Consider the following 42,271-nt stretch of genomic DNA (forward strand, 5'->3'; position numbering starts at 1 on the left):
GTCGCCGATGAGCCGGCCGACGCGGATGGGCTCCGCGCCGGGGGTGATCCGCAGGGCCAGGTCCCACGTCGTGGCCTCGCCGTCGGCCCGCGCGGCGCGCAGCGCCTCGTAGGGGACGGTGACGCGGAAGGTCGCGGGGTCCACGACCTCGACGTCCGCGGACACCTCGGACGCGGTCTCGCCGCGCGGGGTGCCGATGACCAGGGGGTTGCTCTCGGCGGTGAACTCCGTGCCGTGCAGGGTGCCTTCGACCGTGAGCGCCTCGTCGTCCGCCCGCACCGAGCGGGCCTCGGCGTGGGCGTCGCGGTGCCAGGCGCGCAGGGCGAGGTAGCCGTCCACGGTGGGGTAGGGCACCCACCAGGTGAACGGGGCGCCCGGCAGCGGCTCGAGCTCCACCAGGCCGCGGCCCTCGGCGAGGTGCGAGACCACGCGGCGGCGGGCCTTGTCCTCGGCGCGCACCACGTGCAGGTCCCAGCGGCCCTCGCCCAGGCGCAGTTCGCTGCGCCGGAGCACGGCCGTCCAGGGGCCGCCGTCGGTGGTGGGCGGGAGCAGCGGGACGGCGACCGGCTTGCCCTCCTTGCGGCGGGTGACGGTCAGGGAGAGCTGTTCGCCGCTGAGGCCCTTGCTCTGGACGAGGACGTGGATGTCGCCGGCGGCGTCGATCCGGCAGGAGGCCACCGGGCGCAGCGGCTTGCGGACGACGATGTCCTTCAGGACGGTCTTGACCGGCGGCTTGGCGGCCTTGGCCACCGGGCGGCGGCGCAGCGGTCGGATGATCTTTCCGGCGGTGCGGCGCAGCAGCTTGCCGAGCGGGACCTGCTCGGGCTCGGCGGCTGCGGCGCCGGCCGGCGCGGGTGCGGCGGCGCGGGCGCGGGGGCCGCCGAGGCTGTCGATCAGTTCGAGGTACGCGTCGGCGATGCGTTCGGGGGCGTAACGCCGGGCGGATTCGCGGGCCGCCGTGCCCATGGCGCGGCGCAGGTCGTCGTCCTCGATGAGCTTGAGGAGGCCCTTGGCGATGGCGTCGCTGTCGCCGACGGGGACGAGCAGGCCGTCCGTGCCGTCGGTGATGATCTCGCCGGGGCCGTGCGGGCAGTCGGTGGCGACGACGGGGACGCCGCAGCCCATGGCCTCGACGATCGTCATGCCGAAGGACTCCTCGCGGGAGGTCACGGCGGCGATGGAGCCCTTGGCCCACTCGGTCTCGATGGGGGAGTGGGCGCCCATCAGCGTCACGGCCTCGTGCAGGCCGAGCCGGTCGATCTGGGCGCGCAGCTTGGGCAGCTCGGGGCCGCGGCCGTAGATGCGCAGCTTCCAGTCGGGGCGGGTGGCGGCGACGGTCTCCCAGGCCTTGACCAGCAGGTCGTAGCGCTTGACCGGGATGAGGCGGCCGGCGGCGACGACCAGCTTGGCGCTGCCGTCGGAGGGCTCGACCTCGGACGGGGGGCAGCCGTTGGGCAGGCAGACGATCTTGGTCTTGACGTCCGGGAACTGCTCGCGGTGGGTGCGCGCGTCCGCCTCGGAGACGGTGGTGTGCGCGTCCAGGTGCGGGATGGAGGCGTCCTGGTAGGCGCGGATCGTCGGCTCGTGGGTGCCGTAGATCCGGTGCTCCTGGCCGATCCGCAGGTAGCGGTCCTGGCCGAACTCCGCGAGGTACATCACCAGGCCGGGGCGGGTGGCCACCACGACGTCGGCGTCGGTCTCCGCGAGGTGTGCGGCGACGCGCTGGTCGGTGAGGGCGTTGAAGTGCGCGCCCTTGGCCTCCACCGGCGGGATGTACTGGCTGTCCTGCCCCAGCAGGTCGTTCTCGCGGTCCGCGCCCTTCTCGGCCCGCTGGTCGATGAGGTTGACCAGCTTGACCTTGGGGTGCAGGGGGAGGCTGGGCTTCTCGCCGGTCCTCATGGTGGACACGATCTCGACGTCGTGCCGGGCGGCGAGTGCGCTCGCGACATTGAACGTGGACCGGATCGTGCCGCCGATGCCGTAGGCGTTCTGCAAAAGGAAAGAGATCTTCATGGCGGTGTGTGCGCGGCCCGTCGTCGGCGGCGCGTCCGTCCTTCCCCCGTGGCCTGGGTGATGTCCGGGTCGTCCCGTGCTGATCGGCCCGTTGGATTTTGTTGTGCGGTCCGATCCGCCGGTTAAGACCGTTGGGAGGGATTTCGGTTGCCTGCGCAGCCTACATTGTGGCTTGGGTCACGTCGCAAGAAGGTGTGAGGAGGACCGGCGCGGTGAGTGCTGGGAGGCGCGGAAGGGTGCGGAGGCGGTCGGTGGCGGCGGGTGCCGCCGTGGCCGCGGTGCTGGGGCTTACGGCCGGCTGTCAAGGCGGCGGGCCCGGCGCGGCGGTCGGCGGCGGGAGCGCCGAGACCGTCGAGGGCAAGGACGAGCCGCAGGTGGTGCGGGTGCGGGAGGCCGGCCGGCTCGGGCAGGTGGAGCTGGGGCCCGGGGAGGTGCCGGGCCTGGTGATCGAGCGGGGCTCCGCCGGGACCGCCGGGCACGGCCGCCCGGACACGGACCGGGAGGCCTGCCGTCCGCTGGTGGTCGCGCTGGGCTCGCAGCCGCAGCCCGCGCCGGTGGCGTCCGTCGTGGACACCTTCGCGGCGCCCGCCGGGGGCCGGGGCTCCCAGGGCCTGCTGGGCACGATCCGGGTCTCCGCCTATGAGGGCGACGGCGCGCGCAGAACGCTGGGCGAGCTGCGCGAGGCCGCGGCGGAGTGCGCGGACGGCTTCGGGATGACGACGGGCGAGGGCGAGCCGCAGCGGTTCGAGGCGGTACGGGTCCTGCCCGCGCCGGCGCTGGGCGACGAGGCCATGGCGTACCGCCTGGTCAACGCGGCCGAGCGGGCGCCGAGCCTGGTCACGGTCGTCCGCAGCGGGAACACCCTGTCGATGTTCTTCGCCACCAACCTGGCCGACCCCGGGGGCGTGGAGGTCCCGGAGCGGCTGGTGGCCGCGCAGGTCGCGAAGGTGGAGCGGCCGGCCGTGGCGCCGACCGCGCACCCCCGCCTCGCCGAGGCGGGCGAGGCGGGCGCCGGCGACGGCGGCGAGGCGGCGGAGTAGCGGGGCGGTCAGCTCTCCTCCTTCTTGGGGGAGGCCGACCCGGACGGCGAGCCGGAGGGGCTCGCCGGCGCCGAGGGCTTCGCCGACGCGGCGGCGGACGGCTTGCCCGCGGCGGTCGCCTGGGCGTTGGCGCGGGCCATGATGCGGCGGAAGGTGTAGCCCGAGACGTCGCGGCCGGCCTGGAGGGCCTTGGTGTCGTCGGAGGGCACGGCCTCGCCGTTGGTGTAGCCGGCGACGGTGAAGTAGGCGTAGCGGCCCTCGGCGTTCGCCGTCAGCCGGCAGGCGGTGTTGCGGCAGAAGGTGGGCGCGTCGCCGCCGGTGAGGGACTCGATGTTGCCGGTGGACTGGGCCTTGGCCTTGTCGGCGGCGGCCTTGTCGTCGAACACGGCGACGCCGACGGTGACCGCGACGCCGTCCCGTACGTACGTGGCGCGCAGCACCTTGCGGCAGCCGGTGTCCTTGAGGACCTGGCCGAGGCCGTTCTGGGCGGCCGAGTCGCAGTCGGTGGTGGTGGCCGTGTCGACGCGCTTGTAGACGCGCTTGTCGAGGCTGGGCCGGGAGTGCGGGAAGAGCGTCTTGGTGGTGAGCGGCGCCTTGTCCTTGTCCTGGCTGGCGATGAACTCACGGGGGTTGGGCGGGGCCACCGGGGAGAAGGTGGGCTCGGCGCTCGCCGAGGGGCCGGGGTGCTTGTCGGCGACCGGCTTGCTCTTGTCGCCCTTGTCCGACAGGACCACGGCGGTGGCCACGACGGCGGCGAGCACCGCGGCGGCCAGCACGCCGCCGCCGATCATCAGCACCTTGCGGCGCCGGCCGCGGGCGGCGGTGGCCTCGGCGAGGTGGTTCCAGTCCGGGGCCTGGCCGCCGGCGCCGGGTATCTGGTGGGGCGCGCCGCCGCCGCCGAAGGCCGGCGGCTGGGGCTGGGGCTGCGGCTGGTGCGGGGGCTGGGCTGCGGCTTGGGGCTGGGGCTGCAGCTGGGGCTGCTGGGCCTGCTGGGCCTGTCCCCAGGCCGACCGGGGGTCGGGGGTCTGCCCGGGCGCGGGCTGCTGCGGCTGCCAGGCGGGCAGGGGGGCGCCGCCGCCCTGCGGTGCGGCGGGAGGCTGCGGTGCGGGGGCGGGTGCGGGCGCGGGCGCGGGTGCCGGGGCCGCCGGGGCCTGCGGCTGGGGGGCCTGCGGAGCCTGAGGCTGTGGCGCCTGGGGCTGCTGAGGCTGCTGAGGCTGCTGCGGCCCCTGGGACTCCGGGCCCTGCCCGGCCGGGGCCGGTGCGGCCCCCGGTGCGGCCGGCTGCGGCGGCGGGGGCGGCGGCCCCCACGGCGGCGTGGACGGCTGCGACTCCCCCGGGGGCCCGTACGGCCCTGCCTGCCCGAAACTCATGGCGTGCATCGTAAACCGGTTGGTCAAGGGCCCCCGGCACCGGAGAGAATCCCCCTCATGGGACATGTGGAAGCGGCACACCTCGAGTACCAGCTCCCGGACGGCAGGACGCTGCTCGGCGATGTGTCGTTCCGGGTCGGGGAGGGCGCCTCGGTGGCCCTCGTCGGGGCCAACGGCGCGGGCAAGACCACGCTGCTGCGGCTGATCTCCGGCGAGCTCCAGCCGCACGGCGGCACCGTGACGGTCACCGGCGGCCTCGGCGTGATGCCGCAGTTCGTGGGGTCCGTACGGGACGACCGTACGGTCCGTGACCTGCTGGTCTCCGTGGCCCACCCGCGCATCCGCGAGGCGGCCCGGGCGGTCGACGCGGCCGAGCTCGCGATCATGGAGCGGGACGACGAGGCCGCGCAGATGGCCTACGCCCAGGCGCTCTCCGACTGGGCCGAGGCCCGCGGCTACGAGGCCGAGACCACGTGGGACATGTGCACCGCGGCCGCGCTCGGCGTCCCGTACGACAAGGCCCAGTGGCGCCAGGTGCGCACCCTCTCCGGCGGCGAGCAGAAGCGCCTGGTGCTCGAGTCGCTGCTGCGCGGCACCGACGAGGTGCTGCTGCTGGACGAGCCGGACAACTACCTCGACGTCCCCGGCAAGCGCTGGCTGGAGGAGAAGCTGCGCGAGACGAAGAAGACCGTGCTCTTCGTCTCCCACGACCGCGAGCTGCTGGCCCGGTCCGCCGAGAAGATCATCAGTGTCGAGCCGGGCCCGGCGGGCAGCGACGTGTGGGTGCACGGCGGCGGCTTCGGCACGTACCACCAGGCCCGCAAGGACCGGTTCGCGCGCTTCGAGGAGCTGCGCAAGCGCTGGGACGAGAAGCACGCCCAGCTGAAGAAGCTGGTGATCAACCTCCGGCAGGCCGCCGCGGTCAGCCACGACATGGCCTCCCGCTACGCCGCCGCCCAGACCCGGCTGCGCAAGTTCGAGGAGGCGGGCCCGCCCCCGGAGCCGCCGCGCGAGCAGGACATCCGGATGCGGCTGCGCGGCGGCCGTACCGGCGTCCGCGCCCTGACCTGCGCGAACCTCGAGCTCACCGGCCTGATGAAGCCGTTCGACCTGGAGGTCTTCTACGGCGAGCGGGTCGCGGTGCTGGGCTCGAACGGCTCCGGGAAGTCGCACTTCCTGCGCCTGCTCGCCGGGGACGCCGGGAACCCGGTGGCGCACACGGGGACGTGGAAGCTGGGCGCGCGCGTCGTGCCCGGGCACTTCGCGCAGACCCACGCCCACCCGGAGCTCATCGGGCGCACCCTGGCCGACATCCTGTGGACCGAGCACGCCCGGGACCGCGGCCAGGCCATGTCCGCGCTGCGCCGCTACGAGCTGGAGAAGCAGGGCGACCAGCCCTTCGAGAAGCTGTCGGGCGGCCAGCAGGCGCGCTTCCAGATCCTGCTGCTCGAGCTGGCCGGGACGACGGCCCTGCTGCTGGACGAGCCGACGGACAACCTGGACCTGGAGAGCGCGGAGGCGCTGCAGGAGGGGCTGGAGGCGTACGAGGGGACGGTGCTGGCGGTGACGCACGACCGTTGGTTCGCTCGTTCGTTCGACCGCTTCCTGGTATTCGGTTCCGACGGGCATGTGAGGGAGGTCTCGGAGGCCGTCTGGGACGAGGCGAGGGTCGTGCGGAAGCGCTGAGGGGCGCCTGGCGCGGGCCCGGGCCGGGGGGCGCCGCCCCGTCACCGGTGGGACCATGTGTTTTGACCCCGCCGGTACCGGCCCGGTACTCTACGAGTTCGTTATGCGTATTGGCTTGGTCGTTCTCACGCGAGGGGCCCTTACGCTTGTTCACCAGGCTGATCGCCGGTGGCCGGCACTCGGGTTGCGTCCCCGATGTGCGGCCAATGCCGTGTGATCGTCCCGTGTGGACCGTGTCAGGACCCACTCACTGAAGAAGCGAAGGCTACGACCGTGCGTACGTTCAGCCCCAAGCCCGGCGATGTCCAGCGCCAGTGGCACATCATCGACGCGCAGGACGTCGTCCTGGGCCGTCTGGCCTCTCAGGCCGCCTCCCTGCTGCGCGGCAAGCACAAGCCTGTGTACGCCCCGCACATGGACATGGGTGACTTCGTCGTCATCATCAACGCCGACAAGGTGCACCTGTCCGGCAACAAGAAGACCCAGAAGATGGCCTACCGCCACTCTGGCTTCCCGGGTGGTCTGCGCTCCGTCCGTTACGACGAGCTGCTCGACAAGAACCCTGAGAAGGCCGTCGAGAAGGCGATCAAGGGCATGCTGCCCAAGAACTCCCTCGGCCGTCAGATGCTCACGAAGCTGAAGGTCTACTCGGGCGACCAGCACCCGCACGCCGCCCAGCAGCCGCAGCCGTTCGAGATCACCCAGGTCAAGCAGGGCTAAGTCCCGGCCACCGCCGAACCAGAAAGTCTGAGGAGAATCGTGGCTGAGACCACCGCCGAGATGCCGGTCGAGGGCGTCGAGGAGTACACCACCGAGACCGAGGTCGTGGAGTCGGAGTACACCTCCGAGTCCCTCGCGTCCCGCTTCGGCGACCCGCAGCCGGCCGCCGGCCTGGGCCGTCGCAAGAACGCCATCGCCCGCGTCCGGATCGTTCCGGGCTCCGGCAAGTGGAAGATCAACGGTCGCACCCTTGAGGACTACTTCCCCAACAAGGTGCACCAGCAGGAAGTCAACGAGCCCTTCAAGGTGCTCGAGCTCGACGACCGCTACGACGTCATCGCCCGCATCTCGGGTGGCGGCGTGTCCGGCCAGGCCGGCGCCCTGCGCCTCGGTGTGGCCCGCGCCCTGAACGAGGCGGACGTGGACAACAACCGCGGCCCGCTGAAGAAGGCCGGCTTCCTGAGCCGCGACGACCGTGCGGTCGAGCGCAAGAAGGCCGGTCTGAAGAAGGCCCGCAAGGCTCCGCAGTACAGCAAGCGCTAAATCCGCGCTTTGCAGCACTGCCCGAACGCCCCGGCGGCACGTTCCGTGCCCGCCGGGGCGTTCGGCCATTACCGGTCAGGACTTGGTACGTATGTTCGGGGCCTCGCGGCGTGGCCCCGCCCCGCTTTTTCGGAGGACACCAGTGGGACGACTCTTCGGTACGGACGGCGTGCGCGGTGTCGCCAACGCCGATCTGACGGCTGAGCTCGCGCTCGGCCTGTCGGTCGCGGCGGCGCACGTGCTCGCCGAGGCGGGTACGTTCGAGGGCCATCGGCCGGTGGCGGTGGTCGGGCGTGACCCGCGTGCGTCCGGGGAGTTCCTCGAGGCCGCCGTGGTCGCCGGGCTCGCCAGCGCGGGCGTGGACGTCCTGCGGGTGGGCGTGCTGCCGACCCCGGCCGTCGCCTACCTCACCGGCGTGCTCGGCGCCGACCTCGGCGTCATGCTCTCCGCCAGCCACAACGCCATGCCCGACAACGGCATCAAGTTCTTCGCCCGCGGCGGCCACAAGCTCGCCGACGAGCTCGAGGACCGCATCGAGGAGACCTACCGGGCCCACGCCTCCGGCGAGCCCTGGGACCGTCCCACCGGTGCCGGCGTCGGCCGCGTCCGCGACTACGACCAGGGCTTCGACAACTACGTCGCCCACCTGATCGGCGTCCTGCCCAACCGCCTCGACGGCGTCAAGGTCGTCATCGACGGCGCCCACGGCGCCGCGTCCCGCGTCTCGCCCGAGGCCTTCTCGCGCGCCGGCGCCGAGGTCGTCACCATCGGCACCGAGCCCGACGGCCTCAACATCAACCACGAGTGCGGCTCCACCCACCTGGACAAGCTGCGCGCCGCCGTCGTCGAGCACGGCGCCGACCTGGGCGTGGCCCACGACGGCGACGCCGACCGCTGCCTGGCCGTGGACGCCAAGGGCAACGAGGTCGACGGCGACCAGATCCTCGCCGTCCTGGCGCTCGCCATGCGCGAGGCGGACTCGCTGCGCAAGAACACCGTCGTCGCGACCGTGATGTCCAACCTGGGCTTCAAGCTGGCCATGGAGCGCGAGGGCGTCCAGCTCGTCCAGACGGCGGTCGGCGACCGCTACGTCCTGGAGGAGATGAAGGCGAACGGCTTCGCCCTGGGCGGCGAGCAGTCCGGCCACGTCATCGTCCTGGACCACGCCACGACCGGCGACGGCACCCTCACCGGCCTGATGCTGGCCGCCCGCGTCGCCGCCACCGGCCGCTCGCTGGCCGACCTGGCCGGCGTCATGGAGCGCCTGCCGCAGGTCCTGATCAACGTCCGTGACGTCGACAAGTCCCGGGTGGGCTCCTCCCAGGAGCTCGCCACGGCCGTCAACGCCGCCGAGCAGGAGCTGGGCTCCACCGGCCGCGTCCTGCTGCGCTCCTCCGGCACCGAGCCGCTCGTGCGGGTCATGGTCGAGGCCGCCGACATCGAGCAGGCGCGCGCCGTGGCGCAGCGCCTGGCCGACGTCGTGAAGTCCGCCCTGGGCTAGTCGCCCTCCGGCATCGCGCTCCCCGGGCTGCTGCCGGGGGAGCGCGGCGCCCGGGTCAGAGCTTCCGCAGCGACAGGCGCTGGACCTTGTGGTCGGGGCCCTTGCGCAGGATCAGGTTGGAGCGGCCGCGGGTGGGCGCCACGTTCTCCAGCAGGTTGGGCTTGTTGATGGTGCGCCAATTGCGCCGGGCGTAGTCCAGCGCCTCCTCCTCCGAGACCCGCGTGTAGCGCTGGAAGTAGGAGTCGGGGTTCTGGAACGCGGTGTCCCGCAGCTTCCGGAAGCGTTCGTAGTACCACCGCTCGATGTCCTCGGCGCGGGCGTCCACGTACACGCTGAAGTCGAAGAAGTCGGCGAGCGAGACGCGGGTGCGCCCGTCCTGGCCCGGCTGGGCCGGCTGCAGGACGTTGAGCCCCTCGATGATCAGGATGTCGGGGCGGTGCACGGTCAGCCGCTCGCCGGGCACGATGTCGTAGATCAGGTGGGAGTAGACCGGCGCGGAGACCTCGTCCTTGCCGGCCTTCACGTCCGCGACGAAGCGCGTCAGGGCCCGGCGGTCGTAGGACTCGGGGAATCCCTTCCGTGACATCAGGCCCTTGGCCTGCAGCTCGGCGTTGGGCAGCAGGAAGCCGTCCGTGGTGACCAGCTCGACGCGCGGGTGCTCGGGCCAGCGGGCCAGCAGGGCCCGCAGCAGGCGGGCCGTGGTCGACTTGCCCACCGCGACGCTGCCCGCGACGCCTATGACGAAGGGCGTGCCGCGCTGGGCCCCCTTCTCGCCCAGGAAGGTGTTGAGCGCCCCGCGCAGGCTGCCGGTGGCCCCCACGTAGAGGTTGAGCAGGCGCGACAGCGGCAGGTAGATGTCGCGGACCTCGTCCAGGTCGATGACGTCGCCGAGCCCGCGCAGGCGCTCGACCTCCTCGGCGGTCAGCGGCAGCGGGGTGTTCTCGCGCAGCGCGCTCCACTCCGCCCGGGTCAGGTCCACGAACGGTGAGGAGTCTGCGCGGCGCCTTTGCTGCGGCTGCTCAATGGTGGTCGGCACGGGCCCATTGTGCGCGGCGTACGCGGGAGGATCACTTCGGGGTGGTCCCGGGGCCCCGCGCGCGGGCAGTGACGGAAGGGATCGGAGGGGTACCAGTGGGTGAAGTTTCCCGCTGGGGTCTGTACTTACTTGCCGGTCAGGAATAGCGTCCAGCCTCCTGTCCGCACGCATCACGCGAGGAGCCCGGCTCCGTGTTCGTCTTCCTGCTCGTCCTCCGCCGCGTTCGCCTCGTCCGGCAGGGCGTACGGCGCCTCGTGCGCCGCGACGCGCCGTCCGCGCACACCGCCCCCGGCACGCGGGCCTCCCTCGCCGAACGGGTGCACGGCGACCTGGCCGCCGAGCTGCCCGACGAGGACCTCGGGCAGGACCTGGACGACTGCCTGGACCGCTACGTCCTCGGCAGCAAACCGCGCTGCGAGGAGGTCGAGTACCTGGAGCTCGTGCAGGAAGCCATCGACCGGATCGAGCGCGGGCGTTGACCCACGGGCGCCGACTCCCGGGCCGTACGCTGCACACCATGTGCGGAATCGTTGGCTATGTGGGAGGGCAGTGCGCCCTCGATGTCGTATTGGCAGGGCTGCGGCGCCTTGAGTACCGCGGCTACGACTCGGCCGGGGTGGCGGTCCTGGCCGACGGCGGGCTGGCGGCGGCGAAGAAGGCCGGCAAGCTCGCCAACCTGGAGAAGGAGCTGGCCGACCGGCCGCTCCCGTCCGGGCCGACGGCCATCGGGCACACCCGCTGGGCCACGCACGGCGGCCCGACGGACGCCAACGCCCACCCCCACCTCGACAACCCCGGCCGGGTGGCCGTCGTCCACAACGGCATCATCGAGAACTTCGCCGAGCTGCGCGCCGAGCTGGCCGGGCGGGGGCACGCGCTGACCTCCGAGACCGACACCGAGGTCGTCGCCCACCTGCTGTCCGAGGCCTTCTCGCCGTGCGGCGACCTCGCCGAGGCCATGCGGCAGGTCTGCCGCCGGCTCCAGGGCGCGTTCACGCTGGTGGCGGTGCACGCGGACGAGCCGGACGTGGTCGTCGGGGCGCGGCGCAACTCCCCGCTGGTGGTCGGCGTCGGCGACGGCGAGAACTTCCTCGCCTCCGACGTCGCCGCCTTCATCGCCCACACCCGCGAGGCGATCGAGCTCGGCCAGGACCAGGTCGTCGAGCTGCGGCGCGACGGCGTGACCGTCACCGACTTCGACGGCGCGCCCGCCGACGTGCGGACGTACCACGTGGACTGGGACGCCTCGGCCGCCGAGAAGGGCGGCTACGACTACTTCATGCTCAAGGAGATCGCCGAGCAGCCCAAGGCCGTGGCCGACACGCTGCTGGGACGCATCGACGCGGCGGGCTCGCTGACGCTGGACGAGGTGCGCATCCCCGACTCCGTGCTGCGGGAGGTCGACAAGGTCGTCATCGTCGCCTGCGGCACGGCCTACCACGCCGGCCTGATCGCCAAGTACGCCATCGAGCACTGGACGCGCATCCCCTGCGAGACGGAGCTGGCGAGCGAGTTCCGCTACCGCGACCCGATCCTCGACCAGCGCACGCTCGTCATCGCCGTCAGCCAGTCCGGCGAGACCATGGACACCCTCATGGCGCTGCGGCACGCCCGCGAGCAGGGCGCGAAGGTGCTGGCCATCTGCAACACGAACGGCTCGACGATCCCCCGCGAGTCGGACGCCGTGCTCTACACCCACGCCGGTCCCGAGGTCGCGGTCGCCTCGACGAAGGCGTTCCTGACCCAGCTGGTGGCCTGCTACCTGGTGGCGCTGTACCTGGGCCAGGTGCGGGGCACCAAGTGGGGCGACGAGGTGCGCGGCGTGGTCCGCGAGCTGTCGGTGATCGGCGCCCAGGTGGAGGAGGTGCTCGAGACCATGGAGCCGGTGCGCGAGCTGGCCCGCTCCCTGGCCGACAAGAACACCGTGCTGTTCCTGGGCCGCCACGTGGGCTACCCGGTGGCCCTGGAGGGCGCCCTCAAGCTCAAGGAGCTCGCCTACATGCACGCGGAGGGGTTCGCGGCCGGCGAGCTCAAGCACGGGCCGATCGCGCTGATCGAGAAGGACGTGCCGGTGGTGGTGGTCGTCCCCTCGCCGCGCGGGCGCTCGGTCCTGCACGACAAGATCGTCTCCAACATCCAGGAGATCCGGGCGCGCGGTGCCCGCACCATCGTGATCGCGGAACGGGGCGACGAGGCGGTGCGCCCCTACGCCGACCACCTGGTGGAGATCCCGGCGACCCCCGTGCTGCTGCAGCCGCTGGTCGCCACCGTGCCGCTGCAGGTCTTCGCGTGCGAGCTGGCGACGGCCCGGGGCAACGAGGTCGACCAGCCGCGCAACCTCGCCAAGTCGGTGACGGTCGAATGATCGTCGGAGTGGGGATCGACGTCGCCGAGATCGAGCGGTTCGACGCGGCGCTGCGGCGCACGCCCGCCATGGCGGGCCGGCTGTTCGTGGAGCGCGAGCTGTACCTGCCCACCGGCGAGCGGCGGGGCATCGCCTCGCTGGCCGCCCGCTTCGCCGCGAAGGAGGCGCTGGCCAAGGCCCTGGGCGCGCCCGGCGGGCTGCTGTGGACGGACGCGGAGATCGTCACGGAGGGCAGCGGCCAGCCGAGGCTGGTGGTCACCGGGACGGTGGCGGCACGCGCCGAGGCGCTGGGGGTGACCTCCTGGCACGTCTCGCTGAGCCACGACGCGGGGGTGGCCTCGGCGGTGGTGATCGCGGAGAAGTAGCCGGGCGGTTCCCCGGAATGGTGGGTTCCGCCGGTCCCTCACACCTCCCCGGCGTCGTGGACCAGCAGCGCGATCTGCACCCGGTTGTTCAGGCCGAGCTTGGTGAGGATGCGCGAGACGTGCGTCTTGACCGTGGGCACGGACATGTACAGCTCCGCCGCGATCTCGGCGTTCGCCTTGCCGCGCCCCACGGCGGTGGCGACCTCGCGCTCCCGCTCGCCCAGGACGGCCAGCCGCTCGCGGGCCGTCTCGGCCCGCGAGCGCAGGTGCGCGTCGCCGCCGGACACCTGGGCGATGAGCTGCTGCGTCACGGCCGGGGACAGCACGGGCTCGCCGGCCGCCACCTTCCGCACCGCCTCCACGATCTCCCGCGGCGGGGTGTCCTTGAGGACGAACCCGGCGGCGCCCGCGCGCAGGGCGCGCAGCACGTGCTCGTCGGTGTTGAACGTGGTCAGCACGATCACCTCGGGCGGCTCGGGCCGCCGGCGCAGCGCCTCGGTGGCGGCCAGCCCGTCCGTGCCCGGCATCCGGATGTCCATCAGCACGACGCCGGGGGAGTGCGCCGCGACCAGGGGCCCCACCTCGCCGCCGTCGGCGGCCTCGGCGACCACCTCGATGTCCGGCGCGCCGCCGAGCATCAGGCGCAGCCCGGCCCGTACCAGCGGGTCGTCGTCGACGAGGAGCACGCGGATGCTCACGGTGGGAGCCTCACAATCCGGGGTCGTGGGGTCAGTGGCTCATCCGGCCGGCGGTGGTCCGCCGGTCGCGTCCGCGGGCCAGGGTAGCCAGGCGGCCAGCCGGAAGTCCGCCCCGTCCCGGTCGTGCTCGAGCCGCCCGCCGGCCAGCGCGGCCCGCTCCCCGAGCCCGATGAGTCCCTGCCCGGCCCCGGGAATGGCCGGCTCGCCCGCCGCGGCGTCCGGCAGGGCGTTGCGCACCTCGATGCCGAGCCCGGCTCCCGGCCCGCCGGAGACCTTCACGCGCACGGGGGCGTCGGGGGCGTGCTTGCGGGCGTTGGTGAGGGCCTCCTGGACGATGCGGTAGGCGGTGCGCCCCAGGGCGGCCGGGGCCGCCGCGGTCTCCGCCTCGCCGGGCGGCTCGTAGGCGATCCGCGCGCCCGTCTCTTCCGCCTCCTCCACCAGCCGGGCCACGTCGCGCAGCGTCGGCTGCGGCCGCCCGTCGCCCACGGGCGCGCGCAGCACCCCGATGACCTCGCGCAGGTCCTGCAGCGCCTGGTGGGCGCTGTCGCGGATCACTCCGGCCGCCCGCTGGACCTCCGCCGGCGGGGCCCCGGGGTTGAACTCCAGCGCCCCCGCGTGCACGCTCAGCAGCGACAGCCGGTGCGCGAGCACGTCGTGCATCTCCCGCGCGATCTCCTCGCGGGCCCGCTGGGTCGCCCGTGCCGCCCGCAGGGCCGACCCGGCCTCCGCCAGCTCGGCCCGCTCCCGCAGCGAGTCGATCAGCTGGTGCCGCGAGCGCCGGAACAGCCCCCATCCGATGGCGCCGGCGAGCAGCGCGAAGTAGGTGAGCGCCGCGCCGGCCCGGTCCTGGTCCGTCTCCGGCAGCTCGTGGAGGAACACCGGCAGGGGGGCGAAGGCGAGCGCGGCGACCCACGCGGTGACGCGCCACGGCCGGCCGGCGGCGACGGTGAACACCGCGACCAGGGCAGGTCCTGTCATGTAGTGCGCCACGGTCCCGGCCACCAGCAGCGTCACGGCCAGCTGCACCGGCCACCGCCGCCGCAGGAACACGGCCGCGCACCCGAGCCCGCCCGCCACCTGGTCGGCGACCTGCCAGCCCGGCCCCATGTCCTGCGGCACCGGGATCGACCGCGAGGTGATCGCGGCGAAGCAGGCGGCGAAGAGGATCAGCCCGATGTCGGCGGCCCAGTCCCTGCGGGTTCGGTGAATGCGGTGCATGACGGACGAATCTACGGTCCGCACGCGTCCGCCGGACCGCCGCCGGGGCGGGCCGATACCTCCGGACGACCGGCGGCCGGGCAGCCCGATACTTTGGTCGGCCCAACGGCCGGCGGACCGGCTACCGACGGCCGATGCCGGGCACGGCCCGGAGTTCCTACCGTCGAGTCATGAAGAATCCCCTCAAGAACCTGCTGGGCATCGTCAGCTTCGTCCTGATCGTCGGCGGCATCAGCGGCCTGCTCCACGAATGGCTCGGCTGGTTCCGCCTCTTCGGCTTCCTGCGCTTCCTCGCGCCCGGCGGCTACGAGGTCTACAGCTACGTCGTGATGATCGCCCTGGGCGTCGCGGTGGGCGCGGCGAGCGACGCCGTGGGCCGGGAGCGGGAGCGGTCGTAAGGCCGGGCGGCCGGCCCGCACGGGGGTGGGGCCGGCCGCCGGTCCGGGCGCGGGCCCGCGCCTACGCTTTGACTCTCCAGCGACGGGAGACACCAAGGTGACGGGCATGGACGGCGACACCCCTCTGCACTCCATCGGCGAGCTGGCCCGTCTGACCGGGCTCACGGTCAAGACGATCCGGTTCTGGTCCGATGAGGGCGTGGTGCCGCCGGCCGACCGTACGCCCGCGGGCTACCGGCTCTACGGGCAGGACGCCCTGGCCCGGCTCGGCCTCGTCCGTACGCTGCGCGACCTCGGGGTCGGCCTCGCGACGATCCAGCGCGTGCTGGAGCGCGAGGTGACCGTCGCCGAGGTCGCCGCGGTGCACGCCGAGGCGCTGGAGACGCAGATCCGCACGTTGCGGCTGCGCCAGGCCGTCCTCCGAGCCGTGGCCGGACGCGGGTCCACACCGGAGGAGATGGAACTCATGCACACCCTCGCCCACCTGACCGATCAGGAACGCCGCCGCCTGATCCACGACTTCATCGACAGTGCCTTCGAGGGCCTGGACGTCGACCCCGGCTTCCTGGCCACCTTGCGCGACGCCATGCCGGTCCTGCCCGACGACCCGGCGCCGGAGCAGGTCGACGCCTGGGTGGAACTCGCCGGACTCGTCCAGGACGAGGAGTTCCGCGCCGGCATGCGCCGCGCCGCCGTGGACCAGATCCGGGCGCGGGCCGAGGCCGGGCCGCCGGAGCCGGACGAGGCGCGGCGGCTGGCGGACCTGATCCGCGAGCGGACCGCCGAGGCGCGGGCGGCCGGGATCGCGCCGGACGCCCAGGAGGCGCGGCCGCTCGTCGCCGAGCTGGTGCGGCAGTGCGCGGAGCTGGCCGGGCGCGAGGACGGCCCGGAGTTCCGGGAGTGGCTGCTGGAGCGGCTCGAGATCGGCAACGATTCCCGGTACGAGCGCTACTGGCGGCTCCTCGCCGTCATCAACGGCTGGCCCGCGCCGGACATGGGCCCGGCCCTCGAGTGGCTGATCGCCGGCCTGCGCGCCGGCTGAGGCGATCCCCCCGCCCCCGCCGTCCTGCTGTCGTATCGTCAGGTGGGACGGCGGAGACGGAGGGGGCGACGGCGTGCACCCGGCAAGGGAACGCATTGCGGCGGTATTCGGGCGGACCCAGGGCAGCGGATATCTGCTGGCGCCGAACCTCGTCCTCACCGCCGCGCACGTCGTCGGCGACTGCGAGGCGCCGGCGGTGATCGTCCCCGGCGGGACCGGCAAGGTGCGCTGCCGGGTGGCGTGGGCGCGCGACGACAACCGCCGCTGCGACGTGGCCCTGCTCGTCGCCGAGCGGGACGTGGTCACCGAGGAGGCGGCCGCGGCGTTCGAGCCGCTGGTCTGGGGGCGCGCCTACGACCTGCGGGCCTGGCCCGGCGCGCAGGCCATCGGATACCCGCACGTCCAGCGGGACACCGCCGGTGACCTCGACACCGAGCAGGTCGTCGGCGCGCTCAAGCCCGGCAGCAATCTCCTGAGCGGCCGGCACGTCCTCGACAGCGACCACGGCGCGCCGCTGCCGCCCGCCGGCGGCGGCTCGCCGTGGGCCGGGATGTCGGGGGCCGCCGTCTTCGTGGACGGACTGCTCGCCGGGGTCGTCTGCGCCGACCCGGGCGGGTGGCGGCACGGGCGGCTGACGGTCACGCCGTCGGAGACGCTGTGGCAGGAGTTCCGCTTCCTGCAGGAGTGCCTGCTCGCGGGGCACAAGCCGGAATCGCGCTCGCTCGCCTCGCCCCGGCAGCTCGAGGTGGAGGCGTTCGAGCGGCGGTTACGCGACTACATCGTGGGCAAGTCCGGCGAGCTGACCATCATCGGGCTGACGCTCGACGACGGTGAGGGGGAGACCTGGCCGCTGGATGCCGCGTACCTCAGCCTCGAGCTGTCGGGCGGCGGCCGGGCCATGGCCGCGGAGGGCTTCGAACTGCCCGGCGGCGGCCCGACGGCCCGTTCCGTGCCCTCGCCCAAGCGGGCGGAGGAGGCGCTGTCCGGGCACAAGCGGGTGCTGCTGCGGGGCGCGGCGGGCTCGGGCAAGACCACGCTCCTGCAGTGGCTCGCCACGATAACCGCCCGGGGCGAACTGCCCCCGGGCCTGGGCCACCTGAGCGGGTGCATGCCGCTGACCCTGCCCCTGCGGACCCTCATCCGGCGCGGCGAACTCCCGCAGCCCGAGGAGTTCCTCGCGGCCGCGGCCGGCCCGCTGGCCGGGCTGCCCGCCGCCCGCGGCTGGGCCACCCAGCGGCTGACCGAGGGCACGGCCCTGCTGCTGATCGACGGCGTGGACGAGGTCCCCGAGGCCGACCGCCGCCGCACGCTGACCTGGGTCAAGGACCTGCTGGCGGCGTATCCCGAGGCCCGCTACGTCATCACCACCCGGCCCTCCGCCGTGCGCGAGGGCTGGCTGGCCGACGCCGGCTTCACGGAGCTGGAGCTGCTGCCGATGAGCCGCGGCGACGTCCTGGACTTCATCGACCGCTGGCACGACGCGGCGGGCCTGCGGCACGACGAGCGGCTGCGGGCCTTCCGCGACGCGCTGTCGGCGGCCGTCGTCGCCAAGCGCGACCTGGGGCGGCTGGCCACCAACCCCCTGATGTGCGCGCTGATCTGCGCGCTCAACCGCTCCCGCCGCGGCTACCTGCCGCACGGCCGCATGGAGCTGTACCGCGCCGCGCTGGACCTGCTCCTGATCCGGCGGGACCGGGAGCGCGAGATCGCCGTCGGCCTGGAGGGGCCCGAGCTGGAGCAGGCGCAGACCGCGCTGCTCCAGAAGATCGCCTACTGGCTGATCAGGAACGGCCGCTCGGAGATCGAGTGGCACAAGGCCGTGGAGATCCTGGAGCGGGCGCTGCCGGCGATGCCGGCGGTGGCGGCCCGGGGGAGCGCCGAGGAGATACTGCGGCACCTCGTGGTGCGCAGCGGGCTGCTGCGGCAGCCGACGAGCGAGACCCTGGACTTCGTCCACCGCACCTTCCAGGACTACCTGGGCGCCCAGGCGGCCGTGGACGACTGGGACTTCGACCTGCTGGTCAACCACGCCCACGACGACCAGTGGGAGGACGTCCTGCGCATGGCGGTCGGGCACGCGCCGCCGCGGGCACGGGCGGAGCTGCTGCGGATGCTGCTGGAACGCGGGCAGAAGGAGGAGGCCCACCGGGCCCGCCTGCACCTGCTGGCCGCGGCCTGCCTCGAACACGCCACCGAGGTCGACTGGGAGGTGCGCACCCGCGTCGAGAAGGCGGCGGCCGCGCTGGTGCCGCCGCGCGACCTGGAGTGCGCGAAGGAGCTCGCGGCGGTGGGCCCGGTGGTGCTGGACCTCCTGCCGGGCCCGGAGGGCCTGCCGGACGAGGTCGCCCACGCGGTGGTCGTCGCGGCGACCACGGTGGCGGACGACCAGGCCATCCCCCTGCTGGCGCGGTACGTGGACCACCCGTCGCTGGAGGTCCGGGCCCAGCTGGCGTGGGCCTGGGACCGTTTCGACACGCAGGGGTACGCGGAGGCGGTGATCGGGAGGCTGGCGCACGAGAACGCCGGCGAGGGCGCGCTGCACTTCGTGGTGAAGTCCGGCGAGCACGTCACCGCGCTCAAGCGGCTCGGGGGCCGGCCCTTGGTGCAGATCCATGGTCCGCTGACCGCCGAGGACCTCGCCGACCTCGACACTCCGGTGCTGACGGACCTCATCGTGCGCTCGTTCGGTTTACTGGAGGAGCTGCCGCTGCCGCCCGGTCTGACGTCTCTGTACGTGGGTCAGGACGCCGGTGGTGTCCGGCTGGCGGGCCTGAGTCACCACCCGTGTCTGGAGTCGGTCATCCTCGATTGTCCGGCCCCAGACCTGCGGCAGTACGGCCTGCAGACGCTTCCCCGGCTGCAGGATCTGGGCTGGCACGGGGCGGATCTGACCTCGCTGGCGCAGGTGCGGCCAATGGCCCGCGTGCGGGGGCTCCATCTGCTTGAGCCCACCGGCCTCGCGGGGCTGGCCCTTCTTCGGCAGACTTTCCCAGGGCTCGAACAATTGATCGTCCTTGGTGGTAGGGCCGACAGCGAGCCGCTCGACCTGGCGCACCTGCAGGGCTTCCCACCGCTCGAACTGGTCATCCGCTACGCGGGGCCCGTCCTCAACCGCGATCTGCTCGGCGACGGCTGGAACCTGGACATCGCAACTACCTGACCGCCGCCCCCCGTCACCCCTCCGAGACGTCCTGCCAGACCTCGCGCAGGGCCGCCGCCACGTCGAGGGCCGTGAGCGGGGCGGCGCCCAGCCGGCGGGCCGCCAGGCCGTGCAGGTACGCGCCCGCCGACGCCGCGTCGCGCGCCGGGAGGCCCGCGGCCAGCAGGGAGCCGGTCAGCCCGGACAGCACGTCCCCGCTTCCGGCCGTGGCCAGCCAGGGCGTGCCCGTCGGGTTGGCCCGGACCGGGCCGGTGGCGTCGGCCACCAGGGTGGTGGAGCCCTTGAGCAGGGCCGTCACGCCGTAGCGCTCCGCCAGCGCCCGCACCGAGGACAGGCGCCGCGTCTCGACCTCCTCGCGCGAGACGCCCAGCAGCACGGCCGCCTCGCCGGCGTGCGGGGTCACCAGCGTCCGGGCCGTACGGGCCCGTACCGCCTGCGGGTCGAGCAGCCGCAGGCCGTCCGCGTCGATCAGCACGGGCACGTCGGAGGCGAGGACGTCCTCCAGCGCCTGCCGGGCGTCCGCGCCGTCGCCGAGGCCCGGGCCGACCACCCACGCCTGCACCCGGCCGGCCTTCGACGGCGGGCCGGTCGTCACCAGGGTCTCCGGGAAGCGCGAGATCACCGCGTCCACCGCCGGCCCGGCGTACCGCACCGCGCCCGCGCCGCCGCTCAGGGCGCCGGCCACGGCGAGGACCGCCGCGCCGGGGTAGCGGGCGGAACCGGCGACGATGCCGACGACGCCCCGCCGGTACTTGTCGCTCTCCGCGGCCGGGTGCGGCAGCAGGCGGGCGATGTCGGCGTGCTGTGGGGCCTCCACGTCCGGCACGGCCGGCAGCCACGGCTCCAGGCCGATGTCGACGAGCCGCAGCGCGCCCGCGTGCTCGCGCGCCGGGTCGACGAGCAGGCCGGGCTTGTACGCGCCGAACGTCACCGTCGCGTCCGCCCGTACGGCCGCGCCGGGCACCTCGCCCGTGTCGGCGTCGACGCCGCTGGGCAGGTCGACGGCGACGATCAGCGCGCCCGCGTCCTCGGCGGCGCGGACCAGGGCCTCGGCCTCCGGGCGCAGCCCGCCCTTGCCGCCGATCCCGGTGATGCCGTCGACGACGAGGTCGGCCCGTCGCACGGCGCCCGCGCCGTCGGCGGCGGGCACGACGCGCCCGCCGGCCGCGCGCAGGGCGCGCAGCCCGCCCTCGTGCGCCCGGCCGGGGGAGGTCAGCACCGCCGTGACGCCCGCGCCGCGGCGGGCGAGGCGGGCACCGGCGTAGAGGGCGTCGCCGCCGTTGTCGCCGCTGCCGGCGAGGAGGGCGACGCGGGCGCCGTAGACGCGGCGGCCGAGCAGGTCCGCGCAGGCGGCCGCGAGGCCTGCCGCCGCGCGCTGCATCAGGGTGCCGGGCGGCAGCTCTGCCATGAGTGCTCGCTCGGCGGTCCGTACGGTTTCCACGCTGTGGGCAGTCCTCATGGGGCCAGCCTCGCGCAGGCCGGGGGCCCGTGACCACAGGGCCGGCCGGCGCGGCGGCGGGCCGGTCGTCCCGGCGACAACCGGACCCAAGCGTTCCCCCAGGCGATCCGCCCGGCGCCACGGCCTGAGACACTGGCGGGGATGAGTGAGACACCGATGCGCGCCCGTGCCGTGGTCGACCTGGCCGCCCTGCGGGCCAACGTACGTGCTCTGCGGGCTCGCGCCCCCCGGGCGCAGCTGATGGCCGTCGTCAAGGCGGACGCGTACGGGCACGGGGCGGTGCCCTGCGCGCGGGCGGCCCGGCAGGCCGGAGCGGAGTGGCTCGGTACGGCCACCCCGCAGGAGGCGCTTGCCCTGCGCGCGGCGGGCGACACGGGCCCGCTGCTGTGCTGGCTGTGGACGCCCGGCGGGCCGTGGCGGGAGGCCGTGGAGGCCGGCATCGACGTCTCGCTCAGCGGCCTGTGGGCCCTCGAGGAGGTCACCGCGGCCGTGCGCGCGGCGGGCCGCCCCGCCCGCGTGCAGCTGAAGATCGACACCGGCCTCGGCCGCAACGGCTGCCAGCCCGGCGACTGGGAGAAGCTCGTCGCCGCCGCCCGTGACGCCGAGCGCGCCGGCCTGGTGAAGGTCACCGGCGTGTGGTCGCACTTCGCGTGCGCCGACGAGCCGGGCCACCCCTCGATCCGGGCCCAGGTCAAGGTCTTCGAGGACGCGGTGGCCTACGCCGAGCGCGAGGGGCTGACCCCCGAGGTCCGCCACATCGCCAATTCGCCGGCCACCCTCACCCTCCCCGAGACGCACTACGACCTGGTGCGGACGGGCGTGGCGATGTACGGCATATCGCCCAGCCCCGAGCTCGGCACCCCCGAGGACTTCGGGCTCAGGCCGGTCATGACGCTCAGCGCGTCCCTGGCCTCCGTCAAGCGCGTCCCCGGCGGCCATGGGGTGTCTTACGGCCATCTCTACACCACCCCCGGCGAGACCACCCTCGCGCTCGTCCCCGTCGGCTACGCGGACGGCATCCCGCGCGCCGCCTCCGGCACCGGCCCGGTGCTGGTGGGAGGCAAGTGGCGCACGGTCGCGGGCCGCGTCGCCATGGACCAGTTCGTGGTGGACCTGGGCGGCGACACCGCCCGCGTCGGCGACGAGGCGGTGCTGTTCGGCCCGGGCGACCACGGCGAACCGACCGCCGAGGACTGGGCCAGGGCGACCGGAACCATCGCCTATGAAGTCGTGACGCGCATCTCGGCACGCGTGCCCCGCGTCTATACCGGGGAGGTCCCGGAGGACACCACGAGCCACGACACGGGGGAGTGACGACATGGGCGAGGGCGGCGACGGCGCGGGCAGGGCGGCGGCAGCAGCGGCAGCGGAGGCTGCCGTGCGGACCGGAGGGGTCGCGGGCGTGGGCGCCGCGGCCTGGCGGCGCGGGGCGGGTCTCGCCGGAGCCGCGGTCGGCCTGGTCGCCGCAGGGGCCGCGGTCGGCGTCGCCGTCGAGCGGCTGACCGTAGGCCGCGGAATGCGCCGCAAGGCCCGGCTCGCGCTGGACGCGGTGGGCCCGTACGGCACCCTGCGCGGCACGCCCGGCGTCGCCGTCGCCGACGACGGCACCGAGCTCCACTACGAGGTCGACGAGGTGGAGGGGCAGCCGGCGGACGGCGCGCGCCCCCGGTTCCTCGGGCGGAGGCCGGCCCCTGCCGTCACCGTCGTCTTCAGCCACGGCTACTGCCTCAACCAGGACTCCTGGCACTTCCAGCGCGCCGCCCTGCGCGGCGTCGTCCGCACGGTCTTCTGGGACCAGCGCAGCCACGGCCGCTCCGGGCGGGGCCCGGCGCGGCGCGACGGCGGCGAGCCCGTCACCATCGACCTGCTCGGCCGCGATCTGAAGGCCGTCATCGACGCCGCCGCCCCCGAGGGGCCGCTGGTGCTGGTGGGGCATTCGATGGGCGGCATGACGATGATGGCGCTGGCCGACCAGTTCCCGTCCCTGATCGCGGACCGGGTGGCCGCCGCGGCCTTCGTCGGCACGTCCCCCGGCCTGCTGTCCGAGGTGACGTACGGGCTCCCGGTCGCCGGGATGAACCTGGTGCGCCGGGCGGTGCTGCCCGGGGCCTTCAAGCTGATGACGGACCGGACCGACCTGGTCGAGAAGGGGCGCCGGGCCACCTCCGACATCGTCGGCGCGATCATCAAGCGCTATTCGTTCGGGACGCGGGACGTCGACCCCGTGGTGGCCCGGTTCGCCGAGCGGCTGATCGAGGCGACGCCGGTGGACGTGGTCGCCGAGTTCTACCCGGCGTTCGACGCGCACGACAAGGTGGCGGCGCTGAGCGCCTTCGCCCGCCTGCCCGTGCTCGTCCTCGCGGGCGAGAAGGACCTGATCACCCCGAGCTCCCACAGCGAGGTCATCGCCGACGCCCTGCCGGACGCGGGCCTGACGGTCGTGCCGGGGGCGGGGCACCTGGTGATGCTGGAGCAGCCGCAGCTGGTGTGCGAGAAGCTGGCGGAGCTGCTGGCGCAGGCGCCGGCCGCCCTGGCCGGCAGCCGCTCCGGCAGCCGCTCCGGGGGACGCGGCGGATGGGTGCGGGGCGAGGAGCGGGCCGCGCCCGAGTAGGGCTCCGCGCCACGCCACGGCACCCCGTACCATCGGCGGATATGAACGTCCCGCACGACATTTCCGCCGCCACGGCCACGCGCCTCACCGTCAAGTCCGCCGAGGACATGCGCGAGTTGGGCCGCAGGCTGGCCGCGCTGCTGCGGCCCGGCGACCTGGTCCTGCTCTCCGGCGAGCTGGGCGCCGGAAAGACGACGATGACCCGTGGGCTGGGCGAGGGCCTCGGCGTGCGCGGCGCCGTGACGTCCCCGACCTTCGTCATCGCCCGGGTGCACCCGCCGCTGGGCGACGGCCCGGCGCTGGTCCACGTCGACGCCTACCGGCTGTCCGGCGGCCTGGACGAGATGGAGGACCTGGACCTGGACGTCTCGCTGCCCGAGTCGGTCGTCGTCGTGGAGTGGGGCGACGGCAAGGTCGAGGAGCTGTCCGAGGACCGCCTGCGCGTCGTCATCGAGCGGGCGGTCGGCGCGGACGCCCCGGCCGCCGACGCGGACGAGGCGGACGACGTGCGCAGCGTGACCGTGACCGGCGTCGGCGAGCGCTGGGCGGGCGTCGACCTCACGCCGCTGGGCTAGCGCGGCGGCCCCGGCCGGGGCACGGGCGACGGGTCGGCTGTAGTTTCCGACAAGCCGTCGGGAAGATGTTGCGCGCGCGGTGTCGCGCGTGGTCACATGGAGAACGGAGAGATGGTTAGGCCTGCCTAACCGCTCCCCCGGCCCGAGCTGCTCCAGGAGGCATTCATGACGGCCCACGAGCCCGCTGCCCCCCTGACGGACCGCTCGGAGGAGCGGCCCCGGCCCCTGTCGATGCGCGACCTCCTCGCGGCCTGCGCCGCCGCCGACGCGGTCTCCACGCCGCCGAAGGCCCCCGGCCGGACCCACGAGCACGAGCCCGACGAGCACCCGGGCCACGCCGAGCACACCGGGCACACCAGTCACACGCAGGAGCGCGACGCGGCCTGACGCGCCGCGCCGACAAGCGCGACACGGCCCCGAATAGCCCGAACGGGGGACGAGGCCGCGCCCCGTCCCCCGTATCCGGGTCTCCTCGCCGTCCGCCTTACGGGACGACGACCACCTTCGTGTTGTTCACCGCGAACTCCCACATCGCCCGCCCGTCCGCGGGCTGCGCACGGATGCCGCCGGTCTTCTTCGCCGGGTCCGGCTTCGGCGACGAGCCGTCGACGGCCGCGCTGAAGCCGAAGACGATCCCGGCCGCGTTCTTGTGGAAGCGCACCACGTGCTCGATCGGAACGCCGTCCGAGCCGGTGACCTGCGGGTCGCGCGAGGTGACCGTGTACGCCCCGGGCGGCGGGCTGACGGTGCTGGGCGCCACCTCGTACGTCCGGGTGGCCTTGCCGTCCGAGCCGACCAGCCACACGCGCTTCTGGGCGAGCGCGTAGACGACCCGAAGGCCGGCGCCGGAGTTCTCCGGAACGGCGTTCTGGGCCTTGCCCTGGTCCGCTCCGGCGCTTCCGGCCTTGTCCTTGCCGCCCGCGTCCTCGCCCTTGTCCTTGCCGGTCGCGGCCGGGGCGTGCGCGCTCGCGGGGCGGTCCGGCGCTGCCTCCGCCTGGAACGCGAGGAAACCGACCCCGCCCAGCGCCGCCGCCGTGAGCACGGCCACGATCGCCCCCGAGCTGCTGCGTGCCACGGTGCGCACCTTTCGTCCCGCGTACGGATCCCGTCCCCACCGGCCCGTGCCGGTCGAACCCGCCCGTACTCGTCGTACGTCCTGCTCATACAGCCGCTCGCACGGCTATGCGGCTGACCGTAGCACCCGCCCGCGACCCCGCCGCGCCCCCGGCGAAGGCCAATGCGCGCACCGGGCGCCCCATGGCGCGCCGTAGGCTTGTCACGTGCTGCTGCTCGCTCTGGATACCGCCACCCCCGCTGTCACCGTCGCCCTCCACGACGGCGAGTCCGTCATCGCCGAGTCGAGCCAGGTCGACGCCCGCCGGCACGGGGAGCTGCTGCTGCCCGCCGTGGACCGGGTGCTGGGCGAGGCGGGACGCACGCTGGACGCCGTGACCGGCATCGTCGTCGGCGTCGGGCCGGGCCCCTACACGGGCCTGCGCGTCGGCATCGTCACCGCCGCGACCTTCGCCTCCGTGCTGTCCGTGCCCGTCCACAGCCTGTGCACGCTCGACGGCATCGCCTACGCCGCCGGGCAGGCGGGCCTCGAGGGCGAATTCGTCGTCGCGACGGACGCCCGCCGCAAGGAGGTCTACTGGGCGCGCTACGCCGACGCCCGCACCCGCGTCACCGAGCCCGCCGTGGACCGCCCGGCCGAGCTCGCCGAGCGCGTCGCGGGCCTGACCGCCGTCGGCGCGGGCGCCGTGCTCTACCCCGACGCCTTCACCGACGTCCGCACCGACCTGCCGCAGCACCAGTCGGCGGGCGCGCTGGCCGCCCTGGCGGCCGAGAAGCTGCGCACCGGCGGGGAGTTCCTGCCCGGCCGGCCGCTGTACCTGCGCCGCCCGGACGCCCAGGTGCCGGCCAACTACAAGGTGGTCACGCCGCAGTGACCGGGGCAGCCGCGGCGGTCGGCATCCGCGAGATGCGCTGGTGGGACATCGGGCCGGTGCTGGAGCTGGAGAAGGCGCTCTTCCCGCACGACGCCTGGTCCAAGGGCCTGTTCTGGTCGGAGCTGGCGCACGCGCGCGGGGCGAACGCCAACCGCCGCTACGTCGTCGCCGTCGACCCGGACGGGCGGATCGTCGGCTACGCCGGCCTCGCCGCCATCGACGGCACGGGCGACGTGCAGACCATCGCCGTCGCCCAGGAACACTGGAGCACGGGCCTGGGCGCCCGCCTGCTCACCGAACTGCTCACGACCGCGACCGCCTTCGAATGCCGCGAGGTGCTGCTCGAGGTGCGCGTCGACAACACCCGCGCCCAGCGCCTGTACGAGCGCTTCGGCTTCGAGCCCGTAGGCGTCCGCCGCGGCTACTACCAGCCCGGCAACATCGACGCGCTCGTGATGCGTCTGACCGATCCGAACTTCGCAGTGCAAGGAATGACCCATGGCTCGCAAGGCTGACGAACCCCTCGTCCTCGGCATCGAGACCTCCTGCGACGAGACCGGCGTCGGCATCGTCCGCGGCCACACGCTCCTCGCCGACGCCGTCGCCTCCAGCGTCGACGAACACGCCCGCTTCGGCGGCGTGGTCCCCGAGGTCGCCAGCCGGGCGCACCTGGAGGCCATGGTCCCGACGATCCAGCGCGCCCTGAAGGAAGCCGGGGTGAGCGCGAAGGACCTCGACGGCATCGCGGTGACCGCCGGCCCCGGCCTCGCCGGCGCCCTCCTCGTCGGCGTCTCGGCCGCCAAGGCGTACGCCTACGCGCTGGGCAAGCCGCTCTACGGCGTCAACCACCTCGCCTCGCACATCTGCGTGGACCAGCTCGAGCACGGCGCCCTGCCCGAGCCGACGATGGCCCTGCTGGTCAGCGGCGGCCACTCCTCCCTGCTGCTGGCCCCCGACATCACCGCCGACGTCCGGCCGCTCGGCTCGACCATCGACGACGCGGCGGGCGAGGCCTTCGACAAGATCGCCCGGGTGCTGAACCTGGGCTTCCCCGGCGGCCCGGTCATCGACCGCTACGCCCGCGAGGGCGACCCGGACGCCATCCGCTTCCCGCGCGGCCTGACCGGCCCGCGCGACCCGATATACGACTTCTCCTTCTCCGGCCTGAAGACCGCCGTGGCCCGCTGGATCGAGGCCAGGCGCGCGGCCGGCGAGAACGTTCCCGTGGCGGACGTCGCGGCCTCCTTCCAGGAGGCGGTCGTCGACGTCCTCACCCGCAAGGCCGTCCGCGCCTGCAAGGACCACGGCGTGGACCACCTGATGATCGGCGGCGGCGTCGCGGCCAACACCCGCCTGCGCGCGATGGCCCAGCGCCGCTGCGAGGACGCCGGCATCACGCTGCGCGTGCCGCGCCCCAAGCTGTGCACGGACAACGGCGCGATGGTCGCCGCGCTCGGCGCCGAGATGGTCGCGCGCGGCCGCGCGGCGTCCTCGTGGGACCTGTCGGCGGACTCGTCGCTGCCGGTCACCGAGACGCACGTACCGGGACACGACCACGAGGACGACCACGACCACGGGCACTCCCACGGGCACGGGCACGGGCACTCGCACGACCACGACCACGTGCACGAGCTGAGCAAGCAGAACCTCTACGAGTGATCCGGGCTACGCGCCGGCGGGCCGCCCCAGCAGCATCGCCGGCGCGCCGGCCACCCGGGTCAGCACGATCACGCAGGAGTTCGGGCCCGCGAGCTTGAGCTTCCTGCGCAGCTCCTCCGGCTCCACCGCCGACCCCCGCTTCTTGATGACGGCGACCCCGATCCCGCGCTCGCGCACGATCGCCTTCAGCCGCTTCAGGTTGAACGGCAGCACGTCCGTGATCTCGTACGCCGCCGCGTAATCCGTCGGCCGCAGTTCGTCGCTCGTCACGTAGGCGATGGTCTCGTCGACCAGCCCGCCCTCACCCAGCTCCGCCGCGACCTCCGCCACCAGGTGGGCGCGGATCACGGCGCCGTCCGGCTCGTAGAGGTAGCGGCCCACGGGGCGTACGGCCGGGTCCGGCAGGCCGCGGCCCACCAGGGACGCGCCGGACGGCAGGAGGGTCGCCCGGCGGGCGCCGGGCGTCGTGCCGAACCACAGCACGGCCTCCTTCACGTCGCCGCCGTCCGAGATCCATTCCGCTTCGGCGTCGTCGGGCACCGCCTCGTGCGGCACGCCCGGTGCGATCTTCAGGGCCGCGCGGGGGGCCGTGCGGGCGGCCTCGATCGCCCACGAGAGCGGCGGGGAGTAGGCCTCCGGGTCGAAGATGCGGCCCCGGCCGCCGCGCCGGGCCGGGTCGACGAACACGGCGTCGTAACCCGAGGTGTCGACCTCCGTGACGTCGGCGCAGCGCACCTCGATGAGGTCGGACAGGCCCAGCGCCTCCGCGTTGGCGCGGGCGACCTCGCAGGTCAGCGGGTCGCGGTCGACGGCCAGCACGAAGATGCCGGCGCGCGCCAGGGCGATCGCGTCGCCGCCGATGCCGCAGCACAGATCGGCGACGCGGCGCACGCCGAGCGCCTCGAAGCGCCGGGCGCGGTAGGTGGCCACCGAGGCGCGCGTGGACTGCTCCACGCCGTTGGGCGTGAAGAACATGCGGTACGCGTCCTGCGCGCCGAACTTCGCGACCGCGCGCTGCCTCAGTCGCGCCTGGCCGAGGGCGGCGGACACCAGGGCGGCCGGGTGCTCGCGGCGCAGGCGGGTCGCCGTGGCGAGTTCCTGCGCGGGGTCGTGGTCGCGCAGCCCGTCGAGGAGGGCGCGCCCCTCGTCCGTGAGGAGGGCGGTGAAGGCGGCGGTGGCCTCGGCGGCGTCGGCGGCGGGGTTCGGTGCGGGCACGTGTCTCATTCTCTCCCGCCTCTCCCACGGGCCACGACCGCGCGTCACGGCCGCACCCCACGACCGCACGTCCCGCCGACCCGGCCCCCCGCGCGAGGTTCGAACGCATGCACAAGAATCGTCCGGGTGAGCCTGTCTGTTTCCGGCCGTCGTGGCCGCCGCCCCGCCGCCGTCCTCGCGTCCGCCGCCCTGCTGCTGACCGGCGTCCTCGCCGGGTGCTCCGGATCGTCCTCCGGCTCCTCCTCGGGGCCGTCCGGCCGCGCGCAGACGCCGCGGGCGGCGGGGACGCCCGCGCCGTCCGCCGCGCCCGACGACGCGTACCGCCGCTGGGGACTGGACAGGCCCCTCGCCGCCCCGCCGGCCCCGCCCGCGAAGAAGCCCGTGGCGACCTCCGGCCCCGGCGGCACCCCGCCGGTCGTACGGCGCATACCGACCCAGGACAAGGTCGTCTTCATCACCATCGACGACGGGGCCGAGAAGGACCCGGAGTTCGTGAAGATGGCGCAGGACCTGAAGCTGCCGTTCACGATGTTCCTCACCGACGACATCGCCCGCGCGGGCAGCGGCTACGGCTACTTCGACCGGCTGCGCGCCCTCGGCAACGGCGTCCACAACCACACCCTCGGCCACCCCAACCTGCGCACCCTGCCGGCCGATGCCCAGCGGCGCGAGATATGCGGGCAGCAGGACGCCCTGGAGAAGCGTTTCGGTACCCGCCCCACCCTCTTCCGGCCGCCCTACGGCAACTACAACGACGCCACCCTCACCGCGGCCGGCGGCTGCGGGGTGCGGGCGGTCGTGCTGTGGGAGGTCACGATGCAGATCAACGACATGCGTTACGCGCAGGGCGACTCGCTGCGCCCCGGCGACATCGTGCTGGCCCACTTCCGCGGACCGGGGGAGCTCAAGGGCACCTCGATGACCAAGATGGTCACCAACATGCTGCGCAGCATCCAGCGGCAGGGGTACACGGTGGCCCGGCTCGAGGACTACCTCTAGGACTGTCTCCGGGACTGTCGCCAGGACGCCCGCGGACTACCCCTCCGGGGGGAGAGTGCGGTGATCCCTCGCTGGGTAGGGCATCCTCGGCCGTCCTCCGCAGGGGGCCGCCGCCGCCGGAACCAGGGGCTCGCCGCACGGCGAATTGGCACTCCGCTTGACCGAGTGCTAACCGCGTCATAGTCTCGGCACCGTTGGCACTCTCCACTGGTGAGTGCCAAACACAGCGACGGGCAGATCCGGCACCCGCGACGACGGATCTACCAGGTCGCCACCTCAGACAATTGACCCCGTGAGATCTCCGAAGGGGGAGGTCGGATCGTGACGACCGCCAGCTCCAAGGTTGCCATCAAGCCGCTTGAGGACCGCATTGTGGTCCAGCCGCTCGACGCCGAGCAGACCACGGCCTCCGGCCTGGTCATTCCGGACACCGCCAAGGAGAAGCCCCAGGAGGGCGCTGTCCTGGCCGTGGGCCCGGGCCGCTTCGAGAACGGCGAGCGCCTCCCGCTCGACGTGAAGGTCGGTGACATCGTGCTCTACAGCAAGTACGGCGGCACCGAGGTGAAGTACAACGGCGACGAGTACCTCGTCCTCTCGGCCCGCGACGTCCTCGCGGTCATCGAGAAGTAGTTCACCCGAAGCTTTCGAGCTATCGAAGAAGCTTTCGAAGCTTTTGATCTGCGCCCCTGGTTCCCGTGCCTGCTAGCCGGGCACCGGGGGCGCAGTTCGTTTGAGATTACGGCGAAGGATACGTAACCCATGGCCAAGACCCTGAAGTTCGACGAGGACGCCCGTCGCGCCCTTGAGCGCGGCGTCAACAAGCTCGCCGACACCGTGAAGGTGACGATCGGCCCCAAGGGCCGCAACGTTGTCATCGACAAGAAGTTCGGCGCCCCCACCATCACCAACGACGGCGTCACCATCGCCCGTGAGGTCGAGCTCGACGACGCGTACGAGAACCTCGGCGCCCAGCTCGTCAAGGAGGTGGCGACCAAGACCAACGACATCGCGGGTGACGGCACCACCACCGCGACCGTCCTGGCCCAGGCGCTGGTCCGCGAGGGTCTGCGCAACGTCGCCGCCGGCGCCTCCCCGGCCGCCCTGAAGAAGGGCATCGACGCCGCCGTCAAGGCCGTCTCCGACGAGCTGCTGGCGACCGCCCGCCCGATCGACGACAAGTCCGACATCGCCGCCGTGGCCGCGCTCTCCGCGCAGGACCAGCAGGTCGGCGAGCTCATCGCCGAGGCGATGGACAAGGTCGGCAAGGACGGTGTCATCACCGTCGAGGAGTCCAACACCTTCGGTCTGGAGCTGGACTTCACCGAGGGCATGGCCTTCGACAAGGGTTACCTCTCGCCGTACATGGTCACCGACCAGGAGCGTATGGAGGCCGTCCTCGACGACCCGTACATCCTGATCCACCAGGGCAAGATCTCCTCGATCCAGGACCTGCTGCCCCTGCTCGAGAAGATCATCCAGGGCGGTGGCTCCAAGCCGCTGCTGATCATCGCCGAGGACGTCGAGGGCGAGGCGCTCTCCACCCTCGTCGTCAACAAGATCCGTGGCACCTTCAACGCCGTGGCCGTCAAGGCCCCCGGCTTCGGCGACCGCCGCAAGGCGATGCTGGGTGACATGGCCACCCTCACCGGTGCCACCGTCATCGCCGAGGAGGTCGGCCTCAAGCTCGACCAGGCCGGTCTGGACGTGCTGGGCTCCGCCCGCCGCGTGACCATCACCAAGGACGACACCACGATCGTCGACGGCGGCGGCAACCACGCCGACGTCGAGGGCCGCGTCGCCCAGATCAAGGCCGAGATCGAGACCACCGACTCGGACTGGGACCGCGAGAAGCTCCAGGAGCGCCTCGCCAAGCTCGCCGGCGGCGTCTGCGTCATCCGCGTGGGTGCGGCCACCGAGGTCGAGCTCAAGGAGAAGAAGCACCGTCTGGAGGACGCCATCTCCGCGACCCGCGCCGCGGTCGAGGAGGGCATCGTCTCCGGTGGTGGCTCCGCCCTCGTCCACGCCGTCAAGGTGCTGGACGGCGGCCTGGGCAAGGAGGGTGACGAGGCCACCGGTGTCGCCGTCGTCCGCCGCGCCGCCGTCGAGCCGCTGCGCTGGATCGCCGAGAACGCCGGCCTCGAGGGCTACGTCATCACCTCCAAGGTGGCGGAGCTCGAGAAGGGCCAGGGCTTCAACGCCGCGACCGGCGAGTACGGCGACCTGGTGAAGGCCGGCGTCATCGACCCGGTCAAGGTCACCCGCTCCGCGCTGGAGAACGCCGCGTCCATCGCCTCCCTGCTGCTCACGACCGAGACCCTGGTCGTCGAGAAGAAGGAAGAGGAGTCCGCCGAGGCCGGTCACGGCCACGGTCACGGCCACGCGCACTGACGCACGCCCTTCCGTACCGCGGCCCGGCCCGGTCTCCCCACGAGGGGAGGCCGGGCCGGGCCCGTTTTCGTTTCTACGCACGTACCGCGTTTCTGCGCACGTACCGCGTTTCTACGAACCCACGCGTTTTACGAACCCACGGCGCCCAGCTGGCGCAGCAGCCCCAGCATGTCGTAGACCCACCAGCCCTCCGCGATCTTCCCGTCGACGAAGCGGTGGATCGTCACCCCGTCCATGGCGACCGTCTGCCCCGTGGGCTGCAGGCCCGCGAAGTCGCCCTGGTGGGTGCCCCGCCAGGTCCAGTGGGTGCTGACCTCGTCGCCCTCGGCCAGCTGGCGGTGCAGGGTGAAGCCGAAGTCGAAGGCGTCCCGCCAGCCCGTCACGTCCTGCTTCAGGGCCTCGCACCCGACCGCGGTCCGCTCCTCCTTGCCGACGTCGTGGTCGACGTAGTCGGCCGTGCAGAGCTCGTCGATGAGGTCCAGGTCCCCGCCGACGGCGACCTCGTCGAAGAAGCGGCGGGCCGTCGTCCTGTTCAGCTGCTCGTCGCGGACGACGTCGAGGTCGGTGAAGCTCGGCAGCCCGTCGCAGAGCGCGACCATCTCCTCGAAGATCCGGTTGGTCTCGGGGAGGTTCGAGTTCTCCATCGCCTTCTCGTAGGACGGGAACTCGATGATCTCCACGTAGTGCTCGCTGTCGGTGTGGTCGCGGCCGACGATGGAGTGGGTGGCGGTGCGCTTGCCCTCGGTCGCGGCGACCCAGTCGTCCATGAGCCGGTTCATGTCGTCGTACCGACTCGTCTTGCAGTCGATTACCTGTACGAAAGTCATGGCGCCTCCCGGGTGATATATCCAGGTTAGTCCTGGATCAGGGCACCCGAGAGGCTCACTGTTCCGTCAGTTCGGCCCGTACCTGCGCCCGGTCGTGGCCCCCGCCCGCGAGACCGCCCGGCGCGGGGCCAGCTTCATCAGGCCGGCCAGCGCCTTGTAGCGCGGGTCCGGAATGGACAGCGACTTGCCGCGCGCCAGGTCCTTCAGCGCGGCCTCCACCAGCTTGTCCGCGTCCAGCCACATCCAGCCGGGAACGTTGTCCACGCCCATGCCGGCCCGCTGGTGGAACTCGGTCCGTACGAAGCCGGGGCACAGCGCCATCAGCCGCACCCCGCTCCCCGCCAGGTCCCGCGCGGCACCCTGGGTGAACTGCACCACCCACGCCTTGCTCGCCCCGTACGTCCCGCGGGGGACGAACGCGGCGACCGACGCGACGTTGACCACCCCGCCGCGCCTGCGCTCCCGCATGCTCGCCGTCGCGGCCGAGGTCAGCCGCAGCACCGCCTCGCAGTGCACCTTGAGCATCATCAGCTCGTCGGCCATGGGGACCTCGAGGTAGCGGCCCTTGTTGGCGAAGCCCGCGTTGTTCACCAGCAGGTCCACCGGGTTCTTGCGGTCGGCGAGGCGCGCCTCGACCGCCGCGATGCCCTCGTCCTCGGACAGGTCCGCGCGGAGCACCTCCGCCTCCACCCCGTGACGGTCGTGGAGTTCGGTCGCCTGCTCGTGCAGCCGCTTCTCGTCGCGCGCCACGAGCACCAGGTTGTGCCCGTCGGCCGCCAGCCGTCGGGCGAAGGCCGCGCCGATGCCCGCCGTCGCCCCCGTGATCAGTGCAGTCGTCATACAGGAACGTTAGTGCTCGGCGTGACCCCGCGAAGGCCTTCCCGTCTCTCTCCCCGCCCCCGGGGGGCCTTACGCGTCGGGCTCCTGACGCGCCGTGTCCGGGGCCTGACGCTCCATGAAGGCCAGCGCCTTCTGGCGCACCTTGGGGTCGAGCGCGTCACCGGCGGCCAGGACGGCGGGCAGCAGCGCGCGTTCGGTCGTCATGGCGCGGAAGACGACGGAGACGGTCACCTCGTGGCCGGGGCGGTGGACGACCGTGACGGGGTCGCCCGCCCGCACCTCGCCGGGCGTGACGACGCGCAGGTACGCGCCCGGCGCCGCCTTCTGGGTGAAGCGCCGGATCCAGCCGGTCTCTCCCAGCCAGTCGGCGAACGTGCGGCAGGGGATGCGCGGCGAGGCCACTTCCAGCACCAGATCCGTACCTATGCGCCAACGCTCCCCGATCCGCGCACCGTTGACGTCGAGTCCGCCGGTGGTGAGGTTCTCGCCGAAGGAGCCGTGCGGCAGCGGCCGGCCCAGCTCGCGCTCCCAGCCGTCGAGGTCCTCGCGCGCGAACGCGTACACCGCCTGGTGGTCCCCGCCGTGGTGGCGCAGGTTCACCACCGTGTCGCCGGCGACGCCGCTGCCCGCGACGCCCTGCGGGCCGGGCGCGGCCACCGCGACCGGGCCGGTCACCGGGCGCTTGTCGATGCCGGTGCGCAGGCCGTCCGCGAAGGCGCCGCCGGGGGCGGAGCGGTCGTCGGAGGTGCGGTCGCGGCCGGCGTTCACGGAGATCAGGTGCATGGGGCAAGCGTAGGGCGGGGGGCGGCGGATCCGCCTCAAAGTTCCGGGCCGGTCTTTGCCCGTCTGCCCCAAGGTGGGCTTATGCTCGAGGCATGATCGAGGCTCGTCATCTCAGGGTGCTGCGCGCGGTGGCCGGCACCGGTTCCTTCTCGGCCGCGGCCCGTGAGCTGGGGTGCACCCAGCCCGCCGTGAGCCAGCAGATGAAGGCCCTGGAGCAGTCCACGGGCACGCCCCTGCTGATCCGTACGGGCCGGGAGATGCGGCTGACGGAGGCGGGCGCGGCCCTGGTCCGGCACGCCGCCGGGATCCTGGCGGGGCTGACCGCGGCCGAGGAGGAGATCGCGGCGATCGCCGGACTGCGGGCCGGGCGGGTGCGGCTGGTCTCCTTCCCCAGCGGCAGCTCGACGCTGGTGCCGACCGCCCTCGCGGAGATGCGGGCGGCGCACCCGGGCACCCAGGTGTCGCTGGTGGAGGCGGAGCCGCCGCGTTCGGTGGAGATGCTGCGCGAGGGCGACTGCGAGATCGCCCTGGCCTTCCGCTACCCCGACGTGCGCGGCGCCGATCCGGCCGCCGGCGCCGAGTGGGACGACCTGGTCGTACGGCCGCTGCTGACCGACCGCCTCATCGGCGTGGTCCCGGAGGGGCACCGGCTCGCCGGGGCGGAGCGGATCGCGATAGCGGAGCTGGAGCGGGAGCCGTGGATCGCGGGCTGCCCGCGCTGCCGGCGGCATCTGGTCGAGGTGTGCGAGTCCGCGGGGTTCACGCCGCGCATCGACTTCGCGACGGACGACTACCCGGCGGTCTTCGGCCTCGTCGGGGCCGGTCTCGGAGTGGCCGTGATGCCGGAGCTGGCGCTGGAGTCGGTACGGCCGAAGGGGGCGCGGATCGTGCCCGTCGAGCCCGTGGTGCAGCGCGAGATCGTGGCCCTCACCCTGCCGGACCTGGCCCGGGTGCCGGCGGTCGGCGCGATGCTGGACCGGCTGGCGGCCGCGGCGAGCCGCTGACCCGGCGCGGGTGGGCGCCCGGCCAGGTGGCCGCGCGTGAGCGGGGGGCCGCTCGACTGAAACGTTTCTTCGTTGAGTCCGGCGGGGCGGCGAGCGCTCACGCGGTCATCGCGCCGGCGCCCGCGCCGCTCGCCGTGATGGAGCGGTGCCGTGCACGCCCCATGAGCTCCTCGCGCTCGTCCTCGGTGAGGCCGCCCCACACGCCGTAGGGCTCCCTCACCGCCAGCGCGTGCGCCGCGCACTCGGCGCGTACCGGGCAGCGCATGCACACCTCCTTCGCGGAGGTCTCCCGGGCGCTGCGGGCGGCACCGCGCTCGCCCTCGGGGTGGAAGAAGAGCGAGCTGTCGACCCCTCGGCACGCCGCCAGGAGCTGCCAGTCCCACAGGTCGGCGTTGGGACCGGGAAGGCGGGAGAAATCTGCCATTGCTTATCCCCTCGAAGCGATCGTCGCAGCGATTGGTGCTGTGACCTTGACGGGTGACCTGGTCGAAGCGATCTCATGCAGTGCCCATGCCGTTCATCCGCTATGTGAGCAGATGAAAATATGACTCATTGCGAATCTAGCCACAGACAGCAGCAAATGGGAAGAAAAACAGGTCCGAGTGGGCAAATGGGGCATAGCTTGGTCCGCGGGCCGGGCGCCCCCCGTGCGCCCTGCTCCGTGTCCGAGCCCTCACGTAGAGTGCCGAACACGACCGACCGAGACCGTAACTCTTTCGGGTGACCGTCGTTGAGAGTGCGGAGACGGTTGACGCGTGAAGCAGTCGGGCGGGTGGCAGGTGCCCGGGCGTCGTCAACCGCACAGGTGACGATCAGTACCAGCCTCTGGAGGCTCAAGGTGACGCGCATCAGCTGCGGAGGGCGGCCATGACATCCGTCCTCGTCTGCGACGACTCCCCGCTTGCCCGAGAAGCGCTCCGGCGCGCGGTGGCGACCGTGCCCGGCGTCGAGCGCGTGACGACGGCGGCCAACGGCGAGGAAGTCCTCCGCCGCTGGGGCGCCGATCGTTCGGACCTCATTCTGATGGACGTACGCATGCCCGGACTGGGCGGTGTGGAGACCGTGCGCCGGCTGCTCTCCGCCGACCCCGGCGCCCGGATCATCATGCTCACGGTGGCCGAGGACCTGGACGGCGTCGCGCTCGCGGTCGCCGCCGGGGCGCGCGGCTACCTCCACAAGGACGCCTCGCGCGCCGAGCTGCGCGCCACGGTGACCCAGGCCCTCGCCGACCCGACCTGGCGGCTCGCCCCGCGCCGGCTGCGTTCGGCGGAGATGGGCGCGGCGCCCACGCTCACCGCGCGCGAGATCCAGGTGCTGGAGGGCATGAGCCACGGGCGCTCCAACGCCGAGATCGGCCGGGAGCTGTTCCTCTCGGAGGACACGGTCAAGACCCACGCCCGGCGGCTGTTCAAGAAGCTGGGCGCCTCGGACCGGGCGCACGCGGTGGCGCTCGGCTTCCGCTGGGGTCTGGTCCGTTAGGCGGGACGTGGCGCGCGGCGCCGTGCGGTCGCGGTACGCGTCACTCGGACAGGTGGTGCGCACCGCGGCCTCATGTCGCCGGTCACGGCCCCGTCGGCCCCGGTTCCCCTGGTCGCGGGTCCGCGATCACGACGGTCGCGGGTGCGCGCTCAGGCGTGCGATCGCTTCCGTGACGGGCGTCCGACTCCGAAACTCCGAGGGATGCCGCATCCTTGGAGTGTGACTCCTCCCCGGCGGAGGCCGAGGCTTCTCACTCGGCCGGAAGAGACCTCATGACGGACAGGCCCTGCCCGATGCCGCACGGCACGGGCTCAAGCTATCGGTGGAGTCGTGGGCGCGGGGCGGGTATACCCGGAAGGGGGCGACGCGAGACGTGAGTGCGAGGACACCGACGCGTAACGGTTCGACGCACAACGATGAAGGCGATGCCGTGGATCGCTTGACGTCAAGGCACCATGGACCGATGCGTGACGACGAGACCCCGGAGCCCCCCGTGGCTGCCGGACCGGGGGAGATCGGCGCCCTCGTCAGCCGCGCGGTCGAGGGCGACCGGCGGGCCACCCACGATCTGCTCGCCCTGGTGCACCCGCTCGCCCTGCGCTACTGCCGCACCCGGCTGTCGCGGCTGCCGGGCGACGCCCGGCACTTCGTGGACGACCTCGCCCAGGAGGTCTGCCTCGCGGTGCTGTGCGCCCTGCCGCGCTACCGCGACACCGGGCGTCCCTTCGAGGCCTTCGTCGTGGCCATCGCCGCGCACAAGGTCGCCGACCTGCAGCGGGCCGCCATGCGCCACCCCGGCAGCACGGCCGTGCCCTCCGACGAGATGCCCGAGCAGCCCGACGACTCGCTGGGGCCGGAGGAGCGCGCGCTGCTGAGCAGCGACGCCGAGTGGGCCAAGAAACTGCTCGCCAACCTGCCGGAGAACCAGCGCGAGCTGGTCCTGCTGCGGGTCGCGGTCGGGCTGACGGCGGAGGAGACCGGACAGATGCTGGGCATGTCGCCCGGTGCCGTACGGGTGGCGCAGCACCGTGCGCTCAGCAGGCTCCGTGCGCTCGCGGAGCAGTGAACCGCGCCCGCGGAGCAGTGAACCCGTGTGAATTCGTAGGAATCTCTAAGTGATGCGGGACTCAGTCATCGTGGAATGGGACACGCGTGGCGGCCGTTAGCATGGGAGTCCTCGCTGGGGCAAGACCATTTGGGAAGGTGTCATGACTGACAACGTCGACGGAATGCCCGGGAAATTCGCGATGCTCGGTCTGACATACGACGACGTCCTGCTGCTGCCGGGCGCCTCCGAGGTCCTGCCGAACGCCGTGGACACCTCGTCCCGGGTCTCGCGGAACGTACGAGTCAACATCCCGCTGCTGTCCGCCGCCATGGACAAGGTGACCGAGGCGCGCATGGCCATCGCCATGGCCCGCCAGGGCGGCGCGGGCGTGCTGCACCGCAACCTCTCCATCGAGGACCAGGCCAACCAGGTCGACCTCGTCAAGCGCTCCGAGTCCGGCATGGTCTCGGACCCGATCACGGTCCGCCCGGACGCCACGCTGGCCGAGGCGGACGCCCTGTGCGCCAAGTTCCGCATCAGCGGCGTGCCGGTCACCGACCCGGCGGGCAAGCTGCTCGGCATCGTCACCAACCGCGACATGGCCTTCGAGCTGGACCGCAGCCGCCAGGTGCGCGAGATCATGACCCCGATGCCGCTGGTGACGGGCAAGGTCGGCATCTCCGGCGAGGACGCCATCGAGCTGCTGCGCCGCCACAAGATCGAGAAGCTGCCGCTGGTGGACGACGCCGGCGTGCTCAAGGGCCTCATCACGGTCAAGGACTTCGTCAAGGCCGAGAAGTACCCCAACGCCGCCAAGGACTCCGAGGGCCGCCTGGTCGTCGGCGCCGCGGTGGGCGTCGGCGCCGAGGCCTTCGAGCGCGCCCAGGCGCTCGTCGAGGCCGGTGCGGACTTCCTGGTCGTCGACAGCGCCCACGGCCACAGCCGCGGCATCCTCGACATGATCGCCAAGATCAAGTCCAACATCAACGTCGACGTCGTCGGCGGCAACGTCGCCACCCGCGAGGGCGCCCAGGCCCTGATCGACGCCGGCGTGGACGGCGTCAAGGTCGGCGTCGGCCCGGGCTCGATCTGCACCACCCGCGTCGTCGCCGGCATCGGCGTCCCGCAGGTCACCGCGATCTACGAGGCCGCCCAGGCCTGCCACGCCGCCGGTGTGCCGCTCATCGGCGACGGCGGTCTGCAGTACTCCGGCGACATCGCCAAGGCGATCGCCGCCGGCGCCGACACGGTGATGCTCGGCTCGCTGCTCGCGGGCTGCGAGGAGTCGCCGGGCGAGATGGTCTTCATCAACGGCAAGCAGTTCAAGTCCTACCGCGGCATGGGCTCCCTGGGCGCCATGCAGTCCCGCGGCCAGGCTCGGTCCTTCTCCAAGGACCGCTACTTCCAGGACAACGTCCTCTCCGAGGACAAGCTGGTCCCCGAGGGCATCGAGGGCCAGGTGCCCTACCGCGGCCCGCTGTCCTCGGTGGCCCACCAGCTCATCGGCGGCCTGCGCGCCTCCATGGGCTACGTCGGCTCGGCGGACATCCAGGAGCTCAAGGACAAGGGCCGCTTCGTGCGGATCACGTCCGCGGGCCTCAAGGAGAGCCACCCGCACGACATCCAGATGACGGTTGAAGCGCCGAACTACTCCCGCCGGTAGTAGTAGGAGCTTCGCACAGCGCCCCCGGAGCCCGCAGCCGCCAGGCCGCGGGCTCCGCCGCGTCGGGGATACTGGTATGCGGCAGACGGAGCGCCAAGGAAAGTGAAAGGCCACAGACGTGACTGAGATCGAGATCGGGCGCGGCAAGCGCGGCCGCCGGGCGTACGCGTTCGACGACATCGCCGTCGTCCCGAGTCGCCGTACCCGCGACCCCAAGGAGGTCTCGATCGCCTGGCAGATCGACGCCTACCGCTTCGAGCTGCCGTTCCTGGCCGCCCCCATGGACTCGGTCGTCTCGCCCGAGACCGCCATCCGCATCGGTGAGCTGGGCGGCCTGGGCGTGCTGAACCTCGAGGGTCTGTGGACCCGCCACGAGGACCCGGAGCCGCTGCTCGCCGAGATCGCCGAGCTGGACGAGACCGCCGCGACCAAGCGTCTCCAGGAGATCTACGCCGAGCCGATCAAGGAAGAGCTGATCGGGCAGCGCATCAAGGAGGTCCGCGACTCCGGTGTCGTGACCGCCGCCGCGCTCTCCCCGCAGCGCACCGCGCAGTTCTCCAAGGCCGTCGTCGACGCCGGCGTGGACATCTTCGTCATCCGCGGCACGACCGTCTCCGCCGAGCACGTCTCCGGCGCCGCCGAGCCGCTGAACCTCAAGCAGTTCATCTACGAGCTCGACGTGCCGGTCATCGTCGGCGGTTGCGCCACGTACACCGCCGCCCTGCACCTGATGCGCACCGGTGCCGCCGGTGTCCTCGTCGGCTTCGGCGGTGGCGCCGCGCACACCACCCGCAACGTCCTGGGCATCCAGGTCCCGATGGCGACCGCCGTCGCCGACGTCGCCGCCGCCCGCCGCGACTACATGGACGAGTCCGGCGGCCGCTACGTCCACGTCATCGCCGACGGCGGCGTGGGCTGGTCCGGCGACCTGCCGAAGGCCATCGCCTGCGGTGCCGACGCCGTGATGATGGGCTCCCCGCTCGCCCGCGCCACCGACGCGCCGGGCCGGGGCTTCCACTGGGGCATGGAGGCCGTCCACGAGGACGTGCCGCGCGGCAAGCGCATGAACCTGGGCACGGTCGGCTCCACCGAGGAGATCCTCACCGGTCCCTCGCACACCCCGGACGGCTCGATGAACATGTTCGGCGCCCTGCGCCGCGCGATGGCCACCACCGGCTACAGCGACCTGAAGGAGTTCCAGCGCGTCGAGGTGACGGTCGCTCCGTCGCAGCACGACAAGCGCTGACCTTCGGTCAGGAGGGCCCGGGCCGCTTCGGCGGACCGGGCCCTTTCCCGTTCCCGCCCTCTTCCCGTGACCGCCCGGCCCGTTGGCTCCGTATAAAAGTTCGAGCATAGGGAATACTGGCGACTTATGGCGCAAAGCAAGTCGTTCAGCGGCAGGGACATGGGCATCGACCTCGGCACCGCGAACACGCTGGTGTACGTGCGGGGGAAGGGGGTGGTGCTCAACGAGCCGTCGGTCGTCGCGGTCAACGCCGAGGACGGCAGCGTGCTGTCGGTCGGCTCCGAGGCCAAGGAGACCATCGGCCGCACCCCCTCGAACATCGTGGCCATCCGCCCGATGCGGGACGGCGTCATCGCCGACTTCGAGGTCGCCGAGCGGATGCTGCGGCACTTCATCAAGAAGGTCATGGGCAACCGCCGCTTCTCCCGGCCGCGCGTCGTGGTGTGCGTGCCGTCCGGCATCACGGGCGTCGAGCGCCGTGCCGTCATCGAGGCCGCGGCGCAGGCCGGGGCCCGTCAGGTGCACCTGGTCGAGGAGCCCATGGCGGCGGCGATCGGCGCGGGCCTGCCGGTCAGCGAGCCCACCGGCTGCATGGTCGTCGACATCGGCGGCGGCACCACCGAGGTGGCCGTGATCTCCCTGGGCGGCATCGTCACCGCGCGCTCGGTGCGGACGGCCGGCGACGCCATGGACGCGGCCATCATGTCGTACATCAAGAAGGAGTACGCCCTCGCGATCGGTGAGCGCACCGCCGAGGAGATCAAGATGACCATCGGCTCGGCCTCGCCCACCGGCTACTGGTCGCCGTCCGGGCTCAAGGCGCCGGCCGGGCGGCTCGAGCGGGACGGCGGCCCGGAGGCGGCCGGCGGCGACCCGGAGGAGACCCAGGGCCTGCGGCCCGGGGACCGGCTCACGATCCGGGGCCGCGACCAGGTCAGCGGCCTGCCCAAGACGCTGGAGCTGACGGCCGACGAGATCCGGCACGCGCTGACCGAGCCGGTGGACGCGATCGTGATGGCGGTGCGCCAGACCCTCGACGAGACGCCGCCCGAGCTGTCCGGCGACATCATGGACCGCGGCATCGTCCTCACCGGCGGCGGCGCGCTGCTGCGCGGCCTGGACGTGCGGCTGAGCAGTGAGCTCGACATCCCGGTGATCGTCGCCGACGAGCCGCTCGACTGCGTGGCCGTCGGCACCGGACGCTGCGTGGAGAACTTCGCCTCGCTGCGCACGGTCCTGGACGCGCAGCCCCGGATGCTGTCGGGGCGGCTGTAGGGCCTGGGGGCCTGGGCCCGGGTTTCGGGCCTAGGGCGTGTCCGCAAAGTCGGTGAGCGCGTTGTCTGGTCGTGGTGCGTCGTCATGAGCTGACTG

Annotated in this window: 39 protein-coding genes (1 of these 39 running past the window's edge); 27 read left to right on the forward strand and 12 right to left on the reverse strand. The window is 73.2% G+C overall.

Features of this window, described 5'->3' with window-relative positions; translation table 11 throughout:
• A protein-coding gene (locus IE295_RS27110; protein ID WP_190066387.1) for a glycosyltransferase family 4 protein crosses the window boundary here: on the reverse strand, positions 1 to 2,013 show its 5' portion. 111 nt of this gene lie to the left of the window's left edge; the window shows 2,013 of its 2,124 coding nt (coding positions 1–2,013); the start codon lies at positions 2,011 to 2,013; its stop codon lies beyond the left edge, outside the window.
• A 251-nt stretch (positions 2,014 to 2,264) separates the two neighbouring features.
• On the opposite strand from IE295_RS27110, the gene IE295_RS27115 reads away from it, so the two are divergent.
• Positions 2,265 to 3,053 carry a hypothetical protein gene (locus tag IE295_RS27115; protein ID WP_190066388.1) on the forward strand — a complete coding sequence of 263 codons (789 nt, stop codon included), beginning with the start codon at positions 2,265 to 2,267 and terminating at the stop codon, positions 3,051 to 3,053.
• Positions 3,054 to 3,061: 8 nt separating this feature from the next.
• Here the strand turns inward: IE295_RS27115 and IE295_RS27120 are convergent, their stop codons facing one another.
• On the reverse strand, positions 3,062 to 4,423 hold the full coding sequence (locus tag IE295_RS27120; protein ID WP_190066389.1) for a hypothetical protein: 1,362 nt from the start codon (positions 4,421 to 4,423) through the stop codon (positions 3,062 to 3,064).
• A gap of 57 nt (positions 4,424 to 4,480) precedes the next feature.
• Here IE295_RS27120 and IE295_RS27125 point away from each other — a divergent pair, with 57 nt between their 5' ends.
• The 4 genes from IE295_RS27125 (at position 4,481) to glmM (ending at position 8,873) form a co-directional block, all read left to right on the forward strand.
• On the forward strand, positions 4,481 to 6,109 hold the full coding sequence (locus IE295_RS27125) for an ABC-F family ATP-binding cassette domain-containing protein (RefSeq protein ID WP_190066390.1): 1,629 nt from the start codon (positions 4,481 to 4,483) through the stop codon (positions 6,107 to 6,109).
• Positions 6,110 to 6,382: 273 nt separating this feature from the next.
• On the forward strand, positions 6,383 to 6,829 hold the full coding sequence (rplM, locus tag IE295_RS27130; RefSeq protein ID WP_086569066.1) for a 50S ribosomal protein L13: 447 nt from the start codon (positions 6,383 to 6,385) through the stop codon (positions 6,827 to 6,829).
• 39 nt (positions 6,830 to 6,868) lie between these two features.
• Positions 6,869 to 7,372, forward strand: a complete 504-nt coding sequence (gene rpsI, locus IE295_RS27135) for a 30S ribosomal protein S9 (protein WP_106681042.1) — start codon at positions 6,869 to 6,871, stop codon at positions 7,370 to 7,372.
• Between the two features lie 142 nt (positions 7,373 to 7,514).
• Entirely contained in the window at positions 7,515 to 8,873 is a 1,359-nt protein-coding gene (gene glmM, locus IE295_RS27140) for a phosphoglucosamine mutase (RefSeq protein WP_190066391.1), read from the forward strand.
• 55 nt (positions 8,874 to 8,928) lie between these two features.
• On the opposite strand, the gene coaA is transcribed toward glmM, so the two are convergent.
• Positions 8,929 to 9,909: a type I pantothenate kinase gene (coaA, locus tag IE295_RS27145; RefSeq protein WP_190066392.1), complete on the reverse strand. Its 981-nt coding sequence runs from the start codon at positions 9,907 to 9,909 to the stop codon at positions 8,929 to 8,931.
• A gap of 191 nt (positions 9,910 to 10,100) precedes the next feature.
• On the opposite strand from coaA, the gene IE295_RS27150 reads away from it, so the two are divergent.
• Genes IE295_RS27150 through IE295_RS27160 form a run of 3 tightly spaced genes read left to right on the forward strand, consistent with a single transcriptional unit; the run spans position 10,101 to position 12,639 of the window.
• On the forward strand, positions 10,101 to 10,388 hold the full coding sequence (locus IE295_RS27150) for a hypothetical protein (RefSeq protein WP_190066429.1): 288 nt from the start codon (positions 10,101 to 10,103) through the stop codon (positions 10,386 to 10,388).
• Between the two features lie 38 nt (positions 10,389 to 10,426).
• Entirely contained in the window at positions 10,427 to 12,274 is a 1,848-nt protein-coding gene (glmS, locus tag IE295_RS27155; RefSeq protein WP_190066393.1) for a glutamine--fructose-6-phosphate transaminase (isomerizing), read from the forward strand.
• On the forward strand, positions 12,271 to 12,639 hold the full coding sequence (locus IE295_RS27160) for a holo-ACP synthase (RefSeq protein ID WP_190066394.1): 369 nt from the start codon (positions 12,271 to 12,273) through the stop codon (positions 12,637 to 12,639). The genes glmS and IE295_RS27160 overlap by 4 nt, the downstream gene beginning before the upstream one ends.
• A 38-nt stretch (positions 12,640 to 12,677) precedes the next feature.
• Here the strand turns inward: IE295_RS27160 and IE295_RS27165 are convergent, their stop codons facing one another.
• Complete coding sequence (locus tag IE295_RS27165; protein ID WP_190066395.1) at positions 12,678 to 13,337, reverse strand: response regulator; 660 nt, start codon at positions 13,335 to 13,337, stop codon at positions 12,678 to 12,680.
• 39 nt (positions 13,338 to 13,376) lie between these two features.
• On the reverse strand, positions 13,377 to 14,555 hold the full coding sequence (locus IE295_RS27170) for a sensor histidine kinase (protein ID WP_190066396.1): 1,179 nt from the start codon (positions 14,553 to 14,555) through the stop codon (positions 13,377 to 13,379).
• A gap of 170 nt (positions 14,556 to 14,725) precedes the next feature.
• On the opposite strand from IE295_RS27170, the gene IE295_RS27175 reads away from it, so the two are divergent.
• The 3 genes from IE295_RS27175 to IE295_RS27185 all read left to right on the forward strand — a co-directional run bounded on the left by IE295_RS27175 (position 14,726) and on the right by IE295_RS27185 (position 19,155).
• The gene (locus IE295_RS27175; RefSeq protein ID WP_190066397.1) at positions 14,726 to 14,953 is read left to right on the forward strand and encodes a hypothetical protein; all 228 of its coding nucleotides are present in this window, start codon (positions 14,726 to 14,728) and stop codon (positions 14,951 to 14,953) included.
• Positions 14,954 to 15,059: 106 nt separating this feature from the next.
• Positions 15,060 to 15,995, forward strand: a complete 936-nt coding sequence (locus IE295_RS27180) for a MerR family transcriptional regulator (RefSeq protein WP_190066398.1) — start codon at positions 15,060 to 15,062, stop codon at positions 15,993 to 15,995.
• A gap of 73 nt (positions 15,996 to 16,068) precedes the next feature.
• Complete coding sequence (locus IE295_RS27185; RefSeq protein ID WP_190066399.1) at positions 16,069 to 19,155, forward strand: serine protease; 3,087 nt, start codon at positions 16,069 to 16,071, stop codon at positions 19,153 to 19,155.
• Positions 19,156 to 19,168: 13 nt separating this feature from the next.
• Here the strand turns inward: IE295_RS27185 and IE295_RS27190 are convergent, their stop codons facing one another.
• The gene (locus IE295_RS27190) at positions 19,169 to 20,614 is read right to left on the reverse strand and encodes an NAD(P)H-hydrate dehydratase (RefSeq protein WP_190066400.1); all 1,446 of its coding nucleotides are present in this window, start codon (positions 20,612 to 20,614) and stop codon (positions 19,169 to 19,171) included.
• A gap of 141 nt (positions 20,615 to 20,755) precedes the next feature.
• Between IE295_RS27190 and alr the strand changes: the two genes are divergently transcribed.
• The 4 genes from alr (at position 20,756) to IE295_RS27210 (ending at position 24,187) form a co-directional block, all read left to right on the forward strand.
• Positions 20,756 to 21,928 (forward strand): alanine racemase, encoded by a 1,173-nt coding sequence (gene alr / locus IE295_RS27195; protein ID WP_190066401.1) that lies wholly within the window; start codon positions 20,756 to 20,758, stop codon positions 21,926 to 21,928.
• A 4-nt stretch (positions 21,929 to 21,932) separates the two neighbouring features.
• Entirely contained in the window at positions 21,933 to 23,225 is a 1,293-nt protein-coding gene (locus IE295_RS27200; protein WP_190066402.1) for an alpha/beta fold hydrolase, read from the forward strand.
• Between the two features lie 41 nt (positions 23,226 to 23,266).
• The gene (gene tsaE, locus IE295_RS27205) at positions 23,267 to 23,800 is read left to right on the forward strand and encodes a tRNA (adenosine(37)-N6)-threonylcarbamoyltransferase complex ATPase subunit type 1 TsaE (RefSeq protein ID WP_190066403.1); all 534 of its coding nucleotides are present in this window, start codon (positions 23,267 to 23,269) and stop codon (positions 23,798 to 23,800) included.
• 165 nt (positions 23,801 to 23,965) lie between these two features.
• Positions 23,966 to 24,187, forward strand: coding sequence for a hypothetical protein (locus IE295_RS27210; protein ID WP_190066430.1), 222 nt, complete (start codon positions 23,966 to 23,968; stop codon positions 24,185 to 24,187).
• Between the two features lie 97 nt (positions 24,188 to 24,284).
• On the opposite strand, the gene IE295_RS27215 is transcribed toward IE295_RS27210, so the two are convergent.
• Complete coding sequence (locus IE295_RS27215) at positions 24,285 to 24,875, reverse strand: hypothetical protein (protein ID WP_190066404.1); 591 nt, start codon at positions 24,873 to 24,875, stop codon at positions 24,285 to 24,287.
• A gap of 205 nt (positions 24,876 to 25,080) precedes the next feature.
• On the opposite strand from IE295_RS27215, the gene tsaB reads away from it, so the two are divergent.
• The 3 genes from tsaB to tsaD are packed head-to-tail and all read left to right on the forward strand — an operon-like array spanning position 25,081 to position 27,408.
• Positions 25,081 to 25,749: a tRNA (adenosine(37)-N6)-threonylcarbamoyltransferase complex dimerization subunit type 1 TsaB gene (gene tsaB, locus IE295_RS27220; protein ID WP_190066405.1), complete on the forward strand. Its 669-nt coding sequence runs from the start codon at positions 25,081 to 25,083 to the stop codon at positions 25,747 to 25,749.
• Between the two features lie 32 nt (positions 25,750 to 25,781).
• A complete protein-coding gene (gene rimI / locus IE295_RS27225; RefSeq protein ID WP_190066427.1) occupies positions 25,782 to 26,264 on the forward strand; it encodes a ribosomal protein S18-alanine N-acetyltransferase in 483 nt (160 codons plus the stop codon).
• Entirely contained in the window at positions 26,248 to 27,408 is a 1,161-nt protein-coding gene (tsaD, locus tag IE295_RS27230; RefSeq protein ID WP_190066406.1) for a tRNA (adenosine(37)-N6)-threonylcarbamoyltransferase complex transferase subunit TsaD, read from the forward strand. The genes rimI and tsaD overlap by 17 nt, the downstream gene beginning before the upstream one ends.
• Before the next feature lie 6 nt (positions 27,409 to 27,414).
• Here the strand turns inward: tsaD and IE295_RS27235 are convergent, their stop codons facing one another.
• On the reverse strand, positions 27,415 to 28,632 hold the full coding sequence (locus IE295_RS27235; RefSeq protein ID WP_190066407.1) for a THUMP-like domain-containing protein: 1,218 nt from the start codon (positions 28,630 to 28,632) through the stop codon (positions 27,415 to 27,417).
• Between the two features lie 123 nt (positions 28,633 to 28,755).
• On the opposite strand from IE295_RS27235, the gene IE295_RS27240 reads away from it, so the two are divergent.
• From IE295_RS27240 to groL, 3 genes are all read left to right on the forward strand, one after another.
• Positions 28,756 to 29,622: a polysaccharide deacetylase family protein gene (locus IE295_RS27240; protein WP_190066428.1), complete on the forward strand. Its 867-nt coding sequence runs from the start codon at positions 28,756 to 28,758 to the stop codon at positions 29,620 to 29,622.
• 321 nt (positions 29,623 to 29,943) lie between these two features.
• The gene (groES, locus tag IE295_RS27245; RefSeq protein WP_135783711.1) at positions 29,944 to 30,252 is read left to right on the forward strand and encodes a co-chaperone GroES; all 309 of its coding nucleotides are present in this window, start codon (positions 29,944 to 29,946) and stop codon (positions 30,250 to 30,252) included.
• A 129-nt stretch (positions 30,253 to 30,381) separates the two neighbouring features.
• Positions 30,382 to 32,010, forward strand: a complete 1,629-nt coding sequence (groL, locus tag IE295_RS27250) for a chaperonin GroEL (protein ID WP_190066408.1) — start codon at positions 30,382 to 30,384, stop codon at positions 32,008 to 32,010.
• 128 nt (positions 32,011 to 32,138) lie between these two features.
• Here groL and IE295_RS27255 read toward each other — a convergent pair whose 3' ends face one another.
• The 3 genes from IE295_RS27255 to IE295_RS27265 form a co-directional block, all read right to left on the reverse strand.
• Positions 32,139 to 32,837, reverse strand: a complete 699-nt coding sequence (locus IE295_RS27255) for an ester cyclase (protein ID WP_190066409.1) — start codon at positions 32,835 to 32,837, stop codon at positions 32,139 to 32,141.
• A gap of 66 nt (positions 32,838 to 32,903) precedes the next feature.
• Positions 32,904 to 33,677 (reverse strand): SDR family NAD(P)-dependent oxidoreductase, encoded by a 774-nt coding sequence (locus IE295_RS27260; protein WP_190066410.1) that lies wholly within the window; start codon positions 33,675 to 33,677, stop codon positions 32,904 to 32,906.
• 69 nt (positions 33,678 to 33,746) lie between these two features.
• The gene (locus IE295_RS27265) at positions 33,747 to 34,460 is read right to left on the reverse strand and encodes an MOSC domain-containing protein (RefSeq protein ID WP_190066411.1); all 714 of its coding nucleotides are present in this window, start codon (positions 34,458 to 34,460) and stop codon (positions 33,747 to 33,749) included.
• 92 nt (positions 34,461 to 34,552) lie between these two features.
• Here IE295_RS27265 and IE295_RS27270 point away from each other — a divergent pair, with 92 nt between their 5' ends.
• Complete coding sequence (locus IE295_RS27270; protein WP_190066412.1) at positions 34,553 to 35,464, forward strand: LysR family transcriptional regulator; 912 nt, start codon at positions 34,553 to 34,555, stop codon at positions 35,462 to 35,464.
• A gap of 97 nt (positions 35,465 to 35,561) precedes the next feature.
• Here the strand turns inward: IE295_RS27270 and IE295_RS27275 are convergent, their stop codons facing one another.
• Positions 35,562 to 35,888, reverse strand: coding sequence for a WhiB family transcriptional regulator (locus IE295_RS27275; protein WP_099199465.1), 327 nt, complete (start codon positions 35,886 to 35,888; stop codon positions 35,562 to 35,564).
• A 443-nt stretch (positions 35,889 to 36,331) separates the two neighbouring features.
• Between IE295_RS27275 and IE295_RS27280 the strand changes: the two genes are divergently transcribed.
• The 5 genes from IE295_RS27280 (at position 36,332) to IE295_RS27300 (ending at position 42,175) form a co-directional block, all read left to right on the forward strand.
• Positions 36,332 to 36,943, forward strand: coding sequence for a response regulator transcription factor (locus tag IE295_RS27280; RefSeq protein WP_003948568.1), 612 nt, complete (start codon positions 36,332 to 36,334; stop codon positions 36,941 to 36,943).
• 463 nt (positions 36,944 to 37,406) lie between these two features.
• Positions 37,407 to 38,009, forward strand: coding sequence for a sigma-70 family RNA polymerase sigma factor (locus IE295_RS27285; protein WP_086567115.1), 603 nt, complete (start codon positions 37,407 to 37,409; stop codon positions 38,007 to 38,009).
• Positions 38,010 to 38,151: 142 nt separating this feature from the next.
• On the forward strand, positions 38,152 to 39,654 hold the full coding sequence (gene guaB / locus IE295_RS27290) for an IMP dehydrogenase (RefSeq protein ID WP_190066413.1): 1,503 nt from the start codon (positions 38,152 to 38,154) through the stop codon (positions 39,652 to 39,654).
• A gap of 118 nt (positions 39,655 to 39,772) precedes the next feature.
• Positions 39,773 to 40,900: a GuaB3 family IMP dehydrogenase-related protein gene (locus IE295_RS27295; protein WP_058046779.1), complete on the forward strand. Its 1,128-nt coding sequence runs from the start codon at positions 39,773 to 39,775 to the stop codon at positions 40,898 to 40,900.
• Positions 40,901 to 41,026: 126 nt separating this feature from the next.
• Complete coding sequence (locus IE295_RS27300) at positions 41,027 to 42,175, forward strand: rod shape-determining protein (RefSeq protein ID WP_190066414.1); 1,149 nt, start codon at positions 41,027 to 41,029, stop codon at positions 42,173 to 42,175.
• Positions 42,176 to 42,271 lie beyond the last annotated feature (96 nt).

Origin of the sequence: Streptomyces griseocarneus (assembly GCF_014655595.1) — a bacterium.
In the GTDB taxonomy this organism is placed as follows: domain Bacteria; phylum Actinomycetota; class Actinomycetes; order Streptomycetales; family Streptomycetaceae; genus Streptomyces; species Streptomyces griseocarneus.

Excerpts from the sequence above, each read along its gene's own strand:
- IE295_RS27120 (WP_190066389.1), bottom strand. The coding sequence starts at position 4,423 with ATGAGTTTCGGGCAGGCAGGGCCGTACGGGCCCCCGGGGGAGTCGCAG.
- IE295_RS27125 (WP_190066390.1), top strand. The coding sequence starts at position 4,481 with ATGGGACATGTGGAAGCGGCACACCTCGAGTACCAGCTCCCGGACGGC.
- glmS (WP_190066393.1), top strand. The coding sequence starts at position 10,427 with ATGTGCGGAATCGTTGGCTATGTGGGAGGGCAGTGCGCCCTCGATGTC.
- IE295_RS27160 (WP_190066394.1), top strand. The coding sequence starts at position 12,271 with ATGATCGTCGGAGTGGGGATCGACGTCGCCGAGATCGAGCGGTTCGAC.
- IE295_RS27170 (WP_190066396.1), bottom strand. The coding sequence starts at position 14,555 with ATGCACCGCATTCACCGAACCCGCAGGGACTGGGCCGCCGACATCGGG.
- IE295_RS27175 (WP_190066397.1), top strand. The coding sequence starts at position 14,726 with ATGAAGAATCCCCTCAAGAACCTGCTGGGCATCGTCAGCTTCGTCCTG.
- IE295_RS27180 (WP_190066398.1), top strand. The coding sequence starts at position 15,060 with ATGGACGGCGACACCCCTCTGCACTCCATCGGCGAGCTGGCCCGTCTG.
- IE295_RS27190 (WP_190066400.1), bottom strand. The coding sequence starts at position 20,614 with ATGAGGACTGCCCACAGCGTGGAAACCGTACGGACCGCCGAGCGAGCA.
- alr (WP_190066401.1), top strand. The coding sequence starts at position 20,756 with ATGAGTGAGACACCGATGCGCGCCCGTGCCGTGGTCGACCTGGCCGCC.
- IE295_RS27200 (WP_190066402.1), top strand. The coding sequence starts at position 21,933 with ATGGGCGAGGGCGGCGACGGCGCGGGCAGGGCGGCGGCAGCAGCGGCA.
- tsaE (WP_190066403.1), top strand. The coding sequence starts at position 23,267 with ATGAACGTCCCGCACGACATTTCCGCCGCCACGGCCACGCGCCTCACC.
- IE295_RS27210 (WP_190066430.1), top strand. The coding sequence starts at position 23,966 with ATGACGGCCCACGAGCCCGCTGCCCCCCTGACGGACCGCTCGGAGGAG.
- rimI (WP_190066427.1), top strand. The coding sequence starts at position 25,782 with ATGCGCTGGTGGGACATCGGGCCGGTGCTGGAGCTGGAGAAGGCGCTC.
- tsaD (WP_190066406.1), top strand. The coding sequence starts at position 26,248 with ATGGCTCGCAAGGCTGACGAACCCCTCGTCCTCGGCATCGAGACCTCC.
- IE295_RS27235 (WP_190066407.1), bottom strand. The coding sequence starts at position 28,632 with ATGAGACACGTGCCCGCACCGAACCCCGCCGCCGACGCCGCCGAGGCC.
- groL (WP_190066408.1), top strand. The coding sequence starts at position 30,382 with ATGGCCAAGACCCTGAAGTTCGACGAGGACGCCCGTCGCGCCCTTGAG.
- IE295_RS27255 (WP_190066409.1), bottom strand. The coding sequence starts at position 32,837 with ATGACTTTCGTACAGGTAATCGACTGCAAGACGAGTCGGTACGACGAC.
- IE295_RS27260 (WP_190066410.1), bottom strand. The coding sequence starts at position 33,677 with ATGACGACTGCACTGATCACGGGGGCGACGGCGGGCATCGGCGCGGCC.
- IE295_RS27265 (WP_190066411.1), bottom strand. The coding sequence starts at position 34,460 with ATGCACCTGATCTCCGTGAACGCCGGCCGCGACCGCACCTCCGACGAC.
- IE295_RS27270 (WP_190066412.1), top strand. The coding sequence starts at position 34,553 with ATGATCGAGGCTCGTCATCTCAGGGTGCTGCGCGCGGTGGCCGGCACC.
- IE295_RS27275 (WP_099199465.1), bottom strand. The coding sequence starts at position 35,888 with ATGGCAGATTTCTCCCGCCTTCCCGGTCCCAACGCCGACCTGTGGGAC.
- IE295_RS27280 (WP_003948568.1), top strand. The coding sequence starts at position 36,332 with ATGACATCCGTCCTCGTCTGCGACGACTCCCCGCTTGCCCGAGAAGCG.
- IE295_RS27285 (WP_086567115.1), top strand. The coding sequence starts at position 37,407 with ATGCGTGACGACGAGACCCCGGAGCCCCCCGTGGCTGCCGGACCGGGG.
- guaB (WP_190066413.1), top strand. The coding sequence starts at position 38,152 with ATGACTGACAACGTCGACGGAATGCCCGGGAAATTCGCGATGCTCGGT.
- IE295_RS27300 (WP_190066414.1), top strand. The coding sequence starts at position 41,027 with ATGGCGCAAAGCAAGTCGTTCAGCGGCAGGGACATGGGCATCGACCTC.